Genomic DNA, 55,844 nt, shown 5'->3' on the forward strand with positions numbered 1-55,844 from the left:
CGGCGAAACGCGCGCGGACCTGCGGCAGGATCGCGTCGGCGAACCACGTCACGCCGGCGACGTTGGGCCGATAATCCATCTGGCCGGTGAACACGATCAGCGGGCCGACGCCGGCGACCGGCATGACCCCGACAGGATCGTAGAGATCGGCGTCGATGCCGTTTTCGACGACATGGACGTTGGCGGCGCCGGTATGCTGGCGGAACAGCGCCGCCTCCGTCGCGCTTACCAGCAATGCGGCGTCGACCTGCCCCGCTATTTGGCGCTCGAACGCCTGGAGCAGCCGCGCCTCACGGCGCATCAGCCACGCCATCAGTCCGTTGGATTCGGCGGCATAATCGGCGAACTTGGCCGAATCCATGTCGACGAAATCCATGATTACGCGGCCGCCGGCGCGCGGCGGCAGATATTGCGCCATCTGCCCCGAAAAGACGTAGATCGTGTCGATCGTCTCGCGCGTCAGCACGCGGTCGACCGCGGCGCGCATTTCCCGATGATCGAACGCGGTCAGCGACATCGGCTGACGTTGGATCAATGCCTCGCCAAGCGCGGTCAGGCGCGCCTTTTCCCGCCGCACGATCGTCGGATCGGACGCCAGGCCGGTCGGTCGCTTTCCACAATCCATATCGCGGGGGTCGTCGGCGAACGCGACCAGGTGGACGCGCGCCCGCGCCGCCAGGAATTTCAGGACATGATGGCCGCGGATCTTGTCCCCGCGATCGGGCGGGAACGGCACGCGGTGTGCCAGGAACAGGATGTCGCCCATGGCTCAGCCCAGGCCTTTGGCGATCACCGGCCCCAGGAAATTGGCGACGACCAGCGGCAGCTTCTTCCATAGCGCCACCTGCAGGCGGTATCTGGGGCTGAGCGGATTGATCTCGCGCGGCGCCTCGCCCGCCGCCACACGCCGGGCATAATACAGGGGCGCCGGATCGAAGCCCCAGCTCTTCTTGTATGCCGCGACCCCGGTGCCGGCCTTCGACCGGCCGAAATCGTACCGGGTCATGCCGCGGCCACGCGCGTGGCGCATGATCTCGTAATAGACGCGGTCATTGGCCTTCAGCATCCGCGCCGCCTTGGTGCCGCCACCCCAGAACGGATGGACGATGCCGTTCATGTAGAGGTTGAAGACGCTCGCCTCGGGCCTGCCCCGGTGGCTGATCGTGACGACGTCGGCGTCCTCGCCGAATTCGCGCGCGATTTCATGGAACAATCGCCGTGGAAATACCGGTGTGCCCAGATTGCGGACCGATTGGGCGAAGACGGCGTAATGCAGCGCCAGGTCGGCGGGCTTATTCCCGATCGTCACCTGGAAGTCGGCGGCGAGCGCCTTGCGGACTTCGGCGCGCTGCTTCCTGGGGACGGCGAGCAATTCGGCCTCGTCGTCCCCGGCCAGGTCGCGGGCAAAGCCCAGATAGGTATGCGCGTCGATCAGCCAGCCTTCCCCCGGCGCCGGACCGCCCCGCATTTCCAGGCTCGGGCAGCCGAGCTTCGTTGCCAGCGCCCAGCCCGCTTCGGCCAGCGCCGTCGCGACGTCGTCGCGGCTGGTCAGGATGCCGCCGTCGACCGCGAAGCCGGCCGAGACCAACGCCCTGCCGAACAATGCCGAGCGGACCTCGGTGAGCGGGAGTATGCCCGCCAGTTCGCCATCGGCCTGTTCGGCGACCAGATAATGCGACCGCTGGCCGCAGGCGCGCGCGACCCCCGCGCTCCAGCCCGGCAAATGGAACGGCGTCGCATGCGGCTGGCGGCGGACGAACGCCTCGATCCGCGCGCGGTCCCGACTATCCTTCAGGTCGGCGACATTGATCGCGACCGGGCGGGCGACCAGCGGCATTGTCATCCCAGCCGCGCCGCCTCGATGGCGGCGATCGCGTCGATCCGGCCCCAGCAATGGTTGGCGACCAGCATGCGCAGCTTGCCCGCCATCGCCCCCAGCCGGCTGTAATGGCGCAGCCGTGACCGGAGCGGCGCGCGCGCGACGCGGGGCTGGCCGGGATCGACCTCCCACGGGTGGAAATAGAAGATCGCCGGGCGCCCCTCGTCGGCATTGGCGCGCCGTATCGCGCGGTTGGTGATTGCCGCCGGCAACATCCGGAAAAAACCCCCGCCGGTCACGATGCTGCGCCCGGCAACCCGCGCCAGCGTGATCGGCAGCTCGATCAGCGCGGCGCCGTCGACCGGGCGCCAGGGGACGCGCGGCGCCGCGGCCCAGCCATAATGGTCGTGCGCGATCGGCGCGACGCTGGACGAATAGACATAGCCTTGCTCGGCCAGGATATCGTGCGCCCAGGGCGTCCGCTGGTCGATCGAGAAGCTCGGCGCGCGATAGCCGGTAACCTTCTGCCCCGCGGCATCCTCCAGCGCGGCGCGCGCGCGGGCGATGTCGGCGCGGAACGCCTCCGGCGTCATCGTGAACACGCGAACATGGTCCCAGCCGTGGCTGGCTACCTCATGCCCGGCATCGGCGATCCGGCGGATCAGCGCGGGGTGCCGCTGGGCGACCCAGCCCAGCGTGAAGAACGTCGCCCTGGTGCCCGTTTCGGCGAACAGGTCGAGCACCGCACCAATATTATCCTCGACACGGCTGGCCAGCCCGTCCCAATCGGCCCGATCGATCACGTTTTCGAAAGCGCCGACCTGAAACCATTCCTCGACATCGACCGACATGCCGTTGGTCAAGGGGCGCCGCTGGTTCACGCCGCGCGATTGCCGCGCAGCGCGCGCGCATCCTCGCCCTCGATCCAGTCGACCAGCAACGTCAATACGCGACGCAGCGCCGCATCCTGCTGGTCCTGCCGCGCCTCGATCATGGCCAGCCGCGCCGGCGCCTCGGATGTCTCGGGAACGATGGCGGCGGCGATGGCGGCGGGGGCGGCGGGGGCGGCAGCCGGCTCGGTCGTGACCGGCAGGTCGGCGGCGATGTCGGCGATCACCGCCTCGACGAGGGCGCCGTCGATCACGTCACGCCCCTCGATCGCGCCCTGAAGCAAGACGCGCCCGGCCAGCTGGTTGAGCAGCCGCGGCACACCGCCGGACCCGCGATGCAGCGCCTGGCAGGCGCCGGCGGTAAAGCCCGGCCGCCCCTGCCACCCGGCCAGTGCCAGACGATGGCCGATATAGGGCGCGACTTCGTCGGGGCCCATCGGATCGAGATGGTGGACGGCGATGATCCGCTGGCGCAGCTGCTCCAGCCGGTCCGAGCCTTGGAGCGCGGCGCGGAATTCGGGCTGGCCGAGCAGGAAGATTTGCAGCAGCGCCTGGCCGCCCGCCTGGAAATTGGACAGCATCCGCAATTCTTCCAGCGCCTCGATCGCCAGCGCCTGCGCCTCGTCGACGATCAGCAGCGTGCGGCGGCCCGATCGCGCGACGGCGTGCAGCCCGCGCTCGATCGCGACCAGCAACTGCGCCTTGGTCATGCCGCTGCCGTCAACCTCCAGCCCGTCCGCAACCATCCGCAGCAGGTCGTCGGCACCAAGCTGAGTCGAGGCCAGCCGGACGACGTGCAGCCGATCGCGATCGATCGTCGCCATCAGATGGCCGACCAAAATGGTCTTGCCCGCGCCGACATCTCCGGTGATGACGATGAACCCTTCGCCCAGGTGCAGCCCATAGCCCAGATAGGCCATCGCCTTCCGGTGCGTGGCGGTGTCGAACCAGAATGCCGGATCGGGGGTCAGCGCGAACGGCCGCGCGGTCAATCCATAATGATCTTCGTCCATATCCACCCTCCCCGCTGGGTCCGCCGCTTGCGCCTTCAGAACCGGTATCGTGCCCCGACCAGCGCCTGGGCGGAAACCTGGTCGTCCGCCCCCTCCTGGCTGAAACTGTATATCCCGGCCGACAGCGTCGTCGCCAGCCGACCGAAATTGCGATAATAGGAACCCGTCGCGCCGATGCTGTAGATGCCGGGCGCGAGGCCGCTGTCATAGTAATTGCCGAACAGATCGGCGCTGATCCCGGCATTGGCGCCAACGGGCGTCGAGAAGAACGCCTGCGCGTAATAGCTGTCGTCGCTGACGCCGTCGATCGTGAAGCCGGGGCCGCCGGTGCCGTAGAAGCGCCGGTCGGCATAGCCTGCGCCGATCCCCAGCACGGTCTGGCCGCGAGTCTTGGTCAGCACCGCATCGACGCCGCGCGCGCGGTAGGTCGCGGTCGACACCGACTGGAATACCGAATTGAGGCACGCTCCCGACGCCCCGCCCCCGGCGGTGCCGAACGTGCAGCCGTTGAACCGCTGCGCCAGCAGGTCGCGGGTGTTGACGAACGTGTCGGGCAGCGATCGGATGCCGTCGCGCAACTGGCGTCCGAACGTCTCGATCCCGTCATATACGCCGATCCGCAGCCCGATATCGGGTCGCGGCGCGTAGTTCAACGAGGCGGTATATCTGATCGACCCATACCCCCGCCCCACCCGCCCCTCCAACATGGTGCGCGGGCTCGGCCGCCACACGATGCCGGCATCGTAGATCAGGCCGTCGGTGCGATAAGCGATGCGGCGCGGCGAGGCGGGGTCGGTCGCGAACCGCCCACGCCCGTCGACGACCGGCTGGCCGTCGGCGTCGAGCAACGGATCGCGCGCACCCGATTCGATTTTTTCATAACCGACGCCTCCCTCTATCGCAACGGTTCGCGCGACCGGCAGCACGAGATCGAGGCGGACGAACCTGCCGATATAAAGTTGGTCGAGCTGCCCGGCATCCTCGCGTTCCCAGGCCGCGCTCAGCGTTGCGCCGAACGGCGCGATCGTGTTGGCGGCAAAGCCGGCGGTAGCGGTCGCGACTTGGGTCGTGGAATCGTCGAAACGATCAAGCGGCGTGCCGGCTAGTCCCGACGTTGAGTAACCCGGCGACGTCACCTTGGTGTAGCCGAACTGGTAGGAAGCGCCGAGCTTGATCGGACCGTTGCCGGTCGTCAGGGCGGGACCGACATAGGCCGAATAGACGTTGCTGACGTTGCGGTCGGTGCCGTTGAAGAATACCGGCGCCCCGCCGCGGATGTCGCTGCGGGTGCGGGTGGCGAGCGCGCCGCCCCCGATCGTCAGGCCGGGGGCAAGCGCGACTTGCGCGCTTGCCACGCCGGTCAGGATGTCGGCGTCGGCGGCTTTGCGGTCCCAGGCGATCTGCCGTTCATACCGCGCGGAAATGCTGACGCTGGTGCGCCGCGACTGGATCGACGCGTCGATCCCCGCCGCGACCGAGGTATAGGTAAGCACGTCGCCGGACTGGACGTCGGCGGTAAGCACCTGGCTTAATTCGATATAGGGCTGGATTGCCGTCGCGCGATCACGCGCCACGGCGGGCGCGACCGCCGCCATCTCCAGCGCCGCCGCGACGATCGCCGCCGCCATCCTCACCGGCTATCCTCGAGCCCGTAATAGCCCCCCAGCCGATTACCGCGCGGCGCCAGCGCCACCTTGTTGAGCAGCAGCTGGATCCGGTCGCAGCCGTCGAGCAGCTGGACCGCCTCGCGCAGTTCGCCTTCCGCCGTGTGATCGGCGCGCACCACCAGCATGACCTGACCGACCTGCAGCGCCAGTACCGACGCCGGCGATGCTGCCAAGGCCGGCGGCGAATCGAAGACGATGATCCGGTGTGGATCGGCCGCCAGCAGCTCGGCGATCAATTCGCGAGTGCGGTCGCTCGCCGCCAATTCGGTATCGCTGGTCGACTTGCCGCCAGCGGGCAGCAGGCTGAGCTGGGGAATGTCGGTTGCGACGACGCATTGTTCGATCGCAAGGCGCGGGTCGGCGATCGCGTCGAGCAGTCCCGGACCATCCTCTACCCCCAGCCGCGCCATGACGTCGGGCTTGGCGAAATCTGCGTCGACCAGCAGGACGCGTGTATCGCGCTCGGCCGCCATCGATATGGCGAGATTGATCGCGCAATAGGTCTTGCCCTCTTGCGCCCCGGGCGAACAGACCAGGATCGTCCGCGCCTTGGCGGGATTCGTGGCGGCCATTGCCCGCGCCGCCAGCAGCAACTGGCGCTTGGCCAGCCGGAATTCCTCCGCTTGGGCGCCGATCGCCGCGCCCGGAACCAGCAAACCGTTCTGCTCCAGCAGCGCGCGATCGATCGCAACACTGCGCCTACCCATGGGCAGGCGTTCGCCAGAAACCGGCGGCGTGGGCGCGGTAGGCACCGGAGCGGGAGGCGCCGGACGCCGCTCTTCGGGAATCCCATCGGGCACCCTGGCGCGCAGAGGCGCGCTGTAGCCGTAGATTGCCGCGGCGCGCTCGATCAGCGTGCCGCCATTCGGTCTGGCCTGGGTCATGCCGCCAGGCTCCGCATGATCATCTCCAGGCCGAGCAGCCCGGCATAAGCGAGCCCCAGCCCGCCCGCACCCCCGGCAAAGGCGGTGCGCAGCCGCCGACGCTGCCACGCCGCCGCCGCCGGCACCGTCTCGCTGATCGATCCGATTACCGGCATGCCGGTCGCCTTTTCGAGCCGCGCGGCGGTCGCGAAGGTCGTGCGCAGCTGCGCCAGCGCAAAAGCGGCGCCGATGCCGGCCGCCACGGCGGCGATCAGCACGCCGGTCAACAGCAGCGGGCGATTGGGCGAGGCCGGCGCGCGCGGCGCGGTCGGCGGGTCGATCACGCGGAACTTGATCGAATCGGTCCGCGCCTGCGCTTGCGCCTGGACCCCGACCTGTTCGCGATCGCTGAGCAGCTTGTCATACTGGTCCTTGAGGACCTGATAGTCACGTTCGATCTGCCCCTGTTCGGCGGCGACCGCGGGATCGCCGTTCAGCTTTACAGTCAGGGCGTTCATGTCGGCTTGGAGCTGCGCCTTGCGTGCGGACAGCGCCGCGACCTGGGCCTGCTTGTCGGCCTGGATCGAGCGCAGCGAAAGGTAGACCGGATTGGACGCTGCCCCCCCCGCACCGCCGGTAACCGGCTCGCCTGCCGCCGCGGCCCGCGCAGCGGCGAGCTGGCTCCTGAGCGCGATGACGTCGGGATGGCTGTCGGTATAGCCCCTGGCCCGGGCGTCGGCGAGCTGGCCTTCTATCGCTGCCAACCGCGCGCGCGCCGGTCCGACTCCGATCGCGGCACCGGCGAGGCCGGGCATTGTCGGCGGCGTGCCGGCCATCTGGCCGTTGACCGCCGCAAGGCTGCTCTGCGCTGCCGCAAGCTGGCTGTCGACATCGGCTATCTGCGACCGCGCGGTGCTCATCCGATCCGGTAGCGAGCCCGTACCGGGGAGCGAGCCGAGATACTGTGTCTGGAACGCCGCGCGCTTGGCATCGGCGTCCTGCAACCGCTTCTGGAGCTGGTCGAGCTGGTCGTCGAGGAAGCGCAATGTCGATTGCGTGTCGTTGCGATCGCCCGACAGATTCTCCTCGACGAAGATCGCGATCAGCTTCTGGACGATCTGCGCGGCCAGCTTGGGGCTTGCTGCGCTCGCAGTGATCTCGATGAGGTTGTCCTGCTGGGCAACGATCTTGATCGATTGCGCCAGCCCGGCCACGCGCTCGGCGATCGTCGCCGGCGTCGTCGCGCTGGTGGCCAGGTCGGTGCCGCGCACGACCTTTTCCAGGTTGACCGCGCTGGTCAGCGTCTGGCGAATGGTGTCGAGGTCGCGCTGCTGGTCGGCCGGGCTGATGCCGATCCGCGACGGCAGGACGCTGCCCATCTGAACGAACACGCGCGCCTTGCTTTCATAGCGATTGGGTATCTGGCTGACGACCAGCCAGCCGAGGATTGCCACCGTCCATGCCACCGCCAGCGCCAGCCAGCGACGATTCCAGACCGCATGGAGCGCCAGCCTGGCCTCGTCATAGATACCGTTCATCCGCGATACGTCCTTCAGAACATCGATTCGGGGATGATGATGACGTCGCCCGGCTCCAGCCGGACATTGGCGGACGAGTTGCCGTCCTTCAGGAGTTTGCCGATCTTGATACCATATTCGTGCTGCTTGCCCGTCGCGCGGTCATAGCGAACCAGCCGCGCGCGGTTGCCGGCCGCATATTGGTTAAGTCCGCCGACCGCGATCATCGCATCGAGCAGGGTCATGTTGGCGCGATAGGGGATCGACGCCGGTTTTTCGGTGGCGCCGACGATACGAACCTGCTGGCTGTAGGTGCCCTGGAAGTTCTCGACGATGACCGAGACGATCGGGTCCTTGATATAGGTCGACAGCGCGACCTTCATGTCGTCCGCCAGCATCGCCGGGGTCTTGCCGACCGCGGGCATGTCGTTGATCAACGGCGTGGTGATGCGACCGTCGGGTCGCACCTGAACCTTCGCCGACAATTCGGGGTTGCGCCAGACGAACACGTTCAACTGGTCGAGGGGCCCGATCACATATTCCTCGCCCGGCTGTTCGCGCGTCGCGACGAAGCTAGCGGGCGGCAGTTCGGGCCGGCCGCCGCCACCCGCACATCCGCCGAGAGCGGTCGCGCTCATACCGGCACCTATCAAGCCATGCGACAGCTTGCGAAAAAGCATTTCGGCCCTCCCACCATGCGCGGTTGATGCCGGCAGCGTCGGTCCGGCAGGCGCATGATTTCACGTCCGGCCATGAGACCATGGGGGTAAAGATAGCGTTAGGATTGTCCGTGGCGCCCCGGCCCGACGTGCAGGACCCGCCTACCCGCCGACCAGTAGCTCCCGAGGCAACGGATGACCCAGGAACGCGGTGGGGCTGGCCGACAGCCCATAGGCGCCAGCCATGAACACTGCGATGACGTCACCGGGACCGGCGACCGGCAACTCGACCTGATCCGCCAGCCGGTCGAGCGGGGTACATAGGGGTCCCGCCACACTGACAGTTTCGGTCGGCGCCCCGACGGTGGCGGTCGCCACCGCCACCGGATAGTTGCGCCGCACCACCGTCCCCAGATTGCCGGTCGCCGCAAGCTGATGATTGAGCCCGCCGTCGCAGATCAGGAAGACCTCGCCCCGGCTCTCCTTGCGCTCGATCACGCGGGTCAGATACACACCTGACTCGCCGACCAGCCAGCGGCCGAGCTCGATTGCGAAACGCGCATCGGCCAGCTCGGGAGGGAGACCGGCGAGGCGCTCGCGCAGTGCCACGCCGATACCCTCGACGGCGATCGGCTCTTCGCCAGAGAAATAGGGAATACCGAACCCACCGCCGAGATTGATGAGCGGTGGCGTCATGCCGGCATCGCCGGCCAGCCGCGCGGCGAGGGTCAGCGTGGCGGCGTGACTGTCGATGATCGCGGCGGCGTCGAGCGCCTGCGATCCGGCGAAGATATGCAGCCCTCGCCACGCCGCCCCGGCCGCCGCGATCCGCCGCGCCAGCGCCGGGACCTCGCCCGGCTCGACTCCGAACGGCGAAGCGCGGCCGCCCATCCGCATGCCCGATCCGCGCAGTTCGAACTCGGGATTGACCCGGATCGCAAGGCGCGGCGTAATCCCCAGCCGCTGTCCCTGCGCCAGCGCACGATCAGCTTCGGCGGATGATTCGAGGTTGATCGTCACTCCGGCCGCGATCGCCGCAGCGAGCTCGTCGTCGCGCTTTCCCGGCCCGGCGAAGCTCATCCGGTGCGGGTCCATCGCCGTTCGCGCGAGGGCCAGCTCGCCCGCGGAGGCGAGGTCGAAGCCGTCGACCAGCCCCGCCATCGCCTGGAGCAACGCGGGATACGGGTTGGCCTTTACCGCATAATGCAGGTCGATTCCCGGAAATGCCGCGCGGAACCGGGCGACCCGCGCGGCAATGACTGTCATATCATAAACGAATAGCGGCGTGTCACCGGCCTGCTCGATCCAGTGATCGACAAATCGCCCGGCGATTGCCAGCGGCCACAGGTGACTGAAATCCGCCGGTATCGCGCCGATCGGCTTCATGCCATCACCTCCCGCCGGAGCAAGGCGCGGTCGAGCTTGCCATTGGCGTTGCGCGGCAGATCGGGGCGCCAGTCATAACGATGCGGCTGCATGAAGCCGGGCAGATCATGCCGCAAGCGATCGCGCAACGCCTCCTCGGTACTGCCGTCGCCGCGTGCGATCACCAGGATCGCCTGCCCCAGCGCCGGGTCGGGCACGCCGAGCGCGATCGCCTCGGTGGTTTCCGGGCCGGCGGCGACTGCTTGCTCGATCTCGGTCGGACTGATCCGGTTACCGGCGGACTTGATCATCTCGTCGTCGCGCCCGATGAACCGCAGCAGGCCGTCAGCGTCCTCGACCACGGTGTCGCCCGACCATATGGCCACGCCGCCGGCCGCCGACCAGGCCGGCGCGGGGCGAAAGCGCTGCGCGGTTCGCTCGGGGTCGCGCCAATAGCCCTGTGCGACCAGCGGCCCGGCATGGACCAGCTCGCCGGGCTCGCCCGGCGCGGCGCGGGCGCCGTCGGGACGAACCACCATGATGTCCGCGAACGGGATTGCGCGGCCCATCGACTCGGGATGATCGACGATCAGCGCCGGATCGAGCCAGGTCGACCGGAACGCCTCGGTCAAGCCATACATCGCCACGATGTCGCACGCGAACCGCTCACCCAATCGCGCGACCAAACGCGGAGTTAAAGCGCCACCTGAATTAGTTATTCTTTTCACATGGCTTAAGTCGATATCCTGCGTATCGCTATCAAGCAGGCGATGCCATAGGGGCGGGACGCCAGCCAGCGTCGTGATCCCCTCACGCTCGATCGCGCGATAGACGTCGCGCGGCACCAGGAAGTCGAGCGGTACGACGCAGCCGCCGGCGCGCCAGGTCGACAGCAGCTGGTTCTGGCCATAGTCGAAACTGAGCGGCAGCACCGCCAGCGTGCGATCCTGGCGCGCCAGTCCCAGATAATGCGCGACGCTGACCGCGCCCAGCCAGAGATTGGCGTGGCTGAGCATCACGCCCTTGGGCAGGCCGGTCGAGCCCGAAGTGTACACGAGCGCGACCAGAGCATCGGGATCGGCCGACGAGGGCGGCATCGCCTTGCCCTCGCCGGCGGCGCTCGCGATGGCGCAATCGCCCGGTACATCGTCCGGCGCCAGCAAGGCCGCACGCGCCGGCTGGGTGAGCAGCAGCCGCGCCCCGCTGTCGGCCAGGATGTGCGCGACCTGAAGCGGCTTGAGCAGCGGGTTGATCGGGACATGGACCAGCCCCGCGCGCGGAGCCGAAAGCGGCATCAGGCACGCGGCACGCGTCTTGGGCAGCCATGTCGCCACCCGGTCGCCCGGCGCCAGCCGATGCTCGCGCAGCCAGCCCGCCAGCCGCCCCACCGCATCGTTCAGGGCGGCAAAGGTCAGGTCGCCTTCGCGCGTTCGCAGCGCGACATCGTCGGCGCGGCCGCAGGACGGCAGATGGTCGATGGGACGGGGCTGGGGATCGAGCGCAACCATGCCGCCTGTTAACCGCGCCCGCGCCAACCCCCAAGCGCCCTTCCCAATTTCCCCGACTCGCTCTAGATCCACGTACGTGGAAACGGCACCGGCTCTGGTTCAGCTTCCTGAACCGGATTCTCAAAGCCGCGAATGGGGACTACGGAATGAGGCCCGCCGGGGCGATCGAGGTCGATGCCGCCGTGCGCGCGGTGCTGCGCGACATGCTGGGGCTCAGCGAGGCGCGGGTCGCGGCCTTTGACGAGACGACGCCGTTGTTCGGCGCGCTTCCCGAACTGGATTCGATGGCGGTTGCCGGTATCCTGACTGAACTCGAGGATCGGCTGGGCATGCTGATCGAGGATGACGAGGTAAATGGCGCGATGCTCGAGACATTCGGGGCGCTGTCACGGTTCGCGCGGTCGAAGGTGGCATGACCGGGTGGCTGCTTGATCGATCATTATGATTGGGCGGGCGGGCGCGAGGCGATGCTCCGCTTCGGACCCGCGCACGGCCCGATCGTGGTCGTCGCCATGCCGCTGTTCGAGGAAGCGAACCGGACACGGACCTTTGTCGTCGGATTGTGCCGGCACCTCGCCGGTCGCGGCATTGCCAGCGTCCTTCCCGATTTACCGGGCACCGGAGAGAGCCTGGTCGAGACGTGCGACGCCCGTCTCGCCGACTGGTGCGCTGCGTTCGGCGCGCTGATCACCGAGCTGGCGGCGACACGCGCCGTCCATGTCGCGGCGATCCGTTCCGGCGCGCTGGTCGACGGCTCGTTCCGCCCGACCTCGCGCTGGTATTTCGCGCCGGTCGACGGAGAGGAACTGGTACGCGGCCTGCTGCGCGTAAGACTGATTGCCGGAGGAGCGGGGGACATCGATCCTCCCGGACAGCCGGTCGAATTTGGCGGCAATCTGATATCGCGCGGGATGATCGGCGCGTTGCGCGTAGCGACCCTGTGCGACGCGGGCCGGACCGTTCGTATCGACAGCGACCCCCGGGCCGCCGACGTCAAGCTGCCCGGCGCCGCTTTGTGGCGGCGCAGCGAGCCGGGCGACGATCCCGCGCTCGCCGCCCTGCTCGCCGACGACATTGCGGGATGGATCGCCACATGCGCCGGCTGATTGCTTTTTCCTGTGAGAAGGAAACGCTGATCGGATCGCTCGACGAGGGTTCGGGCACGACGGGGCTGCTCATCGTGTCCGGCGGCAACGAGATCCGCATCGGCGCGCATCGCGGCATGGCATTGCTGGCGGCGCGGCTGGCGGCGGGAAACATTCCGGTATTCCGCTTCGACCGGCGTGGGATCGGCGAATCGACGGGCGCCAATGCAGGCTATGGCGGCAGCGCTCCCGATATCGCGGCGGCTGCGGCAGCGTTCCGTGCGGCGGCGCCGCACGTCGCCCGGCTGGTCGGGTTCGGCAATTGCGACGCGGCGACAGCGCTTGCCCTGTTCCACCACGATGCCGGTATCGACGCACTGGTGCTCGCCAATCCATGGGTCGGTGACGAGCCCGATGCGCTCCCTCCCGCCGCGGCGATCCGTGCGCGTTATGTGCGGCGGTTGGGCGATCCACGCCAATGGCTGCGACTAATCAGCGGTGCAATCGATATCGGCAAGCTGGCCAAGGGTTTGCGCAAGGTGGTTGTGACCCGACGCGAAGTCACCAATCTGGTGGCCGGTCGCATGGCGGGCACAATAGCGACGACGCCATGCACGATCCTGCTCGCTTCCGGCGACAATGGCGCCATGCGCTTTGCCCAGGCGTGGCGCGGCGTCGGCCCGATCGAGCGCCGCGACAGCGACAGCCACAGCTTCGCACGTCCCGGCGACGGCGACTGGCTGACAGAAAAGATCAAACGGGCGATTTCAATGGAGAATATCGCGCATTAAGCTGACCGTTCGTCCTGACCTATCAACCGAGCTCGCCCTCCAGCCAGGCCTTCAGCCGGCTTTTGGGCTCGGCGCCCACCTTGGTCGCTGCGGGGCTGCCGCCCTTGAACAGGATCATCGTCGGGATGCCGCGCACGCCGTATCGCGCCGGGGCGTCGGGATGATCGTCGATGTTGAGCTTGACGATCGTCACCTGCTCGCCGAGTTCCTCGGAAATCTCCTCCAGGCTCGGCCCGATCATCTTGCACGGGCCGCACCATTCCGCCCAGAAATCGACCAGCACCGGTTTTTCGGCGTTGATCACGTCGTCGTGAAAGCTGGCGTCGGTGATCTTCTTGGTCGGCATGGCGGTTCTCCTGATACTCGAAATCGAATGTAGGTCGCGGGGCGCCCTCGCTCAACGGCACGATCGCTAGCTTTGTTGCGCGTCGGCAAAGTGCGGCTTGTGCGCCGCCAGAAGGTCGGCGCCGAGCACGAACAGGCGCGGTCCGGCAGTGTAGAGCAACGCCGCCGCGATCGATCGACCGGGAAAGATTGCCCCGAGGGCAGCGGCATAAGCGGCCATTTGCCGCAAATGAAAGGCGGGGATGGCGTCGGCCGATTGCGGCACCGACCGCCCGGTCTTGAAGTCGACGACGAGCACGCGATCGGGCGCGACGACCAGGCGGTCGACCGTACCGGCCACCACCTGCCCGCCCGCGATCACCGCCGAGATCGGCGCCTCACCAAGCGATTCCGGACCGAACAAGTCGGCATGCGCGGGATCGTCGATCACCGCCAGCACGGTCGCGATCATCTCGGCGCGGTTCGCGGCATCGGTCACGCCGCCGACACGCTCCAGCCAGCGATCGGCGGCGGCGCCGCGGCCGGCCGCGGCGATCGCGGGAAGCCGCTCGAACAGCGCATGGATCAGCCGCCCGCGCTCGGCGGCGGCGCGCATCGCCGGGGTCGGCGGTGGATCGGCGACATCGTCGTCGCCCAGCTGCGACGGCGCCAGCGGGCGCGGCGGGCGGGCCTCGACCGGCGCGGGCCGCCTTGCCCAATCGGGCAGCGCCGCCGGCGCCGCACCCGACGCCGCCGCGTGACGGGCAGCCCGGACGGGACGTTCGGCATGCGTGCCGGCAAAGCTGCGGCGGACCGCGCCCTCGCCGTCCGCGCCGAGGCCGGCCAGCGCGGCGTCGGCAAGGGCATACCAGCTGTTCGCCGGCGCCTCGCCCTTGGCCCTCGGCCCCAGCGCGCCGGCAATTTCCAGCCGCTCCTCGGCACGGGTCGCGGCGACGTAGAATAACCGCCAATGCTCGGCCAGCTCGCGCCGGTCGGCGAGCGTCACCGCCTCCGCCAGCGGACCCGACCGCTCGGCGCGGGTCGGACGGAAGATCGGCAGCGTGAGGCCGGGTTCGGGAACCCAGTCCATCGTCGATCGCGGCCGCATTTCGGGATCGGCGGTGGCGTCGGCCAGCAGCACCAACGGCGCCTGCAATCCCTTGGCGCCATGCGCGGTCATCACCCGCACCGCGTCAAGCGGCTGCGACGGATCGCGCACGATCTCGACCTCGCCGCGATCGAACCAGTCGAGGAAGCCCTGTAGCGACGGCGTCGCCACCCGCGTAAAATCGAGCGCGGCATTGAGCAATTCGTCGATCGGGTCGCGCACTTCCCGTCCCAGCCGCCGGATCAGCTTGCGCCGCCCGTCGAGCGGCCCGGTCAGCAATTCCTCCAGGAACGTATAGGGCGTCGCGAAATCGGCCCGCCTCAGCATCGCATCCAGCGGCGCCAGCCGGGGATCGGGCGTCGCGTTCAGCTGCGCCCACAGGCTGCCGCGCCGTCTGGCCGAGGCGACCGCCATCAAGTCGTCCTGGCTCCAGCCAAGCAGCGGCGACACCAGCAGGCCGGCGAGCGACAGGTCGTCATTGGGCTGGAGCACGAAACGCACCGCCGCCAGCAGGTCCTGTACCCCCAGCGGCGCCGTCAGCCGCAACCGGTCGACCCCCGCCACCGGCACGTTTTCGGCATGGAGCCGCGCGACGATCAGCGACGCCAGTTCGCCGCGCCGCTTGACCAGGATCATGATGTCCTCCGGCCGCAGGGCGCGCCCCTGGCTGTCGAGCATCAGCGGGTTCGCCGGATCGAGCCAGTCGCGCACCTGGCGCGCGATACGCGTGGCGTGGCTGCGCACCGCGTCGGCGATCCAGCCTTCCTCGCCCTCATCATCCTCCGCCGCGACCGTCGTCGGCTGCCACAACGTGACGCGTCCCGGTCCCTCGACCCGGCTGGCATGCGGTTCGATCGTGTCGATGTCGCCTAGGCCCGGCGGCGGCAACGCGGCAACCGCGGCATCGACGAATTCCAGGATGGGTCGCGTCGAGCGGAACGACGCGGTCAGCGACAGCCGCGCGAACGGCGGCGCCTCGCTGCCGTCCGGGCCCGCCGCAGCCCGCGCCCGCCCGCCGAAATCCTGCTCGGCGGCGGCGAAGAAGATCGGGTCGGTGCCCTGGAAACCGAAGATCGCCTGCTTGTGATCGCCGACCGTGAACAGCGTGCGGATGCGCTGGCCGCGAACGCCTTCGCCGGCGAAGAATTCCTCCGTCACCGCGCGGACGATCGCCCATTGCCGGGCGTTGGTGTCCTGCGCCTCGTCGATCAGGACGTGGTCGGTGGCCTGGTCGAGCTTGAAGCGCACCCAGTCCCCCATGCCCGGCTGGCGCAGCAGGTCGATCGTCGCGCGGATCAGATCGTCAAAATCCACCGCGCCGATCCGCTGCTTGGCGGCGCGATAGGCGGCGGCGTAATCGCGCCCGACGATCAACCCGTCGGCGAGCAGGTCGGCATAGGCGCCGCGCGCCTGCAACGCGAGCAGATCGGCGCAGCGCTCGCCGATCCGCGCGACCAGCTCGCCATGATCGGGGTCGATCGCCAGCAGCCTGGCCGACGCCTTGCGCGGCTCGCCCTTGGCCGTTCGCGCCAGCCCGACCAATGCCTCGATCAGCGCGGGGCGGGCATCGACGTCGGCCGACAACCAGCGCTCGGCGATATCGGCATGCTCGCCGCCGGTCGCGGTACCCCAGGCGCGGTTGGTCGCCGCGATCCGGCCAAGCGCCGCGTCGATCGCATCGTCGATGCAATGCGCCGCGATCGTCTCACGGATGTCGCCTGCCGGCAGGTCCAGCGCCCGCCTGACCCATGGCCGCACCCCCTCGCCCGCCGGCATCTGCGCCAGCGCGTCGGGCGCACGCGCGCAGGCTGCGAGGAACGCATCGGCGCCCCCTTCGCCCAGCCTCAGGCTGAGCGCGCCGACCGCACGGGTCGGCGCGGTCCGGCCCTCGCGCTCGGCATCGACCAGCATCCGGGCCAGCGCGTCGCGCGCCAGCGCCGCCTCCTCGCGCGCCTCCAGCGGCCGGAAGCCGGGGGTCAGCCCCGCCTCGACCGGAAAGGCGGTCAGCAGCGACTGGCAGAAGCCATGGATGGTCTGAAGGCGGAGGCCGGCGCCAGGGGCGTCGAGCACGCGCGCGAACAGCGTGCGCGCCCGGATCCGGAGCTCCGGCGATGGCATTTCCCCGAGCGCAATCAGATCCTTGCCCAAATGATCATCAGGCATCCGCACCCAAGCCGCCAACCTTGAGGAAATGCGTGCCGCCATCTCGTTGGCGCCGGCCTTGGTGAAGGTCAGGCACAATATCGAACCGGGATCGACCCCGGCCAGTAACAGGCGATAGACGCGCGCCGCCAGCACCTGGGTCTTGCCGGTGCCGGCCGACGCCGCCAGCCAGACGTGCGTACGCGGGTCGCTGGCGCGCGCCTGCGCGTCGACCATCGGGGGCAGCGCGCGATCAGCGCCGCTCACGGCCATACCATTCGTCACGACGCATCAGCTGGTCATAGTCGCCATATGGCGCATATTCGGGGCGCAGCTTGGCGGTGAACGGCGCGTCGCCGGTCAGCCAGGTCGCGGCGGCGGCGATGAAATTGTCGCGCGCCATCGCGGTGAAATCATCGGCCGGGATCGGATCGCGCTTCTTCAGGTCGTTGGGCGAATCGACATAGCCGAAGCCGCCCTGGCGGTTGCGCGCCAGCGACCAATATTCGAACGAGGCGGCGCGCCCCTCGATCCCGGCGAACCGTCCAGCCTCGGCGAGCATCCCGAGCAACCCGAGCTGGAGGCTGAACCCCGCGCGCACCGCGGCGATCGAAGGCGGCTGGCCGGTCTTGTAATCGACGATCGCCAGGCCCCCGCCGGGCAGGCGATCGATGCGGTCGAACGTGCCCGACAGCTCGACCCCGGCTATGTCCAGGACGCCGCTGCGCTCGACCGCCAGCATCCGCCGGCCGCCCGCGACATCCGCGGCGATGCGCCCGGCGATCCAGTCGATCGCCTCGACCAGCCGCGGCCCCCACAAGGCGCGGATCATCGGATGGGTGCGGACGTCGTCGAGCAGCGCCAGCGCGCGCGGCGCGAGCGAAACGGGGTCGCCGCCATCCTCGAACCAGCGCTGGAGGATGGCGTGGACCTGGGTGCCGCGCCATGCCGCGCTGGGCACCGCGTCAATCGCCTCGATCGCGTGCAGGCCGAGCATCCGCCGCGCGTAAAAGGCATAGGGATCGGCCTTCAGCCGGTCGACCTCGGTCACCGAAATGCGGCGCGGCCGGCGGTCGGCGGGCGGCGCCGGTGCCGGGCGGTCGGCGGGTTGGTGGGCGCGCGGATCGTCGAGCGCGACCGCCCAATTCTCGACCTCGCGCGCACGCTCGAACCGCTCGCCCGCCATCGCCGCCAGCCGCAGCCACAATCGCGAAGGCAAAGTCGGCGACCGCCCGTCGCGGCGCGCGCGAGTGATCAGCACGTCGGGCGCACCTAGGGCGTTGGCGAAGTCGTGCGCGGCGACGCCGATCCCGCGCTCCAGCCCCGGCAGTCCCAATTCGCTCCTGATGCGCGGCGCCAGCCACGGATCGGGCGCGGCGATGGTGGGCCAGATGCCTTCGTTCAGGGCACCAAGGACCATCAGATCGGCGGTCTGCAGCCGTGCTTCAATCAAGCCGTAAATGGCCAGCCGGGGATGCCCGCCCTGGGGAGGACGGACGGCAATTTCGGCCATCAGCAGGCGCAACAGCGGCGCGATGCTCGCAGGATCGGCGGTGGGCGGCCCGACGATCCCATGCGTTTCCAGTTGGGCGATCAGATCGGCCGCCGCGCGCCCCGCCGGTCCTGCCCACAGCATGTCCCCGCACAGTCGCTGGGCGGCGTCGCGCAACGCGGCGATCAGCGCGACCAGCGGCCGATCGCCTTCGGCAAAGGCCGCCGCCAGCGGATCTAGCAAGGCGCGGATCGTCGGCCAGGCCGATCGCGCGGCGGCGCGGATCGCCGCCTCGCGCACGCTCCCTTCTGCCAGATGCGCCTCGATCCCGTCCAGCCCGGGTGCTGGACGCGGCCCCCGCAGCGCGCGGTCGAGCGCGCGGACGCCGTCCAGCCAGGCGGCACGATCGCCGCCCGCCGCCAGCGGATGCTTGAGCAGCGCCAGCAATGCCAGCGGGGCGAAATCCTGCGCCGCCGCCTCCGCCAGCAGGATCAGCAGCGTGCCCGACGCACGGGTCGCCAGCGGCTGGCCGGCGGTGTCGTCGATCGCGATCCCCCAGCGCGCGCAATGCGCCGCGACGCGTTCGGCCAGCGCGCGGTCGGGGGTGACCAGCGCCGCCGTCCGCCCCGGCTGTTCCAGCACGCCGCGCAGCACCAGGGCGATGCCCTGCGCCTCGTCCGCCGGGGTTGCGAATTCGGCGGCGCGGATGCCAGCCAGACGGCGTTGATCGGCGTCCAGGCTGGTCCATTTGCCGGTGAAGTCGGCGGGCGCCAGGGCGTTAGCGATTGCCCGGCCCCGCGCCGGCGCCGCATCATGGTCGCTCCCGTCACGCCACGCGTGCACCTCGCCGCGCGCATGTCCCATCCGCGCCAGCAGCAACTTGGGCTGGAATTGCGGATGCGTTTCGATCGACCGCCTGGCGAGTCCGCCTGCTGGATCGGGATCGTGCGGGCCAAGTGCCGCCCATTCGTCGTCGGGCAAATCGACGCCCAGATCCTGGAACACCACCATGCCGCGCGGCAAGGCGGCGATGCAGCGCAGCAGGGCCGCCACCGCCGGCCCCGGGTCGGTGATGCCGGCCGCGCAGACGAACCCGGCGGGCGGCGCCCCACGCCATCGCGCCGCCAGCCGTTCCAGCATCTTCGTCCGCCGCGCCGGGGCGTCGAGCACGCCGATCCGCGCGCGCTCCATCCGCCAGCGATCGGTGACGGGGGCAAAGAGGTCGAGCGCGCGCCGCCAATGCTCGGACAATTCGGGCGCGACGTCTAGGTCGCGCAGCCTGGCCGGATCGACGCCCTCGACCAGCAGCTGATCGAGCGTGCGCGCCATCGCCCCAGCCAGCCGGACCGCTTCGTCGGCGGTGACCGGCTCGCCGCGCCGGGCGCGTTCCTCGCTCACCAGCCGCGCGAGGATCAGTCGGCGTTGCAGCGGCGCCGCCGCGGGCGGCAGCGGATCGGCATCGTCGATCGGATCGAACAGCGTGCCGGTCGCCTCGTCCAGCGCCGGGTCGCCGATCGTCACCAGCCGCGGCAGCACCAGCCCGCCGCCGCTGGCGCGCACGAACGCCTCCTGTATGGCGCGACGTCCGCGATTGTTGGGCAACAGCACCAGGCCGCCTGCCAGCGCCAGCACATCCCCGCCGTGCCGCCGCATCAGCCCGGCAACCAGTGCGTCGGCAAACGCGCGCCGCGCGGGGATGGTATAGAGGCCGACGCGCCGTTCAGGCATCGGCGTCAGGCATCGGTCAGCATCGCCTCGGTACGCGGGATGGCGGCCGGCGTGCCGACGTCGAACCACAGACCCTGGTGCACCAGCCCGAACCCCCGCCCGGCGGCGATCGCCCGCTGCCAGAACAGCATCGTCGAAAACGGCCCTTCCGGCCAGTCGGCGAGCACGCGCGGCGACAGGATCTGGACCCCGGTATACACGAACGGCGCCAGCCGCCCGGGCTTGCGCCGCCCGGTGATCCGACCGCGCGCGTCGAGGTGAAAGTCGCCCAGCCCGCCATGATTGTGCGCGCGCGCCAGCGGCACCATCAGCAGCAACGCGTCCATCGCCGCATCGTCCCATTGCGCGGCGAGCAGGCGAATGGTGTCCGACGGCCCGTCGACCCACAGATTGTCGGCATTGGCAACCACGAACGCCCGGTCGCCAATCAGGTCACGCGCCTGGATCAGGCCGCCGCCGGTCTCCATCAACCGCCCGCGCTCGTCAGAGATGACCACCTCGATCCCTGTCACATGGTTGAGGATATGGGCTTCCAGCGCGTCGGCGAGATAATGGACGTTGACCACCGCGCGCCTGATTCCGGCGGCACGGAGCCGGTCGAAGACGTGGTCGAGTAACGGCTGCCCGGCGACCGTCACCAGCGGCTTGGGACGCGTGGCGGTCAGCGGCCGCATCCTCTTGCCCAGCCCAGCGGCCATGACCATCGCGGTGTCCGGCACGGTGCCCCCGGGATCGGGGCGGATCGACAGCGTGCGCCGCGGCTTCATCGTCCCGCCAGTACCATCGGATCGCCGCGCAGCGGCGGCGGGACGTTGGCGTCGAACCACGCCTTTACCGGCGCCAGCGCGGCATGCTCCAGGTCGCGGTTGAGATATGTCCACACCCGGGGGCAGAGCGCCGGATAGCGCGGCTTGCCATCGCGTTGCCAGAGGCGGGTAAAGATGCCGACAATCTTGGCGTTCCGCTGCGCCCCCAGCACATGATAGGCGGCGTCGAAATCGTTACTAACGCCCGTTGACCGACGATAACGGTCGAGCATCGCCGTCTCCAGCGCCGGCTCGACATCGCGCCGTGCGTCCTGCAGTAGGGATACCAGGTCATAGGCCGGGTGACCGGCCAGGGCGTCCTGGAAGTCGAGCAGGCCCAGCGCATCGGTGCCGCCGACCAGCATCAGGTTCTCGGCATGGTAATCGCGCAGCACCGTCACCGGGCAATCGGCCAGCGCGTGCGCGAACACCGCATCCCACGCCGCGCGATAACCCTCGGCATCCACGGCCACCCCGATTGCCGGACAATACCATTCGACCAGCAACCCCGCCTCGCGGTGCAGTTCGTCATGGTCATAGGCACGCCATGGCCCGGCCGGTCGCTCGCGCAGCCGGATCAGGATGTCGACCGCGGCTTCGTAGAGCCGGATCAGCGTCTCGGGCGCGGCATCGACCGTTTCGCGCATCCGCGCGTCGCCGAAATCCTCCAGCAATACGATCCCCCGGTCGAGATCGGTGCCGAGGATGGCGGGCGCGGGAAACCCCTGTTCGGTCAGCCACCGGGCGACCGCGATGAACGGCCGCGGGTCCTCGTGCGGCGGCGGCGCGTCCATCAGGATCGCGCTGCGGCCATGATCGGCGACCCGGAAATACCGGCGGAACGAGGCATCGCCGGCCAGCGGCAGGACGTCGGCCCCGCCCCATCCCAGCGACTGCAGGAACGCGGCGGCGCCCGCCGGCGGGTTCATGTCAAGGGCCATCGATCCCTCCATGCCCCGGGCCGGTCGACTGTCAAGGTACGCCCGCCGTCTTCGGCAAATTCCAGGACGAGGCGCAGCGCGTCGGGCCAGCGACCCGGCGCCCGTTCCGGCCATTCGACCAGCAGCAGCGAGTCGATCCGCGCCTCGTCGAGCCCGAGTTCGTCCATCTCGGCCGGATCCTCGATCCGGTAAAGGTCGACATGGAGCACCGAAAAGGCGATTTCGGGCGGCGCATAGGGCTGGACGAGCGCGAAGGTCGGCGAGGGCGCCTCTCCCGCCAGGCCGAGTGCGGCGAGCAGTCCACGCGCGATGCTGGTCTTGCCGGCTCCCAGCGGGCCGGAAAGCGTCACGACGTCGCCGGCCCGCGCCAACGCCGCGATCCGCGCGCCCAATGCGGCGCTGGCGGCGGGACCGGCAAGCGCGATCATCGCGGCAGCTCGACCGTCAGCAGCGTGCCCGCGCCCGCCTCGCTCAACAGCTCGATGCGGCCGCCATGCGCCTCGGCGAACTGCCTGGCGAGCGGCAGGCCCAGCCCAAGCGCGCGCTCGCCCCCGCCGGGCATCCCGGGCTGCGCAAAACGGTCGAAGGCGCGGGCGATCTCGCGCCGGTCCATGCCCGGCCCGTCGTCCGACACGATGATCCGCGCGGCCGCATCGGTGCCGTCGGTGTGGAGCAGGACGCGACCGTTCCGACCGACCGCGCCGACCGCGTGGCGCAACAGATGCTCGATCATCTGCTGCAGGCGACGGGGATCGCCGCGCACCGTACCGGTCGACGGCGACACGTCGATCGCAAAGTCGATATCCTTGTCGCGGGCCAGCGGGGCGATCACCTCGGCGGCATTGTGCGCGACCGTTTCCAGATCGACATCGCGTCGATCGAGCCGCCGCTTGTGGCCATCTTCGGTGGTCAGGTCGAGGACGTCGTCGACCAGCCCGGCCAGCCGCGCGACCGATTCGAGGATCGCATCGACATAGCCGTCCGCAGTGGGGCTCAGCTTGCCGGCATAGCCTTCGCCCAGCATCTCGGCGAACCCCTGGATCGAGGTCAGCGGCGTGCGCAATTCGTAGCTCATGTTGGCGACGAACGCGGTCTTGACCCGATCGGCATCCTCCAGCGCCTCGTTGCGGTCGCGCAACGCCTGTTCGATCCGCCGGCTGTCCGAAACGTCGAGCATCGTGAACAGCGCGTTGCCGTCGGGCAGCGGTACCCCGGCAAATTCATAGTGCCGCCCGTCGGCGAACGTCACGCGCCCGCCGCGCTGCTGGCGCTCGACCGCCGCCGATCGCACCAGGTCGGCAATGACCGCCGCGCGTGCCGGCTGAGCCAGCAGCGACGCGCCGCGCTCGACCAGCGCGTCGATCCGGGGATGGCTCGCGAGAAACTCCTCGTCGAAATCCCAGAGCCGGCGGAACCGGTTGTTCCATAATTGCAGTCGCCCATCGCCGGCGAACACCCCCAGCGCCTCGAACAGATTGTCGAACGTGGCGGTGCGGACGCGCAGCAGCGTGTCGCGCGCGCTGGCCAGCTGGACCTGCTCGGTACGGTCCTCGAAGATCAGCAGCAACCCGCCATCGGGCAATGGATGCGCGACGACGCGCAAATGGGTGCCGCCGGGCAATGCCCAGCTTTCCTCGATGGTACCGGTCGCGGCCAGGAACCAGTCGCGCCGCTCCGCCTTCCACCCGGGAAAGTCGCGAACCTCCGGCAACCGGTTGGCCTCGCGCATGCGTTCCAGCACGCGGTCGAATTCGGGCCGGTCGGCCAGCCATTCGCCGCGCATCGCGAAGATCCGCCGGAACGGCTGGTTGCAGAAGCCAAGCGTGCGGTCGGCGCCGAACTGCGCGACGCCCGCGGACAGCCGGTCGAGCATCACCCGCTGCGCCTCGGCGAAACGCTTGTTGCCGCCGCGCGCCTGCTCCAGCTCCTCGATATCGACCGCAAAGCCGGCGACCCCGCCGGGCGGCGTGGGCAACGGCACGTCGTGCACCCGCAGCATCCGCCGCGCGCCGCCAATCGTCGCCGGCAACGCCTGAACATTGGGGCGATCGCTGTCGAGCGCGCCCACCGCATTGGCCAGCGGCCCGCCCACGCCCGACGTCTCGACCAGCTCGACGCCGCGTGCGACGACATCGGCGGCGTCGGTCGCCTCGACCGCCTCGACATAGGCGGAATTGACCATCGCCAGCCGCAGGTCGGGGCCACGATACCACATCGGCAGCGGCGCGACCTCGATCAGGCCCTTCAGCGCGGCGAACGCCTTGCCGACCTCGTCGATCTCGTCGGCCAGCCGGGCGATCTCGGCCTGGCTGTCGGTCATGTCGAACACCCAGACCAGCACCGCTCCCGGCAGCCCCAGCGCGGCGGGCGCGCGATGGCCGCGCAATTGCAGCGATCGCGACGAGCCCAGCGGACGAACGGCAAAGGCGAAGGGCTGCCCCGCCTTCTGCGCCGCGACCACCGCCTCGCCCAGCCGCGCCAGGTCATCGGCCGCCAGCCCCGATCCGGGTGCCGCGAGATCGGCCAGGTAAGTTGGCGGCGGGGACAGGCCCAGCCACGAGGCAAGCCGGCCGGGCAAGTCGAGCGCCCCGTCGCCGCGCACCACCATCGCCAGCGCCGGCGCATTGCCCAGCATCGCCGCCAGCCGGTCGTTGCCGGCGATCGCCGCGGCCGCCTGCGCCCGGGCCCGCAACCCGAAATAAAGCATCGCGCTGGCCCCGGCCACGACGAGCGCCAGCACTGCGCCGGCAAGGGCCAGAATGGGGCTGGATATCACGTCAATTGGTCCACGGCAGCGCGTCTTTTCCCGTTTTGCCCCGTCCCGCCAGCAGAGAACGCAATGCCGGATGCCGGTTCAGCGGTTGCAGACCGTCCGGACCGTGGCCACGACCTTGTCCGCGCTGATCAGCGCCAGCTTCTCCAGGTTGGCGGCATAGGGCAGCGGCACGTCCTCGTCGGTGACCCGCAACAGCGGCGCGTCGAGGTCGTCAAACCCCTCCTCCATGACGAACGCCGCGACTTCCGAGGCGATCGAACAGGTCGGCCACCCTTCCTCGACGACGACGATGCGGTTGGTCTTGGCCAGCGATGCCAGCACGGTCCGGCGATCGAGGGGGCGCAGCGTGCGCAGGTCGATCACCTCGGCATCGATACCGTCGCCGGCCAGCGTCTCCGCCGCCTCCAATGCGATGCCGACGCCGATCGAATAGCTGACGATCGTAACGTCGTCGCCCTGGCGCATCACCCGCGCCTTGCCGATCGGCAACACCCAGTCGTCGACCTTGGGCACCTCGAAGCTCCGGCCATAGAGCAGTTCGTTTTCCAGGAACACGACCGGATCGTCGGTGCGGATCGCCGCCTTCAGCAGGCCCTTGGCATCGGCGGCGTCATAGGGCGCGATGACGATCAGGCCCGGCACGCTGGCATACCATGGCGCGTAATTCTGCGAATGCTGCGCACCGACGCGGCTGGCGGCGCCATTGGGTCCGCGGAACACCATCGGGCAGCGCATCTGGCCGCCCGACATGTAGTTGGTCTTGGCCGCCGAATTGATGATGTGGTCGATTGCCTGCATCGCGAAGTTGAAGGTCATGAACTCGACGATGGGCCTCAGGCCGCCCATCGCCGCGCCGGTCCCGACCCCGGCAAAGCCATATTCGGTGATCGGCGTGTCGATCACCCGCTTGTCGCCGAATTCGTCGAGCAACCCTTGCGTGACCTTATAGGCGCCCTGATACTGGGCGACCTCCTCGCCGATCACGAACACGCGGTCGTCGGCGCGCATCTCCTCGGCCATGGCGTCGCGCAACGCCTCCCGGACGGTCTGCTTGACCATCTCGGCGCCCGCCGGAAGTGTCGGATCGGCCACCTCCGCGTCATGCCTGGCCGCGTCGAACAGCTGCCGCGCGCCGGTCTCGACCTGATGAGGTTCGCCGGATTCGGGTTTGGGCGGCGCCTCTTCCTTCTCCCTCTCCCCCTCCTGCGCGGAAGGAGGGCTGGTATCCGATAAAGACACCGGCGACTGCTCCTCTTCCTCCCGGGGAGTGGGAGAGTCCTCGCCATCCCCGTCCAGCGTGGCGATCACCGTGCCGACTTTCACGTTGTCGCTGCCCTCGGCGATCAGGATCCTGCCGATCGTCCCTTCGTCGACCGCCTCGAACTCCATCGTCGCCTTGTCGGTCTCGATCTCGGCCAGGATGTCGCCGGACTTCACCGCGTCCCCTTCCTTGACCAGCCATCTGGCCAGCGTGCCTTCCTCCATCGTCGGCGACAAAGCCGGCATCTTGATCTCGATCGGCATCAATACGACTCCACCAATATGTCGGTGTAGAGTTCGGCGGGCTCCGGTTCGGGCGTCTGTTCGGCGAAATCGGCCGCTTCGTTGACCTGTTTCCTGGTCTCCTGCTCGATCGCCTTCAGTTCGGCTTCCTTGACCCCCATCTTGTCCAGCAACTTTCTGGCATGCTCGATCGGATCTGATTTGTCGCGCACCGCCTGCACTTCCTCCCGGCTGCGGTATTTGGCCGGGTCGGACATTGAATGGCCGCGATAGCGATAGGTCTTCATCTCCAGGATGATCGGCCCCTTGCCCGCCCGCACCCAGGCCAGCGCCTCCTCGGCGGCCCCGCGGCAGGCAAGCACGTCCATCCCGTCGATCTGCAGCCCGGGTATGCGGAAACTCTCGCCCCGCCTGTACAATTGATCCTCGGCGGACGAGCGGTTGACCGCGGTGCCCATCGCATATTGATTGTTCTCGATCACATAGACGATCGGCAGCTTCCACAGCTCGGCCATGTTGAAGCTTTCATAGACCTGGCCCTGATTGGCCGCGCCGTCGCCGAAATAGGCCAGGCATACGCCGCCATCGCCCTTGTACTTGTGGCTGAAGCCCAGCCCCGTCCCCAGCGACACCTGCGCGCCCACGATGCCGTGGCCGCCGTAGAATTTATGCTCGACGCTGAACATGTGCATCGACCCGCCCTTGCCCTTCGAGATGCCGGCTGCGCGCCCGGTCAGCTCGGCCATCACGTCCTTGGGCGGGATGCCGCTCAACAGCATATGGCCATGGTCGCGATAGCCGGTGATGACGCTGTCCTTGTCCGAAAGCGCCGATTGCAGTCCCACCGCGACCGCCTCCTGGCCGATATAGAGGTGGCAGAACCCGCCGATCAGGCCAAGGCCATAGAGCTGGCCGGCCTTTTCCTCGAACCTGCGGATCAGCAGCATCTGGCGATAAAAGCCGAGCAATTCGTCCTTCGACGCCTCGTACGGCCGCGGCTCGTCGGGCCGCTCGCGGTTGGGAATGGGCGGTTGCGCCGTCGCAAGGGAGGGAGTCTTGGCCACGACGGGCACCTCGTTCCAGGAAGGGGAGGTGCCGTCTATAGGCCGGGCGCCCATCCCTGTTCAATGATGCTGCGTGCCACCCTGACCAACCAATTGCCAGGTTGCCCCCCTTGCTGTTGCACGCCTAAAGCCGCGATCGATGTTTCCCGCCGACCACCCGTTCCGCATCGCTCATTTCCGGGCCTATTGGCTGTCGCGGCTGGCCAGCACGATCGCCTTGTCGGGGATGTCGATCATCATCGGCTGGCAGGTCTATGGCATCGCCCGGCAAACGATGCCGATCCGCGAGGCGACCTTCCTGCTCGGCATGATCGGCGCGGCGCAATTCGTGCCGTTGTTCGTGCTGACCCCGGTCGTGGGCCTGGCCGCCGATACCTTCGATCGCCGCTGGATCGTGCGCGCGACGACCGCCCTGGTGACGCTGACCACGGCTACCCTGGGCATATTGACGGCGATGGGCCGGATCGGCCTCCTCCCGCTGTTCCTGGCGGCGGCCGCGATCGGCATTGCGCGGGCCTTTGCCGGGCCCGCTTATTCGGCGCTGGCACCCAACCTCGTGCCGCGCAAGACATTGCCGACGGCGATCGCGGTCAGTTCGATCGCGTGGCAGGTCGGCTCGATCGCCGGCCCCAGCCTGGGCGGGTTGCTGTTCGCGATCCATCCCGACGTTGCCTATGGTACGTCGACCGCCTTGTTTCTCGTCTCGTTCGGACTGATTTTCCTGATCGGCAAGGTGCCCCAGCCGCAATCGCAACCCGATCACCGCCCGCTGGCGCGGATCGTCGAAGGCTTCACCTATGTGCGGCGCAATCGGCTGGTGCTGGCGACGATCACGCTCGATCTGTTCGCGGTGCTGCTGGCCGGCGCGACCGCGTTGCTGCCGGTGTTCGCGCGCGACATTCTCCATGTCGGCAGCCAGGGGCTGGGGCTGCTTGCGTCCGGCATGGGGATCGGTGCCACGGCAACCGCGTTCTTCTTCTCGTTCCGGCCGATGAAGGCGAATGTCGGGGTAAAGATGCTGACGGCGGTGATCGTGTTCGGCACCGCGATCGTGACCTTCGGCTTGTCGTCATGGTTCTGGCTGAGCCTTGCCGCGTTGGTCGTGGCGGGCGGGGCCGACATGGTGTCGGTCTATGTCCGCTCCTCGCTGATCCAGCTGCACACGCCCGATGCGATGCGCGGCCGGGTAAGCGCGGTGTCGCAACTGACGATCTCCGCCTCCAACGAGCTCGGCGAGGCTGAAAGCGGCCTGCTCGGCGCGCTGCTGGGGCCGGTCGGCGCGGTGGTGTTCGGTGGTGTCGGGGCGATCCTGGTGACCATCCTGTGGTCCCGACTGTTCCCCGAGCTGCGACTTGCAAAGTCGTTCGACCCACCCGAAATCCTCGCTGTCCCCCCCGCGCACGGAGTCACCCAGCCATGAAGGCAGAAAGCATTCTGGAGACGATCGGCAACACCCCGCATATTCGGTTGCGCAAGCTGTTCCCCGACGCCGAGGTATGGATCAAGTCCGAGCGGACCAATCCCGGCGGATCGATCAAGGATCGCATCGCGCTGGCGATGATCGAGGCGGCGGAAGCGTCGGGCGCGCTGAAGCCGGGCGGCACGATCATCGAGCCGACCAGCGGCAATACCGGGATCGGGCTGGCGATGGTCGCTGCGGTCAAGGGCTATCCGGTCATCCTGGTGATGCCCGAAAGCATGTCGATCGAGCGCCGGCGCGTGATGCTGGCCTATGGCGCGCGCTTCGACCTGACGCCGCGCGAAAAGGGGGTCAAGGGCGCCATCGAACGCGCGCTGGAACTGGTGGCGCAGACTCCCGGCGCCTGGATGCCGCAGCAATTCGAGAATCCGGCGAATGTCGACGTCCACGTCCGCACGACCGCGCAGGAAATCCTGGCCGACTTTGCCGACACGCCGATCGACGTGCTGATCACCGGGGTCGGCACCGGCGGCCATATCACCGGGGTCGCCGAGACGCTGAGGAAGCACTGGCCCGACCTCAAGGTCTATGCGGTCGAGCCCGAGGCATCGCCGGTGATATCGGGGGGCCAGCCGGGCCCACATCCGATCCAGGGGATCGGCGCCGGCTTCATTCCCGACAATCTCCATACCGCGGTCCTCGACGGCGCCATCAAGGTCGATGCGAACGTCGCCAAGGATATGGCGCGCCGCGCGGCGGCCGCGGAAGGGATGCTGGTCGGGATCAGCTCGGGCGCCACGCTGGCCGCGATCCTGCAGAAGCTTCCCGATCTGCCCGACGAAGCGCGCGTGCTCGGCTTCAACTACGACACCGGCGAGCGTTACCTGTCGGTGCCGGACTTCCTGCCGGAGGCTTGAGCGGCCGGCGATGACCACGGCCGTTCCGCGTGCCTGGCCGGCGCTTCCCCCGGCCTTGCGCCGGGTGCTGGCACTGATTGCGATGACGGCGGTCGTGGTCCCGGCGGTGCTGGTCCGGCAGGCGCCGCCGCCGCTCCGACCACAGCCTCCGATCGTGGCGCCGCGTCGCGTCGTCCCGCCGACCGAACTCCCGCCGGTCGAACCGGTCGCGCTGCAGGTGCTCGATCCGCGGGATGCGCGGATATTCAACGCATCGATCCCGTTTTCGGCCCTGCCCAATCCCCCGGCCAGGCCCTTTTATCTTAATGGCTCAACCCAAGCCCACGCCCGCGCCGTGGACTGCCTGGCGGTCGCCGTGCTCTACGAGGCGGGCGACGACACGCTGGGTGAACGCGCGGTCGCCCAGGTGATCGTCAACCGCGCCCGCCATCCGGCCTTTCCCAAGTCGATCTGCGGCGTGGTGTTCCAGGGGTCGGACCGGGCGACCGGCTGCCAATTCACCTTTACCTGCGACGGCGCGCTCGCCCGGTGGCGGCCCTCGGACGCGGCCTGGCGGCGCGCGCGGGCGGTCGCGACGGCGGCGCTGAACGGGTCGGTCCTGGCGCAGGTCGGCTATGCCACCCATTACCATACCGACTGGGTCGTTCCCTATTGGAGTTCCAGCCTGGACAAGGTCGTGGCGGTGGAAACGCACCTGTTCTTCCGGTGGACCGGCTGGTGGGGGACGCCGGCGGCGTTTCGGCGGTCGATCAGTGGCGACGAGCCGGCGATCACCGCGCTGGCGCCGTTCTCCGATGCCCACCGCGCCGGGGCGGTAATGGCGGAAAGCAATGCCGCAACGATCGCCGCCGCGGCGGTCACCGGCGGCGCCGCTACCGGCGGGTCGCTGTCGATCGATCCCAACAGCTTCATCGTCACGCTCGATCCCGGGCTGGCGCCCGAGGCCTTCCAGGCGGTGGCGCTCAGGACCTGCGGCGCGCGCGATTACTGCAAGCTGATGGCGTGGACCGACCGCAAGCTCACCCCCGCCAGCCTGCCGCTCGACCAGGGCCAGATCGTGACCATGGCGTTCAGCTTCCTGCGCGACCGCCAGCGCGGTTATGAGAAGGCATTGTGGAACTGCGGACAGTTCAAGCGCGCCGGCCCGGGCCAGTGCATGAAGCTGCAGGTGCTCGGCACCATCGCGGCGCCCGTCCCGGGAGGCCGGGCGGCGCAGCCGCCGGTCGCCGTCGGCGGCGCGGCGCCGCAGGTCACGTTTAGGCTGTCCCCCGCGACACCCGACGGTCTTGGCGGGGTACGGCGCAAGGTTTTGCCCACACCCCCCGCCATTCCGGGTCCCGCCCCAGTCCCGAAGACGCCCTGACGGTCGTTCAGTGCCCGGCGGTGCAGAGCAGCTTGCCCGATCCGCCGCGCAGCGCCGCCGCCTCGGAGGGCGAGTCGCTCAATCGCTCGACAGCCAGCCCGTCGAGCGAAGCCCGGCGTGTACAGGCTTTCCGGCAGGCATCGGGCAGGCTGCCGGGAAAGACCACCCGGTCGCCTTCGAAACGGGCGTCGAAGCGGCACCCCGTGACGGTGGCGAGATCGATGTGCAGCCTCTCGCCATCATGGGTCGCGGCGCCGGTCGCCGCGCAATTGTGGTCGTCGCCATAGTCGACGAACATGCCGACCCGGAAAGCGGTGCCGTTTGGCACCACGCACAAGCGATCGCTATCGCGCGCATAGAGCCCCGTCGGACCAATGCGGTCGGGGTCGGCGACGATACCGGCCGCGATCGCCGCCTTTTCCAGGCTAGTCGCGGTTGATGCGGCGTCCGGCGGTGCAGTCGACGCGGCGCGCTGGCACCCCGCCAGCGCCAGGGCCAGCGCCGGCAGCAGCATCGATGGTTTCACCCCACCCGCTCCAACACCCAGCCGGTCAGCCGGCGATAGAAGCAGCTACGCTCGCCGGTGTGGCAGGCGGGGCCTGCCGCCTCGACGATCAGCCAGACCGCGTCCTGATCGCAGTCGATGCGGATGTCGCGGACCTTCAGGATGTTGCCCGACGTCTCGCCCTTCCTCCACAAGGCCGCGCGGCTGCGCGACCAGAAATGCGCTTCGCCGGTGGCGGCCGTCAGCGCCAGCGCCTCGGCATTCATGTGGGCGACCATCAGCACCTCGCCGGTCGCCGCCTCGGTGGCGACGGCCGTAACCAAACCGGCCGAATCGAATTGGGGGTCGAGCCTCAGCCCGGTCTCGTGCGGATCGTTCATCGCCCTGCCCTACCCCTAACCATGACCCGCGCCCAGTATCGGCATGTCGGCGCATCGCGGTCATTTGACCGACAAAAGCCTTCTCGTGACATTCACGCGACAAACCCGAATGGTGCTCCTATAGGCTCTGCCATCACGTGATCCGCAAGGCCAGATGCTGACCACCAATCCCTTTGACGACGACAAGCTGCACGAGGAGTGCGGGCTGTTCGGGGTGTCCGCGCTGGACAGCGCTGCCGCGCTCGTCGCGCTGGGCCTCCATGCGCTCCAGCATCGTGGCCAGGAAGCTGCGGGCATCACCAGCTTCGACGGCAAGTATTTTCATACCCACCGGGCAATGGGCCACGTCGCGGGAAATTTCGATCGCGACGAGGTGATCGGCGGCCTTCCGGGCACGATCGCCTGCGGCCATGTCCGCTATTCGACGACCGGCGAGACCGCGCTGCGCAACGTCCAGCCGCTTTATGCCGAACTTGCCGCGGGCGGCTTTGCGATCGCGCATAACGGCAACATCTCGAACGCGATGCGCCTGCGCCGCGATCTGGTCGAGCGCGGCGCGATCTTCCAGTCGACCAGCGATACCGAAGTCATCATCCATCTCGTCGCGACCAGCAGCTATCGCGACCCGCTGGATCGCTTCATCGACGCGCTGCGCCGGGTCGAGGGCGCCTATTCGCTGGTGGTGATGACCCCCGACAGCATGATCGCATGCCGCGACCCGCTCGGCTTCCGCCCGCTGGTGATGGGCAAGCTCGACGATGCGATCATCTTCGCGTCCGAGACCGTGGCGCTCGACGTGGTCGGCGCCGAATTCGTCCGGGCGGTCGATCCCGGCGAGCTGGTGATCGTCCAGGGCACCGAGATCCGGTCGCTGCGCCCGTTCACGCCGCAGGCGCCTAGGGCGTGCGTGTTCGAATGGGTCTATTTCTCGCGGCCCGATTCGATCGTCGGCGACAAATCGGTCTATTCGGTGCGTAAGGCGATCGGCGCCCAGTTGGCGATCGAATCGCCCGTCGACGCCGACCTGGTCATCCCGGTCCCCGATTCGGGCGTGCCCGCCGCGATCGGCTTTGCCCAGCAATCGGGCATCCCGTTCGAGCTGGGCATCATCCGATCGCATTATGTCGGACGCACCTTCATCCAGCCAGGCGACAAGGTGCGCCGGCTGGGCGTCAAGCTGAAGCACAATGCCAATCGCGCGCTGATCAAGGGCAAGTCGGTCGTGCTGATCGACGATTCGATCGTCCGCGGCACCACCAGCCTGAAGATCGTCGAGATGATGCGCGAGGCCGGGGCGAGCCAGGTCCATATGCGGATCGCCAGCCCGCCGACGCGCAACAGCTGCTTCTACGGGGTCGACACGCCCGAACGCGCCAAGCTGCTCGCCGCGCAGATGGATGTCCGCGGCATGACCGACTTCATCCACGCCGACACGCTGGCCTTCGTGTCGATCGACGGCCTGTACAAGGCGCTGGGCGAAAGCGGCCGCGCGCCCGTCATGCCGGGCTATTGCGACGCCTGCTTCACCGGCGATTATCCCACCCCCCTGACCGACCAGGCGGAGGCGAACCCGGCCGACCTGCTCGCGCTCCATCCGGAACCCGCCGAATAGCATGGCCCATCGACTGGACGGACAGCTCGCGCTGGTCACCGGCGCAAGCCGGGGGATCGGTGCGGCGACCGCGCTGGCGCTGGCGCAGGGCGGCGCGCACGTCGTGCTGACCTCGCGTACCGCCGCCGGGCTGGAGCAGGTGGAAGAGCAGATCCACGCCGCCGGCGGCAACGCCACGATCGCCCCCCTCGACCTAGTCGAGAGCGACGGCATCGGCCGGCTGGCGGCGGCGATCGCCGGACGGTGGCCAGCGCTCGACATCCTGGTGCTCAATGCCGCGACCCTGGGCTCGCTGGCCGCGGTGCCTGCGATCGACCCCGGCGAGTTCGCCCGCGTCCTGACCCTGAACGTCAGCGCGCAGGCGGCGCTGATCGCCGCCTTCGACCCATTGCTGCGCAGGTCGGCACGGGGGCGCGTGGTCGCGGTGACCTCCAGCGTCGGCCGCCGCCCCCGAGCCTATTGGGGGGCATATGGCGCGTCGAAGGCGGCGATGGAGACCCTGGTCCTGTCCTATGGCGAGGAAGTGGAAGCGGTCAGCGCGATCCGCGTCGCCATTATCGATCCCGGCGCGACGCGCACCGACATGCGCGCGCGTGCCTATCCCGGCGAGGACCCGGCGAGCGTCAAACCGCCCGAGACCGTGGCCGCGCGCATCGTTGACCTGATTGCGGGCGACCTCGCGACCGGCCATGTCGAGCGCATGAGCTAAACCTTGGTGAGCGTGACCTGCGCCACATCGACGCCGCCCCCGCGAAAACCGCCTTCACAATACATCAGATAATAGCGCCATCTGGCGATGAATTGCCGGTCGAATTGGGGGGACAGGCGATCCTCGGCGACCGACCGGTCGAAGGCGTCGCGCCAGCGCCGCAGCGTCTCGGCATAGTCGTGCCCAAATCCGATCCGGTCATGCCAGGCCAATCCCAGTCCCTCCGCAAGCGCGCGAAACCGGGTTTCCGAGACCAGCATGCCGCCGGGAAAGATATAGCGCTGGATGAAGTCGACATTGTCCGCATAATCGGCGAAGATCGCGTCGTCGATCGCGATATATTGAAGCGCCGCGCGCCCCCCCGGTTTGAGGGCGGTGGCGATCACCTGGAGATAGTCCGCCCAATATTCGGCACCGACCGCCTCGACCATTTCGATGCTGGCGACCGCGTCATAGGATCCGCGCACATCGCGGTAGTCGGTCAGCGATATTTCGACGCCGGACAAGCCCTGCCGCGCCATTCTGTCCTCGGCATACGCCTTCTGCTCGCTTGACAGGGTGATGCCGTGCACACCGATCCCGCCGCGCGCGGCGACCTCGGCGAACGAGCCCCAGCCGCAGCCGATTTCCAGGAGGCGGTCGCCAGGCCGACATCCGGTGCGGTCGAGCATGGCCGACAGCTTGGCGGCCTGGGCCTCGGCCAGCGTCTGGTCGGGGCGGGCGGGATCGAACAAGGCACTCGAATAGGTCATGCCGGGATCGAGCCAGGGCGCGTAGAAATCGTTCCCGAGATCATAATGATCGCGGATGTTGCGAGGCGCGCCGGCGCGGTCGTTTCGCCGGGCGCGGTGCCATGCACGCTTGACGAGCCGCGACACCCCGTGCGCGCGCGACGGCGCCGCCAGCCCATGACGGTTGCGCGAGAACAGTTCGAACAGGCATTCCGGATGCGGGCTGTCCCATTCACCCGCGGCCCATGCCTGATACCAGCCGATCGATCCCCCGCTGAACAGCCGCCACAGCGCCCGCCACGAGCGCAGGATGACCGCGACCTCCGGTCCCGGCGCGTGTCCGCCCAGCCGGCGCCGGCTGCGGTCGGGCAAGGTCAGGTCGATCGTGCCTTCCGCCAGTCCGGCATGGATGCGCGCGAGGACCAGCCTGCCAGGCACGGCCAATAGGGTGTCACTCATCGCCGAACCGCCCATGGCTGCGCATCGCGGCTCCGATGCACCGGCATGGATGCTTCGCCAAGTCCCGGCCGTTCAGCGCATCTTCGCGGCGGCCGCCAGTGCGCGCTCGCGCGCCTCGCGATGGCCGATCAGCTTGGCCGAATAGGCGTCGGGCCGGCAACCGGCCGCGTCGGGATCGTGGATCGCGGCATCCGGCAGGCTGGCCAGCTCGGGCACCCAGCGGCGGATATAACCGCCCGCGTCGAACTTCTCGGACTGGGTCAGCGGCGCCATGATCCGGCCGAACATGTTGGCGTCGACCCCGGACCCGGCGACCCATTGCCAATTGACCGAATTGTTGCCGTAATCGGCATCGACCAGGCAGTCCCAGAACCAGCGCTCGCCCTCGCGCCAGTCGATCAGCAGATGCTTGATCAAGAACGACGCGGTGATCATCCGGACGCGATTGTGCATCCAGCCGCTCGTCCACAGCTGGCGCATCCCGGCGTCGACGATCGGATAGCCGGTGCGCCCCTGTTGCCAGGCGCGCAGGTCGGCGCGTGCCGCCGGTCCCTCGCGCCACGGCAGGGCGTCGAACCGTGCCCGGCCATTGATCGAGGCGTAATCGGGCAATTGCAGGACCACGTTCTGCGCATAATCGCGCCACGCCAGCTCGGCGAGGAAGATGTCGGCCGACCCGCCCGCATCCGCTACGCGAGGCCAGACCTGGCGAGGTGATACCTCCCCGAAATGGAGGTGCGGCGAGAGGCGCGAGCTGCCCTCGATCGACGGCAGGTTGCGCGTGGCGTCGTAGCGTCCGGCATGGTCGACAAAGACGTCCAGGCGGGCATGCCCGCCCGCTTCGCCGGGAGTCCATTCCTCGTCGAGGCCGCCGGCCCAATCAGGCTGGCCGGGCCGCAAATCCCAGTCGCCCAGCGTGTCCGATATTGGCCAGCGCGAGGGCGCGGGAATGTCGCGCGGGCAATCGACCGGCGCAGACGGCGGCATGACGCCACGCAATGCCCGCCAGAACGGCGTATAGATCTTGTAGGGCTGCCCGGACCCCGAGATGATCGACCCCGGCGGCGCCAGGTAATTGCCGTCATGACAGACGAGGTCGAGCCGTCTGGCCACCGCCGCTTGCGCATTGCGCCACCATGGCTCGTAATGGCGCAGGCAATGGACGCGTCCCGCCCCAGTCTCGTCGGCCAGCGCCGCCAGCACCGCGTCGGACTTGCCCCGCCGCAGGATCAGCCGCGACCCCTGGGCGCGCAGGTCGCGATCGAGCGAGGCGAGGCTGTGATGCAGCCACCACCGCGATGCGCCACCCATGGCCCATTGCTTGGCAGTCTCGTCATCGAGAATATAGACCGGCACCACTGGCCCTTCGGCTGCCGCGGCGACGAGCGCCGGCTGGTCGTGCAGCCGCAGGTCCCGGCGAAACCAGAGGAGGGTTGGTACAGCGGTCATCGCCACCGGCGCAGACGTTCTGCAGATAGGATTTGCCTCACGTCCTTGAACGTATAGGCGCCGAAGTTCATCGAAAGGCCCAGCGGCTTGTCCGTGAGGCGAAGGCAGGTGAGCATTTGGTTGCCATGCACCGGCACAAATCCCTCAATGGACTTCAGTTCGATCAACAGCTGGTCCTCGATCGGCAGGTCCGCACGACGGCCTTCGTCCAGCAGGGTGCGCCTAACCGGATCGGATCGCACCTAGTGCCTTGTGCAGCCGATACCCGCAATCAACCGCAGTTCCCGCCAGATCCCCAAGAGCATCGCTCAACAATCTTCCTTCGTGTCTTTGTGTCCTTGTGTGAGATGATCCTTATTCGACCCGAGGTTCCTTCTCGACCTGCCACGTCTGACCCTGGCTCAGCAGTTTTTGGAGATCGGGCTGCTTGCCCTGACTGGCCGTCGCGTTCTGCGCGATCACCGCGCTGTCGAAGGTCGGAGCGGGGTCGTCGTACAGCACGCCGAGCGCCATCGGGAAGGCGCCGAACGGCATTTCCACCAGCAGATGGGCAAGCCCGCAATTGGTCCGGTCGTGGACCAGCACGCCCGCCGCCTGCCAGTCGCCCCCGACCACGTCGACGACCTTGAGCACCAGCCGATCGACGTCAAGCGCAAGACCCCTGGTCTCTCCCGCGAACGTCAGCGGCTTGCCATGATCGACCCATAATTGATTGCCGGCATTGGCTTTCTCGGTAAACGGCGCGAACACGTCGTCATTATAAACGATGCAATTCTGGAAGATCTCGACGAACGCCGCGCCGTTATGTGCATGCGCCGCCTTGAGCACCGCGGGCAGGTTCTTGTTGACGTCGATGCCGCGCGCGACGAACCGCGCGCCGCTGCCCAGGGCGAACGCGCAAGGGTTGGCGGGGCGGTCGACCGAGCCCAGCGGCGTCGACGGGCTCCTGGTCCCGATCCGGCTGGTCGGCGAATATTGGCCCTTGGTCAGGCCGTAAATCTCGTTGTTGAACAGCAGAACCTGGCAGTTCAGGTTGCGCCGCAGCAGGTGCATCGTGTGGTTGCCGCCGATCGACAGCGCGTCGCCGTCGCCAGTGATGATCCACACGTCGAGCTCGGGATTGGCGAGCTTGATCCCCGTCGCCACCGCCGGCGCGCGGCCGTGAATGGTATGGAAGCCATAGGTCTCCATGTAATAGGGAAAGCGCGACGAACAGCCGATGCCGCTGACGAACACCGTGTTCTCTGGCCGCGCGCCGATCTCCGGCATGGTCCGCTGCACCGCCTTCAGGATCGCATAATCACCGCAGCCGGGGCACCAGCGTACCTCCTGGTCGGTCTCCCAATCCTTGGGCTTGGTCGTGACGGGGGTCATGTCGTTCATCGGATCATCCGGTCAAAGTTCACGAAAAGTCACAGGGTCCGCACGGTGCCGCCCTTTGCAAGGTTCCGGAAGTCCCCGAAAGCGGCATCAATCGTTCACCGCCTGGACGCTCGGCAGCTGGGCAGCATCGGCGGGCACCTCGCCACCCTCGTTACCCGGAATGCCGTCGAAGAAGGCGGCGATCGCCGCCTCGATTTCGACGATGCGGAAAGGCTGGCCGGATACCTTGTTAAGCGGCCTGGCATCGACCAAGAACTGGTCACGCAGCACGGTCTTGAGCTGGCCGGTGTTCATTTCGGGCACCAGGATATGCTCAAAGCCCCTGAGTAGGACACCCAGATTCGCCGGCATCGGCCAGATGTGGCGGATATGGACATGGGCGACGTCCAGCCCGGCGCGGCGGGCGCGGCGTACCGCCTGGTGGATCGGCCCGAAGGTCGAGCCCCAGCCGACCACGACCAGCTTGCCCGACGTCCCGCCCAGCTCGACCGACTGGTCCGGCACGGCGATGCCGACGACCTTGGCCTGGCGGATATCGGTCATCGCCTGATGGTTGGCCGGGGAATAGTCGATATTGCCGCTGCCTTGCGCCTTCTCTATGCCACCGATGCGATGGAGCAGGCCGGGCGTCCCGGGCTTGACCCACGGGCGGGCCAGCTTGCTGTCGCGCGAATACGGCTGAAATACTTCGGCCGGCGCTTCCTCGAGAAAGCGTACCGGAAAAGTCGCATAGTCGCTGACCGTCGGCACTTTCCAAGGCTCGGCGGCATTGGCGATATAACCATCGGTCAGCACCATTACCGGGGTCATGTATTGCGTGGCGATGCGCACCGCCTCGATCGCGACCTCGAATGCATCTGCCGGGCTGCGCGCGGCGATCACCGGCATCGGCGCGTCGCCGTTGCGTCCGTACACCGCCTGGTACAGGTCGCTCTGCTCGGTCTTGGTGGGAAGCCCGGTCGACGGGCCGCCGCGCTGCGAATTGATGATGACCAGCGGCAGCTCGGTCATGATCGCCAGGCCCATCGCCTCGCCCTTGAGCGCGATCCCTGGACCGGAGGACGAGGTCACGCCCAATTGCCCGGCATAGGACGCGCCGATCGCCGCGGCGATCGCGGCGATTTCGTCCTCCGCCTGGAACGTGGTGATGCCAAACTCCTTCAACCGGCTGAGATGATGGAGGATCGCCGAGGCCGGGGTGATCGGATAGCCGCCGAAGAACAGCGGCACGCTGGCCAGCTGCGCGCCGGCGACGAGGCCCATCGAGATCGCCTCCGCCCCCGTCACCGTCCGGTACAGGCCGGGCTCGGCGGGCGCCGCCGCGACATGATGCTGCTTCATCGGCCCGGCCAGCTCGGCGGTCTCACCATAGGCATGGCCAGCGTTCAGCGCGGCGATGTTGGCGTCGGCGAGCGTCGGCGCCTTGGCAAACTTGGTCCTGAGCCACGCGACCAGCGGCGCCCGGTCGCGATCGAACATCCACAGCGCCAGCCCCAGCGTCCACATGTTCTTGCAGCGCAGCGCTTCCTTGTTGCCGAGGCCGAACGGCTTGACCGCATCGAGCGTCAGCTGCGAGATGTTGAACGCGAGCAACTGCCATTTCGCCAGGCTGTCGTCGGTCAGCGGGTCGGCGTCGTATTTGGCCTTGTCGAGGTTGCGTTTCGAGAATTCGCCGGCGTCGGCGATGATCAGCCCGCCGGGCTTCAATGCCTCGACATTGGTCTTGAGCGCCGCCGGGTTCATCGCGACGAGCACGTCGAGCGCGTCGCCCGCGGTCTCGATCGCGGTCGACCCGAAGTTGATCTGAAAGGCCGAAACGCCGAACAGCGTGCCCAGCGGCGCGCGGATCTCGGCCGGAAAGTCGGGGAAGGTTGCCAGATCGTTGCCCGCCAGCGCGGTCGACAGCGTGAACTGTCCCCCGGTCAGTTGCATGCCGTCACCGGAATCGCCGGCGAAACGGACGACGACGGATTCGGACAACGGATGGGCGGACGCCTCTTCAGGCGTCACTTCGTGAATGGCGGTGGCCATGTCGGCGCGTGTCCCTGCGTATCTGTTCGAGCCGCGTCTGTAGGCGCGGTCCTCTCCCCGGCCAACGTAGATCGGTTGCGCGTCCGCGCAAACCGTTCTTTCCCGAGAGCGAGATGGTTAGGAAACGCGAATGCTGTCCGCATGACGACGGGCGAACGCATTGCCAAGCGCCAGGATCGCGTCGACGTGCCGCCGCGCGATCGCCAGAACGTCGTCGCCATAGCCGCCGCCGACCGTGCTCGCGAGCGGGATGCCGCGCGCGATCGCCAGCCGGGCGACCAGCCGTTCCCGCCGCGCCAGCCCGGCCTCGGTCAGCGCCAGCCGCCCGAGCCGATCGCCGGCGAACGGATCGACGCCGGCCTGATACAGGATCAACTGCGGCTGTTCGGCGTCGAGGAACGGGGCCAAGGTCTGCTCGAGCATCGTCAGGTAGGCGTCGTCGTCGACGCCGTCGGCAAGCGGGACGTCCAGCGTCGACCGCGCCTTGCGCGCCGGAAAGTTCCGTTCGGCATGGATCGAATAGGTCGCGATCCCCGCGCGGCCCGCGGTCAGCGACGCGGTGCCGTCGCCCTGGTGCACGTCGCAATCGACGATCGCCAGCCGGTCGACGACGCCTTCGCCCGTCAGCCGCAGCGCCGCGATCGCCAGGTCGTTGAACACGCAATAACCGGCGCCGGTATCGGCCAGCGCATGGTGGCTGCCGCCCGCGCTGTTCGCCGCGAACCCGCGATCGAGCGCCAGCCGCGCGGCGAGATAGGTGCCGCCCGGGACGACCAGCGCGCGGCGCGCGACGGTTTCGTTGACCGGAAAACCGATCCGCCGCTCCTTGGCCGGCGGGACACGCGCCTCGATCACCTCGGTGACGTAATCGGGGTCGTGCGTCCGCTCGATCCAGAAACGCGGCATGGCCGGCGGCTCGAACCACTCGATCGCGTCGCCTTCGGCACGCAGCAGATCGCGGATTGCGCCGTTCTTGTTCCATTGATAGCCCGATCGCGGCTGGCCCGGCGCGACATAGTCGGGATGATGGACGACGGCGATCATCCCGACTAGATAATGCGCCGATCCGCCCAGGAAAGCCGCGTGACCAAGCCCTACGTTCGCTCAGAGCTTCCCTATCGGCCGTGCGCGGGGATCATGCTGGTCAACCGGGATGGCCGCGTCTTTGTCGGCCAGCGGCTGGATGCTACGGTGGAGGCCTGGCAGATGCCGCAAGGGGGGATCGACCCGGGCGAGGATGCCCAGGCCGCCGCGCTGCGCGAACTGGGCGAGGAAACCGGCATCGCCCCCGACCAGGTCGAGCTGATCGCGACCGCGCCGCACGAATTGACCTATGACCTGCCCGACGACCTGATCGGCAAGGTGTGGAAGGGGCGCTATCGCGGCCAGCGCCAGCGCTGGTTCCTCTATCGTTTCACCGGCGACGACAGCGCGATCAACATCGCGACCACACATCCCGAATTCAGCACGTGGCGCTGGATCGATCCGGCCGCGTTGCCAAGCGTCATCGTACCGTTCAAACGGCAGCTGTACCGCGAGGTGCTCGCCGCATTCGCGCCATGGCTCAATGGGGCCGGCGCCTGAGCAAGCGGGGCAAACCGCGCTGCCCAACGGCATGGGCGAGCAGGCGTGGCGTCAAGGCGTCGCGGCATGGCGTGCTCCGCCCGAAGGCCCTCCTCCGCGTCGTCGGGCTGCGCGGCCCATGACCTTCGTCGTCCGCCCCGCCCGCCGCGACGACCTGGACCATCTCTATGAGATGGCGAAGCTGACCGGCGGCGGCTTCACCAACCTGCCTGCCGACCGCGGCGCGCTGGCCACCAAGCTGGAGCGCAGCCAGGCGGCGCTGGATCGCAGCGACGACGCCCTGGACGACGACCTGTTCGTGCTGGTGCTGGAGGAGGTCGCGACGGGCGAGGTGCGTGGCACCTGCCAGATGTTCAGCCAGGTCGGCACGCGCCATCCCTTCTACAGCTATCGCCTCGGCACGCTGACCCAGTTCAGCCAGGAACTCAACCGGACGTTCCGTGCCGAAATGCTGTCGCTGACCACCGACCTGGAAGGATCGAGCGAGGTCGGCGGACTGTTCCTTCACCCCGGCGAGCGCGCCGGCGGGCTGGGCCTGCTGCTCGCGCGGAGCCGGTATCTGTTTATCGCCGCGCATCGCGCGCGGTTTGCCGACCATATCCTGGCCGAATTGCGCGGAATCATCGACGAAGCCGGCGGCTCGCCCTTCTGGGACGGGCTGGCCGGGCGCGTCTTCGGGATGAACTTTCAGGATGCCGACCGCTACAACGCGACCAATGGCCACCAGTTCATCGCCGACCTGTTCCCCCGGCACCCGATCTATGTCGCGATGCTGGGGGAGAGCGCGCGCGCCGCGATCGGGTTGCCCCATCCGTCGGGTCGTGCGGCGATGCGCATGCTGGAAAATGAAGGCTTTGCGTATGAATGCTATGTCGACATCTTTGATGGCGGCCCGACCATGACCGCACGCACCGACGAGGTCGCCAGCATCGGCCGGGCAACAACGGACAGGATCGTCGCGCTCGATACGAGGCCCGACAGCTATCGTGCACTGGCGGCAACCGGCATCCGGCACGATTTCCGCTGCACCTTTGCGCGGCTGGCCCCGGCCGCCGAGGGCGTGGTCATTGACCCGGCGGCGGCAACCGCCCTGAACGTGGTCGCCGGTGACCGGATCAGCCATGTCGGGCGCGAATGACGCTGGTCGAGATCAACTTCGACGGCATTATCGGCCCCAGCCACAATTTCGCCGGTCTCAGCCCCGGCAATCTGGCGGCGACGCGCAATGCGGGGCGTATCGCGCATCCGCGCCGCGCCGCGCTGGAGGGCATCGCCAAGATGCGCGCAACGCTGGCGCTGGGGCTGGTCCAGGGCATCCTGCCGCCGCCGCCGCGCCCAAACCATCGCTGGCTGGCGTCGCTGTCGACCGACTATGCCCGCGCGGCGCCACACCTGCGGGCGCAGGCGCTGTCGGCGTCGGCGATGTGGGCGGCCAATGCCGCGACCGTTTCGCCCGCCCCCGACAGCGGCGACGGGCGCTGCCACCTGACCGTCGCCAACCTGGTGACGATGCCGCATCGCAGCCACGAATGGCCCGACACGCTGGCGATGCTGGAGCTTGCTTTCGCTGACCCCGCCTTTGCGGTCCACGGCCCCGTTCCGCCGCCATTCGGCGACGAGGGCGCGGCCAACCACATGCGGCTGGCGCCGTCGCATGGCGCGCCGGGCATCGAGCTGTTCGTCCATGGCGCGGGCGGCGGCCCCTTCCCCGCCCGCCAGCACCGCGCGGCGAGCGAGGCGGTCGCACACGCGCACGGCCTCGATCCCGCGCGCACGCTGTTCGTCCAGCAGTCGACGGCGGCGATCGCGGCGGGTGCCTTTCACAATGACGTCGTCGCGGTGGCCAACGCGCATGTGCTGTTCGCGCATGAGCAGGCGTTCGAGGATCGCGCCGGGCTTCATGCCGATCTTGCCCGCCTGGCCCCTTGGGCCGAGCTGATCGAAATAGCCGCTGATCGGGTGAGCCTGGACGAGGCGATCGCCTCGTACCTGTTCAACGCGCAATTGGTGACGCTGCCCGACGGCACGATGGCGCTGATCGTCCCGGGCGAGGCGCGCGAGGTGCCGTCCGTTTGCGCCTATCTGGATGCGCTGGTCGCCGGCAATGGACCCATCCGCCGGATCGAAATGGTCGATGTGCGCCAGTCAATGGCCAATGGCGGCGGCCCTGCCTGCCTCCGCTTGCGCGTCGTCGCCGATCCGGCGACGGTCGACCCGCGCTTCCTGGTCGATGCGGCCCGGCTTGACGAAATAGCCGCAGTCATCGAGGCGCATTGGCCAGAGGCAATTGCGATCACGCGGATCGGCGACCCGGCACTCGTCGCGCGGATCGAGGAGGCGCGCCGGAAACTGCTAGAGACGCTGGGAATCGTCGAATTAATTTACAGGTAACCATGACCATCGAATAGAAACTGCGCATTTCCGCCAGTGGCACAGCTTTTGCAGAAAAACGGACATGTGGACCAGACTGACCCGCCTGTTCGTCATCAAGACCAAGTTCGAGGCGTTCGTGATCATCTATGGCCTCGGCACGGGCGCGGTCGAGCGCGGCGTCCACTACCTCCACCAATATCCCGGCGCCGGTGGCTGGATATTGTTCGCGGCGACCCCGCTGGCGGTGTTCATGGCCGGCGCGCGGATCCTCGATTCGCTTGAGCGCGGCGCGGCAGATTGAGTTGACCGGTCCGGCTGAGCGTGCCGCCGGTCTTTTCCGCCAGGTCCGGTCGGTCGCATCAAACCGACAGGCACGCCGGCAAAGTCCACGAAAGTTCACGGGGTCCAGCGAGTGCGTGGTCGGTCCTGCTCATCAACAGCCGGAAGACTGCGCACGCCGACGATATCGAAGAGCGCGGCAGGAATTTCACGGAAAACCCTACATTGCAAGGGTAAAGTCTCTACAATCCATCCCTTATTGTGATAACAGGCAATAGGACCCAAGTCGTCATGCCCGCATGGTTTACCACCATGCCTGTGGTCGGGCCGTGAACCCTGCGCGTTCCTCGATCGCCAGGCACGCGTCCAGCACGCCTTGTTCATCGAGCGCCCTGCCGATGACCTGTAGCCCGAGCGGCAGGCCCGCCGCGTCGAGGCCGCCGGGTACTGACATTGCCGGCAGGCCGGCCAGGCTGGACGGCACGGTGAAGACGTCGTTGAGGTACATCGCGATCGGATCGGCCGACTTCTCGCCTAGCGCAAACGCGGCGGATGGCGCGGTCGGAGTCAGGAGCAGATCGCACGATTTCCACGCCTCGTCGAAATCGCGCGCGATCAGCGCACGGACCTTAGAAGCTTGTGTGAAGTATGCGTCGTAAAACCCGGCTGACAGGACATAAGTACCAATCAGGATGCGGCGCTTGACCTCAGGCCCGAAGCCGGCGGCGCGGGTCGCGGCGTACATGTCCTGGAGGTTCGCGCCTTCGGGCGGGTCGCGCAGGCCGTAGCGCACGCCGTCATAGCGCGCGAGGTTGGACGACGCCTCGGCCGGCGCGATGATGTAATAAGCGGGCAGCGCGTATTTCGTATGGGGCAGCGAGACCTCGACGATCTCGGCGCCGGCATCCTTCAGCCAGTCGATCCCCCGCTGCCACAGCGCGTCGATCTCGGCGGGCATGTCGTCGACGCGATATTCCCTGGGGATACCGATGCGCCTGCCCTTCAGGCCGGCGTTCAGGCCCGCCTCCCAGCGCGGCACGTCGAGCTGGAGCGAGGTCGCATCCCTGGCGTCGAACCCGGCCATCGCCTCCAGCATGATCGCGCAGTCGCGGACGTCGCGCGCCATCGGCCCGGCCTGGTCGAGGCTGGAGGCGAACGCCACCACGCCCCAGCGCGAGCAGCGGCCATAGGTCGGCTTGATCCCGCTGATGCCGGTAAAGGCGGCGGGCTGGCGGATCGATCCCCCGGTATCGGTGCCGGTCGCCGCCGGGCAGAGTCTTGCGGCAATCGCCGCCGAACTGCCGCCCGACGAGCCGCCGGGGGCAAGCGGCGCCCAATTGCTTCCCGGCCCGCCGTCGCTGCGCTTCCACGGCGAGATGACGTTGCCGAACGCCGAGGTCTCGTTGGACGAGCCCATAGCGAACTGGTCCATGTTGAGCTTGCCCAGCATCCCCGCGCCGGCGTCCCACAATTTCTGGCTGACGGTCGATTCGTACTGGGGGACGAACCCTTCGAGGATATGGCTGCCCGCGGTCGAGACGACGCCCCTGGTGCAGAACAGGTCCTTCATCCCGATCGGCACGCCGGCCAGCGGCCTGGGTTCCTCGCCCGCCGCGCGCGCATCGTCGGCCGCCCTGGCAGCGGCCAGCGCATGGTCGGGGGTCTCGACCAGGAAAGCGTTGAGCACCCTGGCCCCGGCGACCTGCGCATTGAACGCGGTCGCGATCTCGGTCGCCGAGAAACTGCCGTCGCGCACGCCATCGCGGATGGCGCGGACGCCCAGGTCGGTGAGATCGGTCATGCTCATTCGATCACCTTGGGCACGGTGAAAAAGCCGTGTTCGGCCTGGGGCGCGTTGGCGAGCACGGCGTCGCGCACGCCGCCGTCGGTGACGATGTCGTCGCGCAACCGCAGGTGATTGGGAATGACCGCGGTCATCGGCGCGACGCCGGCAGTGTCGACCTCGCCCAATTGCTCGATCCAGCCGAGGATGTTGTCGAGTTCGGGCGCGATCCGCGCGACCTCCTCGTCGGTGATGGCGATGCGGGCGAGGCTCGCGATCTTCTTCACGGTGGCGGCGTCTACGGGCATGGGCGGCGGCTAGCATCGCGCAGGCGGCGCGCGCAACCTGTTAGAGTCCGTTTAGCGCCTACCTTATGACTGGTCGCCGGGACCTTCGAGATCGAAGCGGCTGGAGGCCGCCGCCGCCTTCCTGGCCGCGACGGCGATCGCCGGGTCGGCGGACCCGGTCAGCCGCTTGACCGCCGCCTGTCCGGCATCGCCGTAATCGAACGCCAGCGCCGCCCAGTCGAACCGGTCGGGAGTCACCCTGCCCGCCTCCAGCCGCGCGGCCTGCGCGTGCGCCGAGATCGCGTCGAAGCTGACGATCGGCGTCGCCAGCAACAGCGCGACGATCGCGATACCCACCGCCAGCGTGATGTTGGCGGCGCGAACCCGGCGCGGCCAGTCGCGGCGTCCGCGCACGATCGCGACCAGACCGGCCAGGCCATGAGCGGCGGCTAAAGCGACGAAGACCAGCGCCCAGAGCCGCGTCGGACTGATGCCATATTGATCGATGCGCATGCCGGTCGCCGCCCCCGCGACCACCGCCAGCGGCAGTACCGCCAGCGCCAGCACCAGCGTCGCCCCGCGCAGGACGGGGGACATCGATCGGTCGGCATCGCCGGCACCGATCGCCGCATTGGCCACGACGAGGGCGAGGATCGCGCCGCCCAGGAAGGTCGCGGTGGGCGATTCGGTCCACCACCACAAGCCGAGCGCAGCGGCGAACGGCAAGGCCAGCAGAAACAGCACCAATAGGGGGGCGAAGACGGACAGCAGCACCGCCGCGATCCGGCGTGCCAGGTCGAGCATCGCGTCACGTCCGCGCAGCAGCCCGAGCACCAGCCCGAAACCGCCCCCGATCAAGACGGCCCAGAACCATCCCTGCTCCAGCAGGTGCGCGACGGCCGCCAGCCGCCGCCCGAGCGACAGGACGAGTCGCAGCACCATGGCGACGACCACGCCGCCGGCGACGCATTCGATGACGTCGTTCCAGCTGGCGCGGTGAAGCGCGGCATAGCCGCCGCCCTCCGCCCGCGCCTGGAGCAGCGGCACGACGATCAGGAACGCGACGAGCAGCATTGCCGCGCGGCCATTGCCCCACAATGCCCAGCCGGGCTGGCCCTGCCAGAAGAGGATCAGGCCGATCATGGCGCCGATGCCGATCGCCACCGCCAGCGACCGGGCGGGCCGCCGCCGGTCGACGACCAGCCCGAACGTCAGCCCCGCCGCGGCCAGCCCGGTCGCCAGCGACCCGCGCCAGACGTCGAGGTCGCCGAAGCTGCCATAGATCGACTCGCCGGGCTGGAGCAGTTGCTGCACCGCGACGGCGACGATCGCGCCGCCCGTCATGAGGAGGACCGGCAACGCCCGCCACGGCGCGCGGGGCGGAATCCGGTCTTGGCTGCGGTCCATCAATGCCCCCGAACGATACCACGCAACTCAATCGCGCCGCGCCCGCGATTGCAAGCGCCGTCCGGGTCGGGCACGGGCGCGGCATGGCGCGCAAATTCCTTTATCTGGTGACGGTCCTCATCCTGCTGTGCATTGCCGGCGCCTTTGCCTATCGTTTCTGGAGCGCGCAGTTGATGCGCGCCGCGATGATCCCCGGCGTCGCGTTCGAGGCGGAGGCGCCGAGCCGTGCCGATGCCTATGCCAGGCCGGAAATGTGGATCGCGCGGCCCGATATCGCGGGCAATCCGGCGTTGTGGACACCACCGGGGTTCAAGCCCGGCGCCACGCCGCCGGCCGCGGTGTTCTTCATCCACCCGACCTCGTTCCTCGAACGATCGCGGTGGAATGCGCCGCTCGACAACAAGGAGGCCAATGATCGCGCCGCCTTGTTCATGCGCGGCCAGGCGAGCGCGTTCAACGAGGTCGGCGCGATCTGGGCGCCGCGATATCGCCAGGCGACGTTCGGCGCGTTCCTGACGACCCGGGCCGATGCCGAAAAGGCGCTGGCGCTGGCCTATGGCGACGTGTCGGCGGCGTTCGACGCGTTCCTCAGGCAGGTCGGGCCCGACCGGCCGATCATCCTGGCCGGGCACAGCCAGGGCGCGCTCCACCTGACGCGCCTGTTGCGCGAGCGGATCGCGGGCAAGCCGATCGCCAAACGGATCGTCGCCGCCTATGTCATCGGCTGGCCGGTGTCGCGTACCGCCGACCTGCCGGTACTGGGGTTGCCCGAATGCACCGCCGCCGACCAGGCGCGCTGCATCCTGTCGTGGGAAAGCTTCGCCGAGCCGGCCGATCCCTCGCTGCTGTTCGACAAGTTCGACGCGACCGCCGGCTTTACCGGCGCGGCGCGGCGCGGCACCGCCCTGGTCTGCACCAACCCGGTCAGCGGCACCGCCGACGGTGCGACGCCCGGGGCGGCCAATCTGGGCACGCTAGTTCCCTCGGCGGATATGAGCATGGCGACGATCGTCGCGGGCAAGGTGCCGGCGCGCTGTGTCGGCCGCGGGCTGCTGTCGATCGGCGCGCCGGTCGAACTGGGCGGGTATGTGCTGCCGGGCAACAATTATCATGTGTTCGACTACGCGCTGTTCTGGGCCGATGTCCGCGCGGATGCCGCGCGGCGGCTGAAGGCGTTTTCGGCGCGGTGATCACGGTCGCGCCGGGCGATTTGCGTTCCGCGCTGCCGCAGGGCGGTCGGCTGCTCGGCCTCGACGTCGGCACCAGGACGATCGGGACGGCGCTGTGCGACGCGGGGTGGAGCTTCGCCTCGCCCGCCCTTCTCGTCCGGCGCACGAAGTTCACCGCCGACAAGGCCGCGCTGGTGGCACTGGCGGCGGCGCAGTCGGCGCGGGGGATGGTCATCGGGCTGCCGCTCAACCTCGACGGCAGCGATTCGCCCCGCACGCAATCGGTTCGCGCCTTTGCCCGCAACCTCGACGATCTGGGCCTTCCGATCCTGTTGTGGGACGAACGCTGGTCCACCCAGGCCGTCGAGCGCCAGATGATCGCCGAGGATGTCAGCCGCGCCAAGCGCGCCGAGCGGGTCGACAAGCTGGCGGCGAGCTATATCCTCCAGGGCGCGATCGACGCGCTGGCGCGGGGGTGATTCCGGGGAGCGGCTTGCCACCCTGCCCCACCCCCGCTACCCAGCCGGTTTGATGCTGCCCTCCGACCATCGACCCGCCACCCTGATCCCGGGCGGCGCGGTGTTCCCGCATCGACACCTGACCGGCATTGCCGGGCTCGCCCCGCACGAGATCACTTTCCTGATCGACGAGGCCGAGCAGTGGATCGACGCCAATCGAGCGCGCGCCAAGAGCGACAAGCGGCTGGAAGGCCTGACGCTGATCAACGCATTCTTCGAAAATTCGACGCGTACCCTGCTGTCGTTCGAGATCGCCGGCAAGCGGCTGGGCGCCGATGTCGTCAACATGGGCGTCAACCAGTCGAGCGTGAAGAAGGGCGAGACCCTGATCGACACCGCGGTCACGCTGAACGCGATGCGCGCCGACGTGATCGTCATCCGCCACGGCAGTTCGGGCGCGGTCCAGCTGATCGCCGACAAGGTCGATTGCCCGGTGCTCAACGCCGGCGACGGCAGCCACGAGCATCCGACCCAGGCGTTGCTCGACGCGCTGACCATCCGCCGGCGGCGCGGATCGGTGGCGGGGCAGCGCGTGGTGATCTGTGGCGACATCCTGCACAGCCGGGTCGCCCGGTCGAACCTGCTGGCGCTGACCGCGCTGGCCGCCGACGTGCGCATGGTCGCGCCGTCGACGCTGATGCCCGCCGGGGTCGAGCGGTTCGGCGCGACCGCGTTCACCGATTTCGACGCCGCGCTGGACGGCGCCGACGTCGTCATGATGCTGCGCCTCCAGAGCGAGCGGATGAACGGCGCCTTCATCCCGTCGACCCGCGAATACCATCTGCGCTATGGCCTGACGCCCGAACGGCTGGCGCGTGCCCGGCCCGATGCGCTGGTGATGCATCCGGGGCCGATGAACCGGGGGGTCGAGATCGTCTCCAGCGTCGCCGACGACCCCGCGCGGTCGGCGATCACCGAACAGGTCGAGACCGGCATCGCGGTGCGCATGGCGTGCCTCGACGTGCTGACCCGGCGCGCGCGCGGCGTGGACGGCTGGGCATGAGCCTGGCGCTCGTCAACGCGCGGATCGTCGGCAGCACCGCCGACACGCTGCTGGTCGAGGGCGACAGGATCGCACGGATCGGCGGCGCGATCGATCCGGCGAGCGCGATCGATTGCCGCGGCCTGGTGCTGATGCCGGCGATCATCGATGTCGGCGTGTTCGCGGTCGACAAGGCGGCGTGCCGCGCGGGCGGGATCGTGCGCGTCGGGCTGATGCCCGACCAGTCGCCGGTGCTCGACGATCCCGGCCTGCTCCAGCGCGCCGCGGACATGGGCAAGCCCGGCATCTGGGTGCATCCGATCGCCGCGGCCACGCGCGGGCTGCTCGGCGTCGACCTGGCCGAAATGGCGGTCGCCCGCGATGCCGGGGCGCGCGCGGTGGCGACCGGGCGGCGCTGGATCGGCGATGCCGGGGTGATGCGCAAGGTGCTGGCCTATGCCCGCGATTGCGGCCTGACGGTGATCGCCCATGCCGAGGATGGCGGGCTGGCCAACGGCGCCGTCGCCACCGCGGGCGAGACCGCGACGCGGCTCGGCCTGCCCGCGGCGCCCGCCGTCGCCGAGGCGCTGGCGATCGCGCGCGACCTGCTGCTCGCCGAGGAGACCGGCGCGCGGCTCCATTTCCGCCAGGTGACGACGGCCGCGGGGTTCGACCTGATCCGCCGCGCCAAGGCGCGCGGCCTGGCGGTGACGTGCGGGATCACCCCGGCGCACCTCCTCCTGTCCGACATTGCGGTGACCGATTTCCGCACCTTTGCGCATCTGTCGCCGCCGTTGCGCTGCGAGGAGGATCGCCGCGCGGCGCTGGCGGCGCTGGCCGACGGCACGATCGACCTGTTGGGTTCGGGGCACGATCCGCGCGGGCCCGAGGAAAAGCGCCTGCCGTTCGCCGATTCGGCACCGGGCGCGACGGGGGCGGAGACGCTGCTGGCGCTGGCCTTGGGGCTGGTCCGCGACGAGACGATCGACCTGGAGCGGATGGTCGGCCTGCTCGCGACCAATCCGGCGCGGCTGCTGGGGCTGGAGGCCGGCATGCTGGCGCCGGGGCGGCCAGCCGACCTGATCCTGGTCGATGAGGGCCGGCCCTGGATCGTCACCGCCGAGGCGGCCCTGGCCAAGGCGGGGAACACGCCGTTCGACGGCATGCCCGTCCAGGGCAAGGCGATCCGCGTGTTCAAGGGCGGGGTGGAGCTTGGCGCGACCGCGTGATGTACGCGAACGACGCCGCGCCGGTCAGCGCTTCCAGCCGGTCGCCCAGCCGGTCGCCTTGTCGCCGGCGCCCGTGCGGACGAAGCAGGCGCCGCCGGTGGCGCGATAGCTCCGGCACATCCGGTCGGCACTCGCGCGATCGAACCCGCCGACCGACAGCCGATAGAAACTGCGCGACTTGACCCTCGCCGTCACCCCCAGCGGGACCTGGCCGACAAGGCCGGCATGGCCGCGCACCGCGCGCGTCCAGGCGTCGCGCGCGACGGCGGCATTGTCATAGGCGCCAAGCTGGACATAGAACTCGCCCTTTCCGACCGACGGCGCAGGCGCGCCGGCAATGGGAGCGGCGATCTTCCGGGCAGTCGTGACCATTTTCAGCGCGCGTGTTTCGGGAACTGGCGTTCCGGGAACCAGCCGGGTCGGCAGCGGCTGGATCACTTCGGCGCGGGGACCGAACGTCACGCCGGCGATCGCCGTGGGCGCGGACATCGCGCCGGGGTCGGCGACTGCCGCGGGGACCGCGACGCCGGCATCGGTCGCGGCGTCCGACAGCACCTTGGCGGTGGGGGCCGCGGGCATATAGCGGTCGATCGCCGCCGGGCTGGACGCCAGCGGGGCGGCGGCGTCGAGGGCCAGCGCGACCGGCTGGCCGGGGTCGGCGGCCGGGGTCACACCCAGCAGCGCGGCGACCTGGTCGGCCTTGCCCGTCGGCCGGGCAAAGGTCGCCCATTGCATGATCCGCTGGTCGACATCGGCGGGCGCGAGGTCCATCGCGGCAACCACCTTGGCGTCCTGCCAGCGGCCGGCCAAGGCCAAGGCGAGCGCCAGGTTCTGGCGAACCTTGGGCGTGGCACCGGCCGAGCGGGCGATCGGCAGCAGCAGCTCGACGCCAGCCGCCGGGTCGCCGGCCAGCGCCAGCGCCAGCCCGCGATCGGCGACCGGGATCGATCCCGAATTGGCATCCAGCGTGGCACGCGCGCCCGACCAGTCGCCATCGGCGACCTGGGCCAGCGCCAGGTTGAGCGCGGTCTTGCCCTCGCCGGGTTCGAGCGACAGCGAATCGGCAAAGGCGGTACGCGCCGACCCGAACCGTCCGGCGAGCAGATAGGCCTGGCCGAGCAGGGCGCGATAGGATGCGGATTGCGGCTGGAGCGCGACCGCGGCCTCGGCATAGCGGACGGCGTTCTCGACCTTGCGCCCGGCAATCGCCCTGGTCGCCTTGACCGAGTCGACCTGCGCCTCGCGTGCCATCTGCGCCGCGGTGCGCGCGCCGGCAAACGCCGCGCCGCCGCATGCCGCGCACATGGCCAGCGCCGACATGCCGGCCGCGATCGTGCGCTTCGTCATCCTGACCCCCATCACCATCACTCCTTGGCCCGGCCGGGAAGCTGACGCGCCAGTTCCTCGACTTGCGGCAGCTTCTGCAGAAAGGCGTCAAGCGCCTCGACCACCAGTTGCTGCGACGACCGACCGCACACCGCATTGGCCAGCCGCAGCCGTAGATGTCGTTCGGCATCCAGCCGCAGCGTGAACGCCGCCCTGCCCTTGTGCCGGGTGTCGCGTGCGATGCGGCGAGCCGAAGCGGGGGAGATCGTATGCGTCGCGACGGGCGGCGCGATCGCCGCAATCGCCGAACCGGAATCATCGGCCGACAAAGGCTCGGTAACGGGCGCCGGATCGGCCGGGACCGGATCGGGTTCGAATTCTTCCTTCAGCTGGGCACGTTGCGCGAGCACGGGGGGAACGCCGGGCGGCGGCGGGGCAATGACCGGCTCGCCCTGTACCACCGGCCCCTGTACCAGCGGCGTAGGCTCGGCGGGTTCGCCCATGTCGTTCCAGCCGAGATCGTCCAGCGACCCGCCAAGATTGCTGTAGCCGCCGGTGAACGCCTGGGGCCGCATCGCCGGACGCGCCTGGCCCTTGCGCGCCAGCAGGCCCGAGGACAGCGAGGAGAAAGACTTTGAATCGCTGGACATTGCTGCGCCTCAGCTCACCACGCGCCGGCCGAAGCCGCCGCTCGCCGGACGCTGTGCGCCGATGCTGCTGCCGACCGCAGTCGGCGCGGCAAAGACGGTCCGGCGGAAATTCTTTTCCAGCCGGTCGGCGATATAGCTCCACAGGTCCTGCACCTCGCCCGCCGACCGCCCCTTGGGATCGACCTCCATCACGGTGCGGCCGTCGATCATCGACGCGGCGAAATCGGTGCGATGGTGGACGGTGATCGGCGCGACCGTCCCGTGCTGGGACAAAGCGACCGCTGCCTCGCTGGTGATCTTGGCCTTGGGCGTGGCGCCGTTGACGACGAAGATCAGCGGCTTGCCGGCGCGATCGCACAAATCGACGGTGGCGCCGACCGCGCGCAGGTCATGCGGGCTGGGCCGGGTCGGGATGACGATCAGCTCGGCGACCTGGATGACGCTCTGGATGGCCATGGTAATCGCCGGGGGCGTGTCGATCACCGCCAGCTTGAAGCCCTGTTGCCGCAGGACCTCAAGGTCGGCGGAAAGGCGGGCGACGGTGGTCTGGGCGAATGCCGGATATTCGTCGGTCCGTTCGTTCCACCAGTCGGACAGCGACCCCTGGGGGTCGATATCGATCAGCACGACCGGTCCGGCACCGGCGCGCTGGGCCTGCACCGCCAGGTGCCCCGACAGCGTCGTCTTCCCCGAACCGCCCTTCTGCGATGCCATCGCCAGAACGCGCATTGACCCCGTCACTCCCCGCTATCCTGGCGGTGGATTGACATGCCTGTCCTAAAGAAGCGGTTAACGCGGCGGCCGGTCGGGCCGGGACCGTCATGGCTAATGATTTCTTTGCCAATCGGCCGCTACGGCGCGATAAGCCGACAGGCATAGCTGCGTGGAACATCATCATGCGAAGGATCTGCGGCGCGCTCGCGCTCTTGCTGGCGACCATCGCCATTCCGCCCGCGGGCGCGGACACCAAGGCCGGCGTCGACGCCTGGAGCCGGGGCGACTATCGCCGGGCGGTCGACGAATGGCGGGCCGCGGCGATCGCCGGCGATGCCGATGCGCAATTCAACCTGGGCCAGGCATACAAGCTGGGACGCGGCGTGCCGACCGACCTGCCGATGGCGGAAAGCTGGTATCGCAAGGCGGCGCTCCAGGGTCATGCCCTGGCCGAGGACAATTACGGGTTGGCGCTGTTCCAGGACGGCAGGCGCGACGAGGCGCTGCCATGGTTGGAAAAGTCGGTCGCCCGTGGCGAGCCGCGCGCGCAACTGGTGCTGGGCACGATGCTGTTCAACGGCGACGGCGTGCGGCGCGACTGGGTGCGGGCCTATGCGCTGATGGTGCGATCGTCGGCCGCCGGATTGCCGCAGGGATCGCAGACGCTGGCCGACATGGACCGCTACATCCCCGACGACCAGCGCCGCCAGGGGATCGCGCTGGCGCGCACGCTGGAGCAGCAACAGGGGCAGGCGCAATATACGCCCGATAGCGCCGCCCGGACCCCACCGCCCACCGTCACGCCGGGCCCCTCCGACACGGTCGCCCGCTCCTCGCGGCAGCCGGCGGCCCGCCCCTTACCGGAGCCTGCGCCCACGGCCAAGCCGACGCCCAAGCCGACGGTGGCCGCCATCACCCCCGCGGCGCCGGCCGCCGCTGGCCGCTGGCGCATCCAGCTCGGCGCATTTCGCGACGAGGGCAACGCCAGGGCGCTGTGGCAGCGGCTGCGCGCGCAGGTCGACGGGCTGAGCGGCCTGCAGCCTTATCTCCGCAAGGTAGGCGCGATCACCAAGCTGCAGGCCGGCCCGATCGCTTCGGCGGCCGACGCGTCGCAGCTGTGCGCCACAGTCAGGCGGGCCGGATCGGAATGCGTCCCCGTCGCGCCGTAAAGTCCGTCCTGTTCAGGCGGCACCGGCTCGCCCCCTCACCAGGATTTGGGATCTTGCGGGTCCTTGCTTGCATTTAGAGGACAGGAGTTTGAGGCCGTGCCGTTGTCCCGGAGCAGCGCGAACGTCCAGTTTTCGTCCATCTTGCGATAGCTCAAGCCCGCGCTGGTGCCATCCGTCATCGTGAGCACATCGCCGTCGACGGTGAAATTGCCGGTTCCGCCATTCCGAGCCATATATTTGCCGGGACCGATCACCGAAAACTTGCCGATATCGCCGTAACAATCGTACACGCCGGCGGGAACAGACTGCGCCAGCGCTTGACCAGACGTAAGGCAGATCGAGGCTATCGCGGCA

At 68.9% G+C, this 55,844-nt stretch carries 51 protein-coding genes (2 of these 51 only partly in view); 17 read left to right on the forward strand and 34 right to left on the reverse strand.

All coding sequences use genetic code 11. The features are described from left to right. The 10 genes from ACFE7K_RS00340 to ACFE7K_RS00385 all read right to left on the reverse strand — a co-directional run. Positions 1-766: the 5' portion of a TIGR03087 family PEP-CTERM/XrtA system glycosyltransferase gene (locus tag ACFE7K_RS00340; RefSeq protein WP_375396159.1), read on the reverse strand. The gene continues 440 nt to the left of window position 1, outside the view; only the first 766 of its 1,206 coding nucleotides appear in the window; its start codon is at positions 764-766; the stop codon falls past the left edge of the window. Positions 767-769: 3 nt separating this feature from the next. Beyond that, positions 770-1,843, reverse strand: coding sequence for a FemAB family XrtA/PEP-CTERM system-associated protein (locus ACFE7K_RS00345; RefSeq protein ID WP_375396160.1), 1,074 nt, complete (start codon positions 1,841-1,843; stop codon positions 770-772). Next, on the reverse strand, positions 1,840-2,670 hold the full coding sequence (locus ACFE7K_RS00350; protein WP_375396161.1) for an XrtA system polysaccharide deacetylase: 831 nt from the start codon (positions 2,668-2,670) through the stop codon (positions 1,840-1,842). The genes ACFE7K_RS00345 and ACFE7K_RS00350 overlap by 4 nt, the downstream gene beginning before the upstream one ends. Before the next feature lie 26 nt (positions 2,671-2,696). Continuing rightward, positions 2,697-3,722 carry an ExeA family protein gene (locus ACFE7K_RS00355; RefSeq protein ID WP_375396162.1) on the reverse strand — a complete coding sequence of 342 codons (1,026 nt, stop codon included), beginning with the start codon at positions 3,720-3,722 and terminating at the stop codon, positions 2,697-2,699. A gap of 35 nt (positions 3,723-3,757) precedes the next feature. After that, complete coding sequence (locus tag ACFE7K_RS00360; RefSeq protein ID WP_375396278.1) at positions 3,758-5,350, reverse strand: hypothetical protein; 1,593 nt, start codon at positions 5,348-5,350, stop codon at positions 3,758-3,760. Positions 5,351-5,352: 2 nt separating this feature from the next. Continuing rightward, entirely contained in the window at positions 5,353-6,273 is a 921-nt protein-coding gene (locus ACFE7K_RS00365) for an AAA family ATPase (protein ID WP_375396163.1), read from the reverse strand. Further along, complete coding sequence (locus tag ACFE7K_RS00370) at positions 6,270-7,790, reverse strand: XrtA system polysaccharide chain length determinant (protein WP_375396164.1); 1,521 nt, start codon at positions 7,788-7,790, stop codon at positions 6,270-6,272. The genes ACFE7K_RS00365 and ACFE7K_RS00370 overlap by 4 nt, the downstream gene beginning before the upstream one ends. 14 nt (positions 7,791-7,804) lie before the next feature. After that, the gene (locus ACFE7K_RS00375) at positions 7,805-8,407 is read right to left on the reverse strand and encodes an XrtA/PEP-CTERM system exopolysaccharide export protein (RefSeq protein WP_375396165.1); all 603 of its coding nucleotides are present in this window, start codon (positions 8,405-8,407) and stop codon (positions 7,805-7,807) included. Between the two features lie 183 nt (positions 8,408-8,590). After that, positions 8,591-9,814 (reverse strand): pyridoxal-dependent decarboxylase, exosortase A system-associated, encoded by a 1,224-nt coding sequence (locus ACFE7K_RS00380; RefSeq protein ID WP_375396166.1) that lies wholly within the window; start codon positions 9,812-9,814, stop codon positions 8,591-8,593. Beyond that, entirely contained in the window at positions 9,811-11,301 is a 1,491-nt protein-coding gene (locus ACFE7K_RS00385) for an AMP-binding protein (RefSeq protein ID WP_375396167.1), read from the reverse strand. The genes ACFE7K_RS00380 and ACFE7K_RS00385 overlap by 4 nt, the downstream gene beginning before the upstream one ends. A gap of 146 nt (positions 11,302-11,447) precedes the next feature. Between ACFE7K_RS00385 and ACFE7K_RS00390 the strand changes: the two genes are divergently transcribed. Genes ACFE7K_RS00390 through ACFE7K_RS00400 form a run of 3 tightly spaced genes read left to right on the forward strand, consistent with a single transcriptional unit; the run spans position 11,448 to position 13,177 of the window. Then, a complete protein-coding gene (locus tag ACFE7K_RS00390; protein WP_375396168.1) occupies positions 11,448-11,717 on the forward strand; it encodes an acyl carrier protein in 270 nt (89 codons plus the stop codon). 12 nt (positions 11,718-11,729) lie between these two features. Beyond that, positions 11,730-12,407 carry a hypothetical protein gene (locus tag ACFE7K_RS00395; protein WP_375396169.1) on the forward strand — a complete coding sequence of 226 codons (678 nt, stop codon included), beginning with the start codon at positions 11,730-11,732 and terminating at the stop codon, positions 12,405-12,407. Continuing rightward, positions 12,395-13,177 carry a hydrolase 1, exosortase A system-associated gene (locus tag ACFE7K_RS00400; RefSeq protein WP_375396170.1) on the forward strand — a complete coding sequence of 261 codons (783 nt, stop codon included), beginning with the start codon at positions 12,395-12,397 and terminating at the stop codon, positions 13,175-13,177. The genes ACFE7K_RS00395 and ACFE7K_RS00400 overlap by 13 nt, the downstream gene beginning before the upstream one ends. 22 nt (positions 13,178-13,199) lie before the next feature. Here the strand turns inward: ACFE7K_RS00400 and trxA are convergent, their stop codons facing one another. The 9 genes from trxA to pdhA all read right to left on the reverse strand — a co-directional run bounded on the left by trxA (position 13,200) and on the right by pdhA (position 27,061). After that, positions 13,200-13,523, reverse strand: a complete 324-nt coding sequence (trxA, locus tag ACFE7K_RS00405) for a thioredoxin (protein WP_375396171.1) — start codon at positions 13,521-13,523, stop codon at positions 13,200-13,202. Between the two features lie 66 nt (positions 13,524-13,589). After that, a complete protein-coding gene (gene addA / locus ACFE7K_RS00410; RefSeq protein WP_375396172.1) occupies positions 13,590-17,024 on the reverse strand; it encodes a double-strand break repair helicase AddA in 3,435 nt (1,144 codons plus the stop codon). After that, positions 17,005-19,971 carry a double-strand break repair protein AddB gene (gene addB / locus ACFE7K_RS00415; RefSeq protein ID WP_375396173.1) on the reverse strand — a complete coding sequence of 989 codons (2,967 nt, stop codon included), beginning with the start codon at positions 19,969-19,971 and terminating at the stop codon, positions 17,005-17,007. Before addB ends, addA begins: the two co-directional genes overlap by 20 nt. 5 nt (positions 19,972-19,976) lie before the next feature. Further along, positions 19,977-20,738 carry a nucleotidyltransferase family protein gene (locus ACFE7K_RS00420; protein ID WP_375396174.1) on the reverse strand — a complete coding sequence of 254 codons (762 nt, stop codon included), beginning with the start codon at positions 20,736-20,738 and terminating at the stop codon, positions 19,977-19,979. Beyond that, positions 20,735-21,706: an aminoglycoside phosphotransferase family protein gene (locus tag ACFE7K_RS00425; RefSeq protein ID WP_375396279.1), complete on the reverse strand. Its 972-nt coding sequence runs from the start codon at positions 21,704-21,706 to the stop codon at positions 20,735-20,737. The genes ACFE7K_RS00420 and ACFE7K_RS00425 overlap by 4 nt, the downstream gene beginning before the upstream one ends. Then, the gene (gene tsaE, locus ACFE7K_RS00430; RefSeq protein WP_375396175.1) at positions 21,703-22,146 is read right to left on the reverse strand and encodes a tRNA (adenosine(37)-N6)-threonylcarbamoyltransferase complex ATPase subunit type 1 TsaE; all 444 of its coding nucleotides are present in this window, start codon (positions 22,144-22,146) and stop codon (positions 21,703-21,705) included. The genes ACFE7K_RS00425 and tsaE overlap by 4 nt, the downstream gene beginning before the upstream one ends. Beyond that, positions 22,143-24,494: a PAS-domain containing protein gene (locus ACFE7K_RS00435; RefSeq protein WP_375396176.1), complete on the reverse strand. Its 2,352-nt coding sequence runs from the start codon at positions 24,492-24,494 to the stop codon at positions 22,143-22,145. The genes tsaE and ACFE7K_RS00435 overlap by 4 nt, the downstream gene beginning before the upstream one ends. 78 nt (positions 24,495-24,572) lie before the next feature. After that, complete coding sequence (locus ACFE7K_RS00440; RefSeq protein WP_375396177.1) at positions 24,573-26,018, reverse strand: pyruvate dehydrogenase complex E1 component subunit beta; 1,446 nt, start codon at positions 26,016-26,018, stop codon at positions 24,573-24,575. After that, positions 26,018-27,061 carry a pyruvate dehydrogenase (acetyl-transferring) E1 component subunit alpha gene (gene pdhA, locus ACFE7K_RS00445; protein ID WP_375396178.1) on the reverse strand — a complete coding sequence of 348 codons (1,044 nt, stop codon included), beginning with the start codon at positions 27,059-27,061 and terminating at the stop codon, positions 26,018-26,020. The genes ACFE7K_RS00440 and pdhA overlap by 1 nt, the downstream gene beginning before the upstream one ends. Positions 27,062-27,200: 139 nt before the next feature. On the opposite strand from pdhA, the gene ACFE7K_RS00450 reads away from it, so the two are divergent. Genes ACFE7K_RS00450 through ACFE7K_RS00460 form a run of 3 tightly spaced genes read left to right on the forward strand, consistent with a single transcriptional unit; the run spans position 27,201 to position 30,761 of the window. After that, entirely contained in the window at positions 27,201-28,481 is a 1,281-nt protein-coding gene (locus ACFE7K_RS00450) for an MFS transporter (RefSeq protein ID WP_375396179.1), read from the forward strand. After that, positions 28,478-29,398 carry a cysteine synthase A gene (gene cysK / locus ACFE7K_RS00455; RefSeq protein WP_375396180.1) on the forward strand — a complete coding sequence of 307 codons (921 nt, stop codon included), beginning with the start codon at positions 28,478-28,480 and terminating at the stop codon, positions 29,396-29,398. The genes ACFE7K_RS00450 and cysK overlap by 4 nt, the downstream gene beginning before the upstream one ends. A gap of 10 nt (positions 29,399-29,408) precedes the next feature. After that, the gene (locus tag ACFE7K_RS00460; protein ID WP_375396181.1) at positions 29,409-30,761 is read left to right on the forward strand and encodes a cell wall hydrolase; all 1,353 of its coding nucleotides are present in this window, start codon (positions 29,409-29,411) and stop codon (positions 30,759-30,761) included. A gap of 7 nt (positions 30,762-30,768) precedes the next feature. Here ACFE7K_RS00460 and ACFE7K_RS00465 read toward each other — a convergent pair whose 3' ends face one another. Continuing rightward, positions 30,769-31,287: a hypothetical protein gene (locus ACFE7K_RS00465; protein WP_375396182.1), complete on the reverse strand. Its 519-nt coding sequence runs from the start codon at positions 31,285-31,287 to the stop codon at positions 30,769-30,771. Further along, positions 31,284-31,646 carry a phosphoribosyl-AMP cyclohydrolase gene (gene hisI, locus ACFE7K_RS00470; RefSeq protein WP_375396183.1) on the reverse strand — a complete coding sequence of 121 codons (363 nt, stop codon included), beginning with the start codon at positions 31,644-31,646 and terminating at the stop codon, positions 31,284-31,286. The genes ACFE7K_RS00465 and hisI overlap by 4 nt, the downstream gene beginning before the upstream one ends. Positions 31,647-31,800: 154 nt before the next feature. Here hisI and purF point away from each other — a divergent pair, with 154 nt between their 5' ends. Both purF and ACFE7K_RS00480 read left to right on the forward strand, forming a co-directional pair. Next, complete coding sequence (gene purF / locus ACFE7K_RS00475; protein ID WP_375396184.1) at positions 31,801-33,258, forward strand: amidophosphoribosyltransferase; 1,458 nt, start codon at positions 31,801-31,803, stop codon at positions 33,256-33,258. A 1-nt stretch (position 33,259) separates the two neighbouring features. Beyond that, positions 33,260-33,967, forward strand: coding sequence for an SDR family NAD(P)-dependent oxidoreductase (locus ACFE7K_RS00480; RefSeq protein WP_375396185.1), 708 nt, complete (start codon positions 33,260-33,262; stop codon positions 33,965-33,967). On the opposite strand, the gene ACFE7K_RS00485 is transcribed toward ACFE7K_RS00480, so the two are convergent. The 6 genes from ACFE7K_RS00485 to ACFE7K_RS00510 form a co-directional block, all read right to left on the reverse strand. Beyond that, positions 33,964-35,157 carry a class I SAM-dependent methyltransferase gene (locus ACFE7K_RS00485; protein WP_375396186.1) on the reverse strand — a complete coding sequence of 398 codons (1,194 nt, stop codon included), beginning with the start codon at positions 35,155-35,157 and terminating at the stop codon, positions 33,964-33,966. The two genes, ACFE7K_RS00480 and ACFE7K_RS00485, sit on opposite strands and share 4 nt — an antisense overlap. Positions 35,158-35,229: 72 nt before the next feature. Beyond that, on the reverse strand, positions 35,230-36,606 hold the full coding sequence (locus ACFE7K_RS00490) for a cryptochrome/photolyase family protein (RefSeq protein ID WP_375396187.1): 1,377 nt from the start codon (positions 36,604-36,606) through the stop codon (positions 35,230-35,232). Then, positions 36,603-36,848 carry a GxxExxY protein gene (locus tag ACFE7K_RS00495; RefSeq protein ID WP_375396188.1) on the reverse strand — a complete coding sequence of 82 codons (246 nt, stop codon included), beginning with the start codon at positions 36,846-36,848 and terminating at the stop codon, positions 36,603-36,605. Before ACFE7K_RS00495 ends, ACFE7K_RS00490 begins: the two co-directional genes overlap by 4 nt. Positions 36,849-36,960: 112 nt before the next feature. Beyond that, positions 36,961-37,989: a 2-oxoacid:ferredoxin oxidoreductase subunit beta gene (locus ACFE7K_RS00500; RefSeq protein ID WP_375396189.1), complete on the reverse strand. Its 1,029-nt coding sequence runs from the start codon at positions 37,987-37,989 to the stop codon at positions 36,961-36,963. An 87-nt stretch (positions 37,990-38,076) separates the two neighbouring features. Next, positions 38,077-40,020: a 2-oxoacid:acceptor oxidoreductase subunit alpha gene (locus ACFE7K_RS00505; RefSeq protein WP_375396190.1), complete on the reverse strand. Its 1,944-nt coding sequence runs from the start codon at positions 40,018-40,020 to the stop codon at positions 38,077-38,079. Positions 40,021-40,137: 117 nt separating this feature from the next. Further along, positions 40,138-41,064 (reverse strand): histone deacetylase, encoded by a 927-nt coding sequence (locus tag ACFE7K_RS00510; protein WP_375396191.1) that lies wholly within the window; start codon positions 41,062-41,064, stop codon positions 40,138-40,140. Between the two features lie 39 nt (positions 41,065-41,103). On the opposite strand from ACFE7K_RS00510, the gene ACFE7K_RS00515 reads away from it, so the two are divergent. From ACFE7K_RS00515 to ACFE7K_RS00530, 4 genes are all read left to right on the forward strand, one after another. After that, a complete protein-coding gene (locus tag ACFE7K_RS00515) occupies positions 41,104-41,604 on the forward strand; it encodes an RNA pyrophosphohydrolase (RefSeq protein WP_375396192.1) in 501 nt (166 codons plus the stop codon). 118 nt (positions 41,605-41,722) lie between these two features. Beyond that, positions 41,723-42,742: an arginine N-succinyltransferase gene (locus tag ACFE7K_RS00520; RefSeq protein ID WP_375396193.1), complete on the forward strand. Its 1,020-nt coding sequence runs from the start codon at positions 41,723-41,725 to the stop codon at positions 42,740-42,742. Beyond that, the gene (locus ACFE7K_RS00525) at positions 42,739-43,995 is read left to right on the forward strand and encodes an N-succinylarginine dihydrolase (protein ID WP_375396194.1); all 1,257 of its coding nucleotides are present in this window, start codon (positions 42,739-42,741) and stop codon (positions 43,993-43,995) included. Before ACFE7K_RS00520 ends, ACFE7K_RS00525 begins: the two co-directional genes overlap by 4 nt. Positions 43,996-44,059: 64 nt before the next feature. Beyond that, the gene (locus tag ACFE7K_RS00530) at positions 44,060-44,278 is read left to right on the forward strand and encodes a hypothetical protein (RefSeq protein WP_375396195.1); all 219 of its coding nucleotides are present in this window, start codon (positions 44,060-44,062) and stop codon (positions 44,276-44,278) included. A 282-nt stretch (positions 44,279-44,560) separates the two neighbouring features. Here ACFE7K_RS00530 and gatA read toward each other — a convergent pair whose 3' ends face one another. From gatA to ACFE7K_RS00545, 3 genes are all read right to left on the reverse strand, one after another. Then, positions 44,561-46,057, reverse strand: coding sequence for an Asp-tRNA(Asn)/Glu-tRNA(Gln) amidotransferase subunit GatA (gatA, locus tag ACFE7K_RS00535; protein ID WP_375396280.1), 1,497 nt, complete (start codon positions 46,055-46,057; stop codon positions 44,561-44,563). Between the two features lie 2 nt (positions 46,058-46,059). Next, positions 46,060-46,347, reverse strand: a complete 288-nt coding sequence (gatC, locus tag ACFE7K_RS00540) for an Asp-tRNA(Asn)/Glu-tRNA(Gln) amidotransferase subunit GatC (protein WP_375396196.1) — start codon at positions 46,345-46,347, stop codon at positions 46,060-46,062. A 63-nt stretch (positions 46,348-46,410) separates the two neighbouring features. Next, positions 46,411-47,670: a DUF4153 domain-containing protein gene (locus ACFE7K_RS00545; protein WP_375396197.1), complete on the reverse strand. Its 1,260-nt coding sequence runs from the start codon at positions 47,668-47,670 to the stop codon at positions 46,411-46,413. A gap of 146 nt (positions 47,671-47,816) precedes the next feature. On the opposite strand from ACFE7K_RS00545, the gene ACFE7K_RS00550 reads away from it, so the two are divergent. The 4 genes from ACFE7K_RS00550 to ACFE7K_RS00565 are packed head-to-tail and all read left to right on the forward strand — an operon-like array spanning position 47,817 to position 51,631. After that, entirely contained in the window at positions 47,817-48,923 is a 1,107-nt protein-coding gene (locus ACFE7K_RS00550; protein WP_375396198.1) for a DUF3089 domain-containing protein, read from the forward strand. Continuing rightward, entirely contained in the window at positions 48,920-49,381 is a 462-nt protein-coding gene (ruvX, locus tag ACFE7K_RS00555) for a Holliday junction resolvase RuvX (RefSeq protein ID WP_375396199.1), read from the forward strand. The genes ACFE7K_RS00550 and ruvX overlap by 4 nt, the downstream gene beginning before the upstream one ends. Positions 49,382-49,433: 52 nt before the next feature. Then, the gene (locus ACFE7K_RS00560; protein WP_375396200.1) at positions 49,434-50,423 is read left to right on the forward strand and encodes an aspartate carbamoyltransferase catalytic subunit; all 990 of its coding nucleotides are present in this window, start codon (positions 49,434-49,436) and stop codon (positions 50,421-50,423) included. After that, a complete protein-coding gene (locus ACFE7K_RS00565) occupies positions 50,420-51,631 on the forward strand; it encodes a dihydroorotase family protein (protein ID WP_375396201.1) in 1,212 nt (403 codons plus the stop codon). Before ACFE7K_RS00560 ends, ACFE7K_RS00565 begins: the two co-directional genes overlap by 4 nt. A 24-nt stretch (positions 51,632-51,655) precedes the next feature. On the opposite strand, the gene ACFE7K_RS00570 is transcribed toward ACFE7K_RS00565, so the two are convergent. The 3 genes from ACFE7K_RS00570 to ACFE7K_RS00580 are packed head-to-tail and all read right to left on the reverse strand — an operon-like array spanning position 51,656 to position 54,336. After that, positions 51,656-52,978, reverse strand: coding sequence for an SPOR domain-containing protein (locus tag ACFE7K_RS00570; protein ID WP_375396202.1), 1,323 nt, complete (start codon positions 52,976-52,978; stop codon positions 51,656-51,658). Between the two features lie 17 nt (positions 52,979-52,995). After that, positions 52,996-53,607 carry a hypothetical protein gene (locus ACFE7K_RS00575; RefSeq protein WP_375396203.1) on the reverse strand — a complete coding sequence of 204 codons (612 nt, stop codon included), beginning with the start codon at positions 53,605-53,607 and terminating at the stop codon, positions 52,996-52,998. A 9-nt stretch (positions 53,608-53,616) separates the two neighbouring features. Further along, a complete protein-coding gene (locus ACFE7K_RS00580; RefSeq protein ID WP_375396204.1) occupies positions 53,617-54,336 on the reverse strand; it encodes an AAA family ATPase in 720 nt (239 codons plus the stop codon). 167 nt (positions 54,337-54,503) lie between these two features. Here ACFE7K_RS00580 and ACFE7K_RS00585 point away from each other — a divergent pair, with 167 nt between their 5' ends. After that, complete coding sequence (locus ACFE7K_RS00585) at positions 54,504-55,490, forward strand: SPOR domain-containing protein (protein ID WP_375396205.1); 987 nt, start codon at positions 54,504-54,506, stop codon at positions 55,488-55,490. Between the two features lie 35 nt (positions 55,491-55,525). Here the strand turns inward: ACFE7K_RS00585 and ACFE7K_RS00590 are convergent, their stop codons facing one another. Beyond that, positions 55,526-55,844, reverse strand: partial view of a hypothetical protein gene (locus ACFE7K_RS00590; protein ID WP_375396206.1) — the 3' portion only. Its footprint extends 17 nt past the window's final position; only the last 319 of its 336 coding nucleotides appear in the window; its start codon lies off the right edge, out of view — the gene reads right to left on this strand; its stop codon occupies positions 55,526-55,528.

Source organism: uncultured Sphingomonas sp., from assembly GCF_964244265.1.
Taxonomy (GTDB): domain Bacteria; phylum Pseudomonadota; class Alphaproteobacteria; order Sphingomonadales; family Sphingomonadaceae; genus Sphingomonas.

Excerpts from the sequence above, each read along its gene's own strand:
- ACFE7K_RS00345 (WP_375396160.1), bottom strand. The coding sequence starts at position 1,843 with ATGACAATGCCGCTGGTCGCCCGCCCGGTCGCGATCAATGTCGCCGAC.
- ACFE7K_RS00350 (WP_375396161.1), bottom strand. The coding sequence starts at position 2,670 with ATGTCGGTCGATGTCGAGGAATGGTTTCAGGTCGGCGCTTTCGAAAAC.
- ACFE7K_RS00355 (WP_375396162.1), bottom strand. The coding sequence starts at position 3,722 with ATGGACGAAGATCATTATGGATTGACCGCGCGGCCGTTCGCGCTGACC.
- ACFE7K_RS00360 (WP_375396278.1), bottom strand. The coding sequence starts at position 5,350 with ATGGCGGCGGCGATCGTCGCGGCGGCGCTGGAGATGGCGGCGGTCGCG.
- ACFE7K_RS00365 (WP_375396163.1), bottom strand. The coding sequence starts at position 6,273 with ATGACCCAGGCCAGACCGAATGGCGGCACGCTGATCGAGCGCGCCGCG.
- ACFE7K_RS00370 (WP_375396164.1), bottom strand. The coding sequence starts at position 7,790 with ATGAACGGTATCTATGACGAGGCCAGGCTGGCGCTCCATGCGGTCTGG.
- ACFE7K_RS00375 (WP_375396165.1), bottom strand. The coding sequence starts at position 8,407 with ATGAGCGCGACCGCTCTCGGCGGATGTGCGGGTGGCGGCGGCCGGCCC.
- ACFE7K_RS00380 (WP_375396166.1), bottom strand. The coding sequence starts at position 9,814 with ATGAAGCCGATCGGCGCGATACCGGCGGATTTCAGTCACCTGTGGCCG.
- ACFE7K_RS00385 (WP_375396167.1), bottom strand. The coding sequence starts at position 11,301 with ATGGTTGCGCTCGATCCCCAGCCCCGTCCCATCGACCATCTGCCGTCC.
- ACFE7K_RS00390 (WP_375396168.1), top strand. The coding sequence starts at position 11,448 with ATGAGGCCCGCCGGGGCGATCGAGGTCGATGCCGCCGTGCGCGCGGTG.
- ACFE7K_RS00400 (WP_375396170.1), top strand. The coding sequence starts at position 12,395 with ATGCGCCGGCTGATTGCTTTTTCCTGTGAGAAGGAAACGCTGATCGGA.
- trxA (WP_375396171.1), bottom strand. The coding sequence starts at position 13,523 with ATGCCGACCAAGAAGATCACCGACGCCAGCTTTCACGACGACGTGATC.
- addA (WP_375396172.1), bottom strand. The coding sequence starts at position 17,024 with ATGGCCGTGAGCGGCGCTGATCGCGCGCTGCCCCCGATGGTCGACGCG.
- addB (WP_375396173.1), bottom strand. The coding sequence starts at position 19,971 with ATGCCTGAACGGCGCGTCGGCCTCTATACCATCCCCGCGCGGCGCGCG.
- ACFE7K_RS00420 (WP_375396174.1), bottom strand. The coding sequence starts at position 20,738 with ATGAAGCCGCGGCGCACGCTGTCGATCCGCCCCGATCCCGGGGGCACC.
- ACFE7K_RS00425 (WP_375396279.1), bottom strand. The coding sequence starts at position 21,706 with ATGAACCCGCCGGCGGGCGCCGCCGCGTTCCTGCAGTCGCTGGGATGG.
- tsaE (WP_375396175.1), bottom strand. The coding sequence starts at position 22,146 with ATGATCGCGCTTGCCGGTCCCGCCGCCAGCGCCGCATTGGGCGCGCGG.
- ACFE7K_RS00440 (WP_375396177.1), bottom strand. The coding sequence starts at position 26,018 with ATGCCGATCGAGATCAAGATGCCGGCTTTGTCGCCGACGATGGAGGAA.
- ACFE7K_RS00450 (WP_375396179.1), top strand. The coding sequence starts at position 27,201 with ATGTTTCCCGCCGACCACCCGTTCCGCATCGCTCATTTCCGGGCCTAT.
- cysK (WP_375396180.1), top strand. The coding sequence starts at position 28,478 with ATGAAGGCAGAAAGCATTCTGGAGACGATCGGCAACACCCCGCATATT.
- ACFE7K_RS00460 (WP_375396181.1), top strand. The coding sequence starts at position 29,409 with ATGACCACGGCCGTTCCGCGTGCCTGGCCGGCGCTTCCCCCGGCCTTG.
- hisI (WP_375396183.1), bottom strand. The coding sequence starts at position 31,646 with ATGAACGATCCGCACGAGACCGGGCTGAGGCTCGACCCCCAATTCGAT.
- purF (WP_375396184.1), top strand. The coding sequence starts at position 31,801 with ATGCTGACCACCAATCCCTTTGACGACGACAAGCTGCACGAGGAGTGC.
- ACFE7K_RS00480 (WP_375396185.1), top strand. The coding sequence starts at position 33,260 with ATGGCCCATCGACTGGACGGACAGCTCGCGCTGGTCACCGGCGCAAGC.
- ACFE7K_RS00485 (WP_375396186.1), bottom strand. The coding sequence starts at position 35,157 with ATGAGTGACACCCTATTGGCCGTGCCTGGCAGGCTGGTCCTCGCGCGC.
- ACFE7K_RS00490 (WP_375396187.1), bottom strand. The coding sequence starts at position 36,606 with ATGACCGCTGTACCAACCCTCCTCTGGTTTCGCCGGGACCTGCGGCTG.
- ACFE7K_RS00500 (WP_375396189.1), bottom strand. The coding sequence starts at position 37,989 with ATGAACGACATGACCCCCGTCACGACCAAGCCCAAGGATTGGGAGACC.
- ACFE7K_RS00505 (WP_375396190.1), bottom strand. The coding sequence starts at position 40,020 with ATGGCCACCGCCATTCACGAAGTGACGCCTGAAGAGGCGTCCGCCCAT.
- ACFE7K_RS00510 (WP_375396191.1), bottom strand. The coding sequence starts at position 41,064 with ATGATCGCCGTCGTCCATCATCCCGACTATGTCGCGCCGGGCCAGCCG.
- ACFE7K_RS00520 (WP_375396193.1), top strand. The coding sequence starts at position 41,723 with ATGACCTTCGTCGTCCGCCCCGCCCGCCGCGACGACCTGGACCATCTC.
- ACFE7K_RS00525 (WP_375396194.1), top strand. The coding sequence starts at position 42,739 with ATGACGCTGGTCGAGATCAACTTCGACGGCATTATCGGCCCCAGCCAC.
- ACFE7K_RS00530 (WP_375396195.1), top strand. The coding sequence starts at position 44,060 with ATGTGGACCAGACTGACCCGCCTGTTCGTCATCAAGACCAAGTTCGAG.
- gatA (WP_375396280.1), bottom strand. The coding sequence starts at position 46,057 with ATGACCGATCTCACCGACCTGGGCGTCCGCGCCATCCGCGATGGCGTG.
- gatC (WP_375396196.1), bottom strand. The coding sequence starts at position 46,347 with ATGCCCGTAGACGCCGCCACCGTGAAGAAGATCGCGAGCCTCGCCCGC.
- ACFE7K_RS00545 (WP_375396197.1), bottom strand. The coding sequence starts at position 47,670 with ATGACGGGCGGCGCGATCGTCGCCGTCGCGGTGCAGCAACTGCTCCAG.
- ACFE7K_RS00550 (WP_375396198.1), top strand. The coding sequence starts at position 47,817 with ATGGCGCGCAAATTCCTTTATCTGGTGACGGTCCTCATCCTGCTGTGC.
- ACFE7K_RS00560 (WP_375396200.1), top strand. The coding sequence starts at position 49,434 with ATGCTGCCCTCCGACCATCGACCCGCCACCCTGATCCCGGGCGGCGCG.
- ACFE7K_RS00565 (WP_375396201.1), top strand. The coding sequence starts at position 50,420 with ATGAGCCTGGCGCTCGTCAACGCGCGGATCGTCGGCAGCACCGCCGAC.
- ACFE7K_RS00570 (WP_375396202.1), bottom strand. The coding sequence starts at position 52,978 with ATGACGAAGCGCACGATCGCGGCCGGCATGTCGGCGCTGGCCATGTGC.
- ACFE7K_RS00575 (WP_375396203.1), bottom strand. The coding sequence starts at position 53,607 with ATGTCCAGCGATTCAAAGTCTTTCTCCTCGCTGTCCTCGGGCCTGCTG.
- ACFE7K_RS00580 (WP_375396204.1), bottom strand. The coding sequence starts at position 54,336 with ATGCGCGTTCTGGCGATGGCATCGCAGAAGGGCGGTTCGGGGAAGACG.
- ACFE7K_RS00585 (WP_375396205.1), top strand. The coding sequence starts at position 54,504 with ATGCGAAGGATCTGCGGCGCGCTCGCGCTCTTGCTGGCGACCATCGCC.